The following is a 55,583-nucleotide window of genomic DNA, read 5'->3' as shown; positions in this document are numbered from 1 at the left end:
GCCCTTTCCGGCCCTGGTGTTTGCCACCGCCTACGACCAGTACGCCGTGCAGGCGTTTGAAGCGCAGGCGGTGGACTACCTGCTCAAACCCATCCAGGCCGACCGGCTGGCGCGCACCGTGGCCAAGGTGCAGGGTCTGCTGGCCCAGCGCGCCTCAGCCGCTGCAGCAACAGGCGCACCACCCGCTGCACCTTCGGCGGCGGCGCTGCCCTCGCCCGAACTCGAGGCCACCATGGCCCAGCTGCGCGCGCTGCTGGGCGCTCCCGGCGTGGGCACTGCACCCGCCGCCGCGCCTGCCACCGCCGCAACGCGGCTGAGCGTGATACAGGCCAGCCACGGCACGCAGATCCACATGGTGCCGGTGGGCGAGGTGGTGTATTTCGAGGCGGCCGACAAGTACGTGCGCGTGCTCACCGCCGAGCGTGAATACCTGATCCGCACTGCGCTCAAGGAGCTGATCGAGCAGCTCGACCCGCAGGAGTTCTGGCAGGTGCACCGCAGCACCCTGGTGCGCGCCACGGCCATCACCACCATCACACGCGACGAGGCGGGCAAGCAGCACCTCAGCCTGCGCGGGCGGTCCGAGCGGCTGCCGGTGAGTCGCCTCTACGCGCACCTGTTCAAGGCGATGTAGCCACGCCTGCAGCTCACGCGGGTGGCAGCACCTCCCAGCGCCCAGCCACATTCTTCAGCAGCGCATTCACTGCCGTCAGGCGGCGGCTTTTCACATCGATCAGGCTGCGCTGCGACGACAGCACGGTGGTCTGGGCCGCCAGCACATTCAGGTAGCCCACGGTGCCCGCACGGTACTGGTTCTCCACCACGTCCAGCGCACGCTGGGCAGCGGCGGTGGCCTCGCGCTGCAGTTGTTCCTCCTGCGCCAGCGCGGCGGCGGCCGTGAGGTTGTCCTCCACCTCCTGCAGCGCGGTCAGCACCGTTTGCCGGTAGGCGGCCGTGACCTGCGCGTGGTTGGCACGGGCCGTCTCGACGGCCGCACTGCGCGCACCGCCGTCAAAAATCGACGCTGCCAGCGCAGGCCCCAGCGACCAGAACAGGTTGGGCGCACTGAACAGGTCGGCCAGCGACGCCCCGCGGTATCCACCCGCTGCCGACAGCGTGAGCGAGGGGAAATACGCTGCGCGCGCCACACCGATCTGCGCGTTGGCAGCGGCCACGCGGCGTTCGGCAGCAGCAATATCGGGGCGGCGCTGCAGCAGGTCGGACGGCAAGGCCTGGGGCACGTCCGCCGGTGCGGGCAGCGTGGCGGTGGGCTCCAGCGCAAAGGCGGCAGGCGCCTGCCCCAGCAGCGCCGCCAGCGCGTGCTCCAGCTGGCTGCGCGTGGTTTGTGCCTCCAACAGTTGCACCTGGGTGGACTTGTACTGCGCCTCGGCCTGCGCCACATCGGCGCTGGAGGCCACACCCGCCGCCTGGCGGTTGCGCGTCAGCTCCCAGCTGCGGTCGTAGGCCTTGAGCGTCTCGCCCAGCAGCGCGGCCTGGGCCTCGGCCGCGCGCAGCGAAAAATAGGTCTGCGCCACTGCGGCCTGCAGCGACAGGCGCGCAGCGGCCAGGTCGTCGGCGCTGGCCTGGGCGCTGGCCTGGGCCACACTCACCCCGAAAGAGATGCGCCCCCACAGGTCCAGCTCCCAGCTGGCGGTGAGGCCCAGCGAATGGCTGGTGCTGATGCGCGCGGTGCTGCTGCCATCGCCCTGATTGCTCAGCTGCGTGCCGCTGCGCGCACGGCTGCTGCTGGCATTGGCCCCCACGGTGGGCAAGGCCGCCGCGCCACTGCTGGTGACAGCCGCCTGGGCCGCCCGCAGGCGGGCGGCGCTTTGCGCCAGGGTGGGGCTGTTGGCCTCGGCCTGTTGCTGCAGGCGGTCCAGCACGGCGTCGCCGTACACGGTCCACCAGGTCTCGGGCAAGGCTGTGGAGGCCTGCGGCTGCGCGGGCTTCCAGATGCCCTGGGCCTGGGCGGCGGCCTGCTCTTTGTAGGCGGCAGGGATATCCATGCCGGGGCGTTCATACGGCGGTGTCTGCGCGCAGCCCGCCAGCCACAGGCCGCTGGCCAGCAACGCAGGCCAGGTGACCTGGCGTGAAAAAGTGAAAGAGGTCATCCGTCGTTTCCTTGCAATACCACCGGGGCCGCAGGCGCGGCGCCCGCCTGCTTGCGGCGCCGCCCCACCGCGTGCAGCACGCGCGCGCGCAGCCGGTCGAGCGCCACATAGACCACCGGCGTGGTGTAGAGCGTGAGCCACTGGCTTACCAGCAGGCCACCCACAATCGCAATGCCCAGCGGCTGGCGCAGCTCGGCACCATCGCCCCGCCCCAGGGCCAGTGGCAGCGCCCCAAAGATGGCGGCCACGGTGGTCATCAAAATGGGGCGTAACCGCAGGTTGCATGCGCGGTAGATGGCCTGCGCGGCCGTGACAGGCGCCCGGCCTGGCTCGCCCTGCTGGCGTTGCCGCGTGAGGGCAAAGTCGATCATCATGATCGCGTTCTTCTTCACGATGCCGATCAGCAGGATCACGCCAATGAGTGCGATGAGCGAGAACTCGGTCTTGAACAGCATGAGCGCCAGCAAAGCGCCCACACCCGCAGACGGCAGCGTGGACAGGATGGTGATGGGGTGCACCAGGCTCTCGTACAACATGCCCAGCACCAGGTAGATGGTGATGATGGCGGCCAGAATCAGCAGCGGCTGGCCCGCCAGTGCGTCCTGGAACGCCCCCGCCGTGCCGCTGAACGAACCGCGCACCGACACCGGCACGCCCAGCTCGGCCACCGCGTTGTTCACCGCCTCGGTGGCCTGCGACAGCGACACCCCCGGCGCCAGGCTGAAGCTGATGCTGCTGGCGGGCGTGCCCCGGTCGTGATTGACCGACAGCGGCGTGTTGGTGGTGGTGATGCGCGCAAACGCCGTGAGCGGAATCTGCTGCCCCTGGCTGTTGACGAAGAAGAAGCCCCGCAGCGTCTCGGGGTTCTGCAGGTAGCGCGGCGCAGCCTCCATGACCACGCGGTACTGGTTGAGCGGGTTGTAGATCACGCCCACCTGGCGCTGGCCGAAGGCGTTGTTGAGTGTGGCGTCGATCTGTGCCATGGTCAGACCCAGGCGCGCCACGGCGTCGCGGTCGATGACCAGCGAGGTCTGCAGGCCAAAGTCCTGCACGTCGCTGTTCACGTCTTCCAGCTCGGGCAGTTGGCTCAGCACCTGGCGGATGCGTGGCTCCCAGGTGCGCAGGTCACCAATGTCGTCGGCCTGCAGGGTGTAGTCGAACGATGCACCGCTCTGCCGCCCGCCGATGCGGATGTCGCGCTGCGGCACCATGAACAGGCGCGCGCCCGGCTCGTTCTTGAGTTGCTCGCGCAGCCGCGTTATCACGGCCTCCGAACTCTCCTGCCCGGGCCCGCGCTTGAGGGTCATGAACATCTGCGCCGCATTGCGCTGCCAGCCACCGGTGAAGCCGGTCACATGCTCCACGGCCGGGTCGGCCTGCACGATGGACAGGAAACGCTGCAGGCGCTGCTCCATGGCTTGGTAGGACGTGGCCTGGTCGGCCCGGATGAAGCCAGATATGCGCCCGGTGTCCTGCTCGGGCATAAAGCCCTTGTCGATGGCGGTGTAGAGGGTCACGTTGAGCCCCACCACACACACCAGCGCCAGCAAGGCCACGGGCTGGTGGCGCAAGCACCAGGCCAGGCTGCGGCGGTACAGGCGCATGCCACGCACCTGCATACGATCCACCCAGCGACCGATCCGACGGCTGAAGGCCACAGCCCAGCCCCTGCGCCGCGCCGTTGCCGGACTGTGGGGCTTGAGCAGCGCGGCGCACATCATGGGCGTAGTGGTGAGCGACACCACCATCGACACCAGGATGGCCGAGGACATGACGATGGCGAACTCGCGGAAAAACCGCCCCACGATGCCGCCCATGAACAAGATGGGAACAAACACCGCAATCAGCGAAATGCTCATCGACACCACGGTGAAGCCGATCTCGCGCGCGCCGTCGAGCGACGCCCTCAGCGCGGTCTTGCCCCGCTCCATGTGGCGCATGATGTTCTCCAGCACCACGATGGCATCGTCCACCACAAAGCCCGTGGCCACCGTGAGCGCCATCAGCGAGAGGTTGTCGAGCGTGTAGCCCGCCAGGTACATCACGCCAAACGTGCCTGCCAGCGACACCGGCACCGCCACGCTGGGGATGAGCGTGGCACGCCCGTTGCGCAAGAACAAGAACACCACCAGCACCACCAGCGCCACAGCGATCAGCAGCGCGCGCTCCACCTCCTTGACCGAGGCGCGCAGCGTGGGCGTGCGGTCGGACACCACCTCGATGTCGATGGCCGCCGGGATGGAGGCCTGCAGCGCGGGCAGCAGCGAGCGCACGCGCTCCACGGCTTCGAGGATGTTGGCGCCGGGCTGCTTGTACACCTGCAGCAGCACCGCCGGCTTGCCATTGGCCACCCCAAAGTTGCGGACATCCTGTACGGAGTCCACCACCTCGGCCACATCCTGCAGGCGCACGGCCTGCCCGTTCTTCCAGCGCAGCACCAGGGGCGCGTAGTCGGCCGCCACGCGGGCCTGGTCGTTGGTGGCCACCTGCCAGTAGTGGTCCTCCCGCTCCACAGCGCCCAGCGGGCGGTTGGCATTGGTGCTGACAATGGCACTGCGCACCTGTTCCAGCGAGATGCCGTTGGACGCGAGCCGCACCGGGTCCAGCTCCACGCGCACGGCGGGCAAGGCGCCACCACTCACCGTGGCCTGGCCCACGCCCTCGACCTGCGAAAGCTTTTGCGCCAGCACGGTGGAGGCCGCGTCGTACATCTGCCCGCGTGTGAGCAGGTCCGACGTGAGCGCCAGGATCATGATGGGCGAATCGGCCGGGTTGACCTTGCGGTAGGTCGGGTTGCTGGGCATGCCCGTGGGCAGCAGCGTGCGCGCGGCGTTGATGGCGGCCTGCACATCGCGCGCGGCGCTGTCCACGTTGCGGTCCAGGTCGAACTGCAGCGTGATGGAGGTGCTGCCCAGGATGGAGCGCGAGGTGATCTCGGTGACGCCGGCGATGGCACCCAGCGAGCGCTCCAGCGGCGTGGCGACGGTGGCGGCCATGGTGTCGGGGCTGGCACCGGGCAGGCCGGCGCTGACCGAGATGGTGGGGTAGTCCACCTGCGGCAGCGGGGCCACGGGCAGCAGGAAGAACGACACCGCACCCGCCAGGGCCAGGCCCAGGGTGAGGAGCATGGTGCCGATGGGGCGGTGGATAAAGGGGGTGGAGAGGCTCATGGGTGGGCTCTCCGGGTGGTTTTTGGATGTTTTTGGCTGGATGCGCTAGTGGGATATTCGCTGGTAGCTATTGATTTTGTAGCATTTAGCTGCGTGCGCTGATTTGGCCGCATGCTTGGGTTGAGGGCGGAGGCCGGGAGTCGCCCGGCATGCGAGTTCCTTTCTTTCGCGTCGCCGAAAGAAAGGAACCAAAGAAAGGGCGACCCCACTGTCTGCGTCCCCTGCGCTTCGCGCCGGGGCAACCTGCGGTGCTCGGGTTTGGCGGGGTCTCGCTCGAACTCGCTTCGTTTCACTGCGCTCAAACAATCGCGAGCCCTGATCCGCCAAATCCTGCGCTCCTCGGCGCATCCAGAGGGGCAGAGGGAAGCAAACATCCACACGGGCCTTTGCTGCGCTCGGCCCCCTCTCGCGGGCGCAAGCGCCACGCGCTGCGCAGGCGCGGCCGAGCGAAGCAATGGCCCGTATGGTTGTTCGGCTGTTCGGCTGTCCACCCCTGCTGGCTGCGCCTGCGCCGGGGCGGATGCGGGGTGGCACGCGCGTCGGAGCGCGCGTGCTTCGTAATCTGACTCGCCGCAGTTGTCTGAACGAAGCTGCAACGCAGCGCAGTGAGTTCTGCGGCGCACCCCGCAACCGCCCCGACGCAGGTTGCCCCGTAGCGCAGCGAAGGGGTCGCAGACTGGGGGTCGCCTTTTCTTTGGTGACTTTCTTTTGGCGAAGCAAAGAAAAGTACCTCGCGCGCCGGGCGACTCCCGGCCTCCGCCCTGAACACAGGCACGCCTTTCAAACCAATACGCCCCAACTTCGACCAGCGCAGCCCGAACGCCAAATGACAAAGCGAAATCCAGGGATGCCATCACGCCCCCTCACCCCGCCGCCCACGCCACCGCTGCGCCCACCCCTCAAACGTGAGGTAAATCACCGGCGTCGTGAACAGCGTCAGCAACTGGCTCAGGATCAGCCCGCCCACCATCGTCACCCCCAGCGGATGCCGCAGCTCACTGCCCACCCCCGTCCCTAACATCATCGGCAACGCCCCCAGCAAAGCCGCCAGCGTCGTCATCAAGATGGGCCGGAACCGCAGCAGACACGCCTGAGAAATCGCATCGCGCGCACTCAAGCCCTGGTCCCGCTGCGCCTCCAGCGCAAAGTCGATCATCATGATCGCGTTCTTCTTCACGATGCCGATCAGCAGCACGATACCGATGATGGCAATGATGTCCAGGTCCAGCCGCGCCGCCATCAATGCCAGCAACGCCCCCACACCTGCAGAGGGCAGCGTCGACAGAATCGTGACCGGGTGCACCGTGCTCTCGTACAGCACGCCCAGCACGATGTACATGGTGACCACCGCCGCCAGGATCAGCAGCAGCGTGTTCGACAACGACGCCTGGAACGCCAGCGCCGCGCCTTGAAAACTCGTCTCCACCGACAGCGGCAACTGCCCCTCGGCCTGCACGGCGGCCTTCTCGCGCTCGATGGCCGCCACGGCGTTGCCCAGGGACATGCCCGGCGCGGTGTTGAACGAAATGGTGGCGGCGGGCAACTGGCCCACGTGGTTGACCACCAGCGGCATGTTGCGCTCCTCGATGCGCGCCACCGATGACAGTGGCACCGGTGCACCGGCGCTCGACGGCACATAGATGCTTTGCAACGCCTCGGGCCCCACCTTGAACTGTGGCGCCACCTCCAGCACCACACGGTACTGGTTGGACTGCGTGAAGATGGTCGAGATCAGCCGCTGGCCAAAGGCGTTGTACAGCGCCGCGTCAATGCCCGCTACCGTCACACCCAGCCGGCTGGCCTGGGCGCGGTCGATCTGCACATAGGCCTGGCGGCCCTGGTCCTGCAGGTCGCTGGCCACATCGGTCAGCTCGGGCAAGGCGCGCAGGCGGCGCAGTAGCTCGGTGGTGCTGGTGGTGAGCTGCTGCATGTCGGGCGACGACAGCAGCCACTGATACTGCGTGCGCGCCACCCGGTCTTCAATCGTCAGGTCCTGCACGGGCTGGATGAACAGGCGGATGCCCGGCAGGTCCTGCACGCGCTCGGCCAGGCGCTGCTGCACCACACCGGCCTTGTCGCGCTGTGCATGCGGCTGCAGGTCGACCAACAGGCGGCCGGTGTTGAGCGTGGTGTTGGCACCATCGACGCCGATGAACGACGAGACGCTGCGCACAGCGGGGTCTTGCAGCAGCCGTTCGGCCACGGCCTGCTGGCGCTCGGCCATGCCGGCAAACGAGATCGACTGGTCGGCCTCGGTGGTGGCCTGCAGCGTACCGGTGTCCTGCACCGGAAAGAAGCCCTTGGGGATGAACAGGTACAGCACCACGGTGAGCGCCAGGGTGGCAGCAAACACCAGCCAGGTGGTGCCCCGGTGGTTCAGCACCCAGCCCAGCATGCGGCCATAGCCTGCGATGGTGCGATCAAAAAAATGGCCCGTGGCGCGGTACAGGCGGCCGTGGCTCTCCTCGGGCGTGTGGCGCAGCAGGCGCGCGCACAGCATGGGCGTGAGCGTGAGCGACACCACGGCCGAGATCAGGATGGACACGGCCAGCGTGATCGCGAACTCGTGGAACAGCCGACCCACCACATCGCCCATGAACAGCAGCGGTATCAGCACCGCGATCAGCGAGATGGTGAGCGAGATAATGGTGAAGCCGATCTGCTGCGAGCCCTTGAGCGCGGCCGCGAGCGGCGCCTCGCCCTCTTCCACATAGCGCGCGATGTTCTCGATCATCACGATGGCATCGTCTACCACAAAGCCGGTGGAGATGGTCAACGCCATCAGCGTGAGGTTGTTGATGGAGAACCCCGCGAGGTACATCACCCCGCAGGTGCCGATGAGCGACAGCGGCACGGCCACGCTCGGGATCAGCGTGGCCGAGGGGCTGCGCAGGAAGACAAAAATCACCGCCACCACCAGCAGCACGGCCAGGCCCAGCTCCACCTGCATGTCGCGCACCGAGGCGCGCACCGTCACCGTGCGGTCGGTCAGCACCTGCACATCCAGCGACGCGGGCAAAGTGCTTTGCAGCTGCGGCAGCAGGGCCTTGATGCGGTCCACGGTGTCGATCACGTTGGCGCCGGGCTGGCGGCGGATGTTGAGGATCACGCCGGGCTTGGCCCCCGTATCTGCCGTGCCCGCCCAGGCGGCGAGGCGCGTGTTCTCGGCATCGTCCACCGTGTCGGCTACGTCCTTCAGGCGCACAGGGGCGCCATTCTTGAAGGCGATGATGAGGTCGCGGTATTCGGCAGCCGACTGCAACTGGTCGTTGGCATCGATGGTGGAGGCACGGGCCGGGCCGTCAAAGCCGCCCTTCGCCTGCTTGACGTTGGCTGCTGCGATGGAGGTGCGCACGTCCTCCAGCGTGAGGCCCAGCTGCGCCAGCGCCGTGGGGTTGGCCTGGATGCGCACGGCCGGGCGGCGCCCGCCTGCAATCGCCACCAGGCCCACGCCCTGCACCTGCGAGAGCTTGGGTGCCAGGCGGTTTTCCACCAAGTCGTTCACGCGGATCACGGGCAGCGAGGGCGAAGTGATGGCCAGCGTGAGGATGGGCGCATCGGCCGGGTTGACCTTGCTGTACAGCGGCGGCATGGGCAGGTCGCTGGGCAGCAGGTTGCTGCCCGCGTTGATGGCCGCCTGCACCTGCTGCTCGGCCACGTCCAGCGCCATGTCGAGCGCAAAACGCAGCGTGATCACCGAAGCCCCGCCCGAGCTGGTGGACGACATTTGCGACAGGCCCGGCATCTGGCCGAACTGCCGCTCCAGCGGGGCCGTGACGTTGGAGGTCATCACGTCCGGGCTGGCGCCTGGGTACAGCGTGGTGACCTGGATGGTGGGGTAGTCCACCTCGGGCAGGGCCGAGCTGGGCAGCAGCCGGTAGGCCATTAACCCCGCGATCAGGATCGCCACCATCAGCAGCGCGGTGGCGATGGGGCGCAGGATGAAAAGGCGCGACAGGTTCATGGCGACGGGTGCGCTGGCAAAACGACGAATGCGCGGGACATGCGAAACAAGAGGCCGCTGCGCTCAGCGCGCCGGGCTGGGCGCGCCACCCTGAGACGGCGCTTGCAGTTGCAGCCGTTCGCGGATGTAGGCACGGCGCTCCTCCTGCGGCAGGGCCATCACGCGGGCGCGCTCATCGGCGGGCATCTGGTCCAGCAGTGCCTTCACCTGGGGTGGAATACCGCGCGGGGGTTCAGAGGCGCGGTCGGCAGGCGGTGCAGCGGCGCGGGCTGGGGCCTCACTGCGCTGCCGCTGCGGCACCGCAGAAGCCTGTGGAGCGGAAGACGGGACAGCGACAGGGGCACCGACCCCCGACGCTGAAGAGGCTGCAGCAGACGCCGTCAATGCCGGAACAGTTGCACCGCTCGCTCCCATCTGCGCTCGTCGCTCGCGCAGGAAGGCGCGGCGCTCTTCGGGGCTCATCTTCTGCAGCTTTTCACGCACCTCTGGCGGCAGCGATGCGATGAAGGCGCGGCGCTGCGCGGCCTGGTCCTGGGCCGCCTGGTCGGCGCGGGTGACGGCGCCGGCATCGATGACGGCGACCTTGGCGCCCTCGCGCAGGCGGTCGATGCCGTCCGTGACCACCTGCTCGCCCTCGCGCAGCTCGCCTTCGATGCTCACGCGGTCGCCATCGGTCACGCCCACCCGGATGCGGCGCTGGGTGACAGTGCTGTCTTCCTGCACCAGGTAGACATAGTTGTTCTGCACGGCCGTGGCCGGTACGGTCAGCACGCCCTGGAGCAGGTTGACCTGCAGGCGCACGTTGACGAACTGGTTGGGGTACAGCGCGCCGTCTTCATTGGCAAAAGCGGCTTTGACCTTGATGGTGCCGGTGGTGCTGTCGATGGCGTTGTCCAGCGCCACCACGCGGCCCTTGGCCAGCTGGCGGCGCGCGTCGCGGTCCCACAGCTCCACGCTCAGTTCTTCGCCTGCGGCCATGCGGCGGCGCATCTGGGGCAGGTGGGCTTCTGGCACGGAGAACGCTGCGTCGATGGGGCGCACCTGGTTGATGGTGACGATGCCGTTCGCATCGCTCGGCCCCACCACATTGCCCTTGTCGGCCTGGCGCAGGCCCAGTCGGCCGGCAAATGGTGCGGTGACCTGGGTGTAGCTCAGTTGCAGGCGCGCCGCGTCCACCTGCGCCTGGTCCGAGGCCACGGTGCCTTCTAGCTGCCGCACCAGTGCGGCCTGCGTGTCCACCTGCTGGCTGGCGATCGAGTCGCGCGCCAGCAGGTCCTGGTAACGCTTGAGGTCAAGCTGCGCATTCTTGAGCAGCGCCTGGTCGCGCTGCAGCGTTCCCTGTGCCTGCGACAGCGCCGCCTGGTAGCTGCGCGCATCGATCTCGGCCAGCACCTGGCCTGCACGCACCTCGTCGCCTTCCTTGAAGCGCACCGACGTCAACTCGCCGCCGACCTTGGCCCGCACCACGGCGGTGGCACGGGCGCTCATGGTGCCGATGGCGCTCACCACCACCCGCACATCGCCCCGCTGCACGGTGCCTACCGACACGGGCTGTACGTTGCCGCCGCCAAAGCGCCCGGGCCCACCGCCCGGCTTGCGCGTCGCGCTGGGCCCCGTGGCGGCACCGCCAGCGGTGGCAGCGGCCGCTGCATCCTGGCGCTGCTTCCACCACCAGGCACCACCTCCCACCGCAGCCAGCGCCACGGAGGCCAGTAACAACGCGGAGATCCAGCGCAGCTTGCCGGACTGCAATCTTGCAGGCCTCTGTGGACGGATAAACGAACGGTTCAGGGGCATGGTGGAGCGCAACGAGGAATGAGCGAAGGGGTATGGTAGCCAGCGCACCCCCCGGGGCTGCCGCCCCGCAGGCCCCCTTTACCGGGGATTTACGCGCGCTTTGGGCGGGGTTTACCGATGTATCTGCAGCCCCGCCAGGGAGCGGCAATCAGCGGTTGGTGGCCAGCAGAAGGCCGCCAGCACCCATGAAAAAACCGCCGGTGGCCTTGTTCAGGCGCGCCACACCGCGCGACGTGCGGATGAAGCGGCGGATCTGGCGGCCAAAGCTGGCGTACACCGCGGTCGAGACGAATTCGCTGCCCAGGTAGATGGAGCCCAGCACCAGAAACTGGCGCGCTGCGGGCTGCGCGGGGTCGATGAACTGCGGAAAGATCGCCGCGAACAGGATGATCGCCTTGGGGTTGGTGATGCCCAGCAAAAACTCTTGCGCGATAAGTGCGCGCAGACGCACGGGCGCCGCCACACCACCCGCCGGGGCATCGTCGAGTGCCAGGCCGTTGAATTCACGGCTGCGCCAGGCCCGCCAGCCCAGCCAGAACAGGTAGGCGGCGCCCACCCATTTCACCGCAGTGAACGCCGCCTCGGACGCCAGCAGCATCGCCCCCAGCCCCACCGCCGACACCGTGAGAAAAATGGCAAACGCCGCCGCCCGGCCCACCGTGGCGATCATCGCGGCGCCCACGCCCGCCCGGATGCCGTTGTTGAGGCCGCAGAAGTTGTTGGGCCCAGGGGTGAGCGAGATGGCGATGGCAACCGGAACAAATAGCAGCGCATCCATGGGGCGGTCCTTGCAATAAGAAGCGTGTGAGAGGGGGGGGAACGTCAGACGTGGCAGTCTACGGCAGACCCTCACCCCAAACCGACCACAGCGCACAAGCCCCTAAGGCCCCGTCTAGCACCTCACAACCGCACCAGGTCCACCACCGAGCCCCACGGCACATCCGCCAGGGCTTCGTAATGCGCCACCACGATCAGGCGGTCCGGCCTCGTGGCCTGTGATGCCAAGGCCTGCGCCAGGTAGCGAATGGAGGGTTTGTCGAGCCCACCCACAGGCTCGTCGATCAGAGTCAGGGGAGCATTCGAGGCCAGGGCCCCGGCCATGAGCACCTTGCGCTTGCTGCCGGTGGACAGCGCATAGAACGGCTTGTCCAGGTGCTCGTGCAGCGTGAATCCCTCGATGTGGGCCATCACAGCCGCCGCATCCCACCGAGGGTAACGGGCGGGCAAACTGTCGAGCCAACCCCGCGCCGTGAGCGGGTCCAGTTCACCGGATCGCGGGTCGGCCCAGAAGACCTGATGTGCCGAGGCCTTGGAGGCCTGGTTCAGGTCCGCCCCTTGCAGCGTGATGCTGCCAGCCTGCGCCGTCAGCTCACCAGCCAGCAGACGCAGCAATGTGGTCTTGCCGGTACTTTCATCACCCCGCACCAGAGCCAGACCCGAGGGCCAGGCCAGCGACAGGTTGTCCAGCACAGCACACTCCGGGTACGAAAACCGCAACCCCTTCACCCACAAAAACACGCTCTCAGTCACCCTGCCTCCTCGATAAGGAAAGCGAACATTCTAGGAAGCTGCGGCGCGCCGGGCCCACCACCAGCCCCCCGCCTGGTTGACCACCAGCCCACAGAGCACGGCCGCTGCGCCCAGCCACTGCAGAGGCGCCGGTGTTTCGCCCAGAAAGGCATAGGCCGCCCACAACCCCACCACCGGCACCAGCAGCGAAAACGGCGTGACCCGCCCCGCAGCATGGCGCTGCAGCAGCTGCGTCCACAGCGTGTAGGCCAGCAGCGTGGCCAGCAAGGCCAGATAGGCCACGGCCAGCAACCCGGTGCCACTCAGGGACTGCAGCTGCGCCCACACTGCCGTGGTCCCGTCGATCCACAGCGCAAGCGCGAAGAACGGCCCGATGGGCACCACACTGCTCCACACAATGAACGGAAACGGTGCATACGCCCCGGTCTGCGCGGCGCGGCGCGCCACCAGGTTGGACACCGCCCACATGAACGCCGCCCCCAAGGTGAGCACAAACCCCGCCAGCGTCATCTGGCCGGGCCCTTCGCCATGCGCCAGGCCGATGGTCATCAAGCCTCCGAACGCCAGCAACAAGCCCCCCCACTGCCAGGGCTTGGCACGCTCCCCCAGCAATGGCGCGGCCAGGAGCAAAGTGAAGAATGCCTGGGTCTGCATCACCACCGAAGCCATGCCTGCGGTCATGCCCAGCTGCAGCCCCAGGAACAGAAAGCCAAACTGCCCCAGCCCCTGCGCCAGCCCGTAGCCCACCACGTAACGCCAGGACAAGGCCGGGCGTGGTACGAACAACAAGAAGGGCAGCGATGCCGCCGTAAAGCGCAGCGCGCCCAGCAGCATGGGACTCAAGCCCTGCAGGCCGAGCTTCATCACCACAAAGTTCAACCCCCAGATGACCACTACCGCCAAGGCGCGCAACAGGTCGCCACGGCTCAACGCCGCTGGCGCACTCATGCGGCCGCCACCGGCGAGCCCACTGCCACCGGGCGGCCCTGCAGCGCCCGTGCAGCAACGAAGGACTCGAACGCCTGGGCGCTGGTCTTGCCAGGCACATAGCCCAGCACGTCCTTGAGCGCGGTGTTCAGCAGCACGGGACGGTAGCGCAGAAAGTCGAGCTGCTCGGGGCCATAGCGGCTGACACCCAGCGCGGAGCCCACGGCCAAAGCCGCGCGCAGCAGTCCGGCGGGCAGCTCCAGCACGGGTTTGCCCAAGCGTTGGGCGATCTCGCGCAGCGGCAGGGCACCGTCGCCTGCCAGGTTGAAGCAACCGGCACACTGCGTGCGCAGCGCATGCAGGATGGCGCCGGTCACGTCTTCGTCCCAGATGAAAACGAACGGGCTCTCGCTGCCCCGAATGGCCAGTAGGCGCGGCTTTTCAAACAAGGCGGTGATCTGGTTGTCCACCCGCTCGCCCAGGATGGTGCCGATGCGCAGCACCGTCTGCGCCAGCGCCGAGTGCTGAGTGCGGTATTGCGCCAGCATCTCCTCCACCAGCCGCTTGTGGTGTGAATAGGCAAACACCTCGTTGCCCCGCAGCGCGTCCGTCTCGCGCAGCCACGCGGGGTTGTCTGCGTGGTAGCCATATGCCGCACCGCTGGAGCTGACGACAAGCTGCTTCACACCGGCGGCAACGCAGGCGTCCAGCACGTTCTGGCTGCCCAGCACATCCACCGAATATTCAAACTCACGGCTGGAGCCCTTGCCTGGGGTGACGATGGACGCCAGGTGCACCACGCTGTCGATGGCGTTCTGGGCCAGCGTCTGCGCCAGCGCGGGGTCGCGCACGTCTTGTACCAGGTAGGTCACACCGGGCAGGCGGCGTTCGGCGGGCACCTCGCGCACATCGGCCGCCACGATGCCCCCGGCACCTTGATGCACCAGCGCGGCCACCACGCTGCGGCCCAGAAAGCCGTCTGCGCCGGTGACCAGGATGCGGCGGGTTTCCCATACTGCGCCGGTCACGTGCGTTGCTCCTTGGGGGTATCGACCAGCGGCGCCTCTGCGGGCCTGCGCCCCCACCAGCCCGCCAGCGCCAGGCCCGCGACGATGTCCCAGAAGCCCCACACGCCTGCCACCACCGCCATGCCACCCAGCCCGCCAAAGAAGCTGAAGATCAGCACCAAGCCCAGCCCCGCATTGCGGATGCCCACCTCGATGCTCACGGCACGCCGGTCGTAGTCGGGCAGGCCACTGAGCCGAGCGCAGGCATAGCCGGTGCCAAAGGCCAGCGCATCATGCAACGCCACGGCCAGCAGCACCAAGCCCACGTAGTCGAGGAAGTAGCGCCAGTTGCCCGCCACCGCACCCACGATGAAGCCGATGAGGCACAGAAAGCTCAGGATGCGCACGGGCTTGTTCACGCGCTGCGTGAAGCGCGGCAGCTTTTCGGCACACAGGATGCCCAGCACAAAAGGCAGTCCGATGATGACCACGATGTGCCCCGCCATCTCCAGCGGGTCGAGCGCAATGCTGCGCAGCAGCGGCGCCGCCGTGGGATGCATGCCGCCCCAGAACGCGAAGTTGAGCGGCATGAGCACGATGGCCAGCGCGTTGGAAATAGCCGTCATCGACACCGACAGCGCCACATTGCCGCCCGCGCGGTGCGTGAGGATGTTGCTCACATTGCCGGGCGGACAGCAGGCCACCAGGATCATGCCCAGCGCAATGCTGGGGCCGGGCTTGAGCAGCAGCGTGAGCGCGAAGGTCACCGCAGGCAGCACGATGAACTGCGCGGCAATGCCCACCGCCATAGCGCCGGGCATGCGCAGCACGCGCTTGAAGTCCGCCACGCGCGTATCGAGCGCAATACCGAACATAAGGAAGCCCAGCACCACGTTAAGCACCACCAGCGACGCGGGGTTGAAGTTGAGGCGTATTTCGTCCACAGGCAGCATGGCGTCAATCCTTTCCGGCGAGGGCTGCGGCCGCTGCGCGCACCGCATTGCGGTAGGTGTCCTTGTGCACGTAGTACGCCATGCGTTCGAGCTTCAGGTACTTGAAACCGCCCGAAAGATCAGGCGGCGGCCCCGCCTTGGCCTGGCGCAGGGCCTCGGCACGCGGCGAACCCTCGGCCTGCGCCTTGAAGAAGCGCGCCACCAGCTCGGCCTGCTCATAGCGCCCCTGCCAGCCGATGCCACTGGCCTCGATCATGCCCATCACGGCCAAGTTGTCGAACCGGGGCGACAGGATGTTGAGGTACAGCTGCGGCGCCATGCCCTGCCAGTTGAGCAGGCTGTGGTCGATGAAGGGGTAATGCAGCTTGTAGCCGGTGGCGCAGAGCACCAGGTCGTAGTCTTGGGCGCTGCCGTCCTTGAAGTGCACGGTGTGACCCTCGAAACGTGCAATGTCGGGCTTGACGTGGATATCGCCATGGCCCAGGTGGTGCAGCACCAGCGAGTTGACCACCGGGTGCGACTCGTACATCTTGTAGTCGGGCTTGGGCAGACCAAAGCGCGTGGGGTCGCCCGTGAACCATTGCAGCACCACGCGGTCGACCTTCTGCTTGAGCCAGGGCGGCATCTTGAATTTTCCCCCCAGCGTGTCGGCAGGCTTGCCGAACACGTACTTGGGCACGAAGTAGTAGCCGCGCCGCACGGAGATATCCACGCTGCGCGCGTAGTGCACCGCATCCACCGCAATGTCGCAACCCGAGTTGCCCGCGCCCACCACCAGCACACGTTTGCCCTTGAACAGCTCGGCACTTTTGTAGGCGCTGGTGTGCAGTAGCGCGCCGTCGAAGTGGCCCTCGAAGCGGGGCATGTTGGGCTCGGCCAGCGTGCCGTTGGCAATCACCACACCCTTGAACTCTGCGGTCTGCTCAGGGCCGCCGTTCTGCGTCCAGGTCACTCGCCACAGCGGCGCAGCGCCCTCCCCCACAGGCTCGACCTTCAGCACACGCGTGCCAAAGCAGAAGTGCTGGCACAGGCCGAAGTGGTCCGCAAAGTCGAAGAAATACTGGCGCATGTCCCGATGGCTCGGGTAGTCGGCCACCTCGGGGCGCATGGGGAACTCGGTGAACTCCGTGGTGTGCTTGCTGGAAATCAGGTGCGCCGATTCATAGACCGTACTGCGCGGGTTGTCGATGTTCCACAGCCCGCCCACATCGGTATGCGCTTCAAAGCCCTGGAAGGGTACGCCCAGCTTCTGCAGGTTGCGCGCGGCGGCCAGGCCGCTGGGGCCTGCACCGATGAGGGCGATGCGGCTGCGCGTGTCCTGTGCTGCCAAAGGCGTGGCGGGGTTTGTCTCCGGTGTCATTGTTGTTGTCGTCATTCGCGGTCTTCTCTCTCAGGTGTCAATGTTCTTGTCTGCGGGCACGGGCAACCCCGGAATGGCTGTGGCCCCCGCCTCGCCCACACGCGGCTTGCGAGGCTGGCCCAGCAGCAGCCGGTCGTGCAGGGCTTCGGGCAACAGGTTCAGCAGGCGCGCCAGCCAACCGATGCGCGCAGGCAGAACGATGTGGGTGCGCCCCTGGGCCACAGCGGCCAACAAGGCACGCGCTGCGTCCTCGGGCTCCATCAGGCCGGGCATGGCAAAGCGGTTGCCTGCCGTGAGCGCAGTGCGCAAGTAGCCGGGGCTGACCGTGCTCACGACGATGGAATCGCTGCGCAGCTCGGCACGCAGGCTCTCCAGGTAACGGATCAGCCCGCCCTTGCTGGCGCAGTACGCGCCGTTGCCTGGCATGCCGCGCCAGCCAGCAATGCTGGCCACACCCACCAGCGCGCCGCGCCGCTGCGCGCGCAGGGCCTCCACAAAAGGCTGAAAGGTGGTGGCTGCGCCCAACAGGTTGATCTCCAGCATGCGGCGCATCACGGCCAGGTCATCGGCCTGGGCAGTGTCAAAGCCCCCGGCCACCCCGGCATTGGCGATGACGAGGTCAGGTGCTCCCCGGCGGCCCATCCAGTCGGCGGCCATGGCCTGCATGGCGGTAACGTCGGCCACATCGGGCGTATAGACAGCACAGCGCTCTGACGCCAGTGCGGCCAGGGTTTCCAGCGCGGGCCGGTTCAGGCCCACCAGCGCCACGGCAGCGCCCTGGCCGATCAGCTCGCGCGCCAGCGCCTGGCCCAGCCCGCCACAGGCGCCGGTGAGCACTACGTTCTGGAAAAAGGCGGTCATGAAGCTCCCGGTGAATTGGGTTTGCAGCTTAGCCACAATGCTGAATAATCCCGAAATGTTTTATAAATTCGTCTCGAATTCCGAGATTTATGACCAACACACCGCCCAGCCTGCGCTTGTTTGAACTGCTGGAAACGATGTGCGCCCAGGGCCAGCCTTTCAGCCTGGGCGATGCCATCGAGGCCACCGGCTGGCCCAAGCCCAGCGTGCACCGCATGCTGGGCCAGCTGGAGGCCGGTGGCCTGCTGGCGCGCGAGCCAGACGGGCGGCGCTACACCCCCGCACCACGTCTGCTGCGCCTGGCCGAAAGCACGCTGAGTGCGGGCACCCAGCATGGGGTGCGCCACGCTGTGCTGCGGCAACTGGTGGCAGACATTGGAGAAAGCTGCAACCTCACGGCGTTGAGCGGCGCAGAAGTGATCTACCTGGACCGGGTGGAGTCGGCCTTTCCGCTGCGTATGGAACTGCGGCCCGGCACCCGCGTGCCCATCCACTGTTCGGCCAGCGGCAAGCTGTTTCTGGCCCACCTGTCGTCCGCACGCCGGGCGGCCATCCTGGACGGCCTGCCCCTCACCCGCCACACGGCCACTACATTGACAGACCGCGCCGCGCTGGAGGCCGAGCTGGAACAGATCCTGAGGCAAGGCTACGCCACCGACGCCGAGGAGTTTGTGGACGGCCTCGTCTGCGTGGCCGTGCCCGTGATGGCAGGCGGGCGGCGCCAGGTGCGCAGCGCCGTGGCATTGCAGGCACCTGCCGCCCGCATGCCGCTGGCTCGGGCTCTGCAACTGGTAGCCCGCCTGGGAGAAGCCGCGCAGGCACTTGGCCGGACCTGGGCCTGAGCCATCACGCAGCAACTCCCTGACGCATTCACAACCTGCTCTCACCATGCAACTGAACTACCTCGACTTTGAATACAGCGAAGACGCCGACGGCAACGGCACACTGGATGCCATGGCCAGCGCCTTGCCACCGCAGCTCCCAGCATTGCAGGGCGAGATCACTCGCGTGCTGGCCTGGGCGCATGCGCATTGGCCGGACACCTGCGCGCCGCTGGAAGATGGCGGCAACTGGCACTACGACCTGCAGGGCGTGCAGGAAGCCCAAAGCCCGCTGGACCTGGCCTTTGACGAAGCCACCGGACAGCTACGCATGGCGGTGGGCAGCCCGGCACCGCCACGCACCACCCTGACGCTCACCCTCAGCGGGAGCAGCGACTTTTGCGCTGCCCTGCGCGAAGCCTTCGACATGACCTGAAACGCGGCAGGCGATCTCGGCAAAACTCCGCGAAAGCCCTGAAAACGCCACGCTGGCGACGTGCAGGTGTTGGCCAGGCCTCGGTAATGGGCTGAACCCGACCAGCACTCCGGCACGACGCGGTCGGGCACGGGCCATCGGCCTACACGCAAGCGACGTGCTGGGGCGTATCCTGAAAGTTCTTTGCCCTGCCAGATACCCCGGCGCGGCGCACACCCAGGAGCCGTCGATGACACCGTCCCACACACTGGGTGAGCCCGCGCCTTGCGGGCGCCGCCGCTGAGAGCTGCCATGGCCTTCCTCTCCAGCGCCCCCCGCCTCACTACAGCGTCCAACGAGCCCGCGCCATGGCCTGCCAATCTCAGCACGCCTCTGGCACAGGCCACCCCCGGCAGCCAGCGCAGCGTTCGCATGGAGCTGCAGATTGACCTGCGCTACGAGATCGACAGCTACGGCGCCGATTTCGTGTTCAACATCCACGCCGCACAAACACCCCACCAGATCGTCCACAACGAGCGCCTGGTGCTCAGCCAGAACATCCCCCATCAGATCCACACCGACCCAGCAACGGGCAACCGCTATCTGCGGCTGCATGGCGAGCCTGGCACACTGGCGCTGACCTACAGCACCACCGTGGACATCCGCCACCACCGCGCCGCCCCCACCCATCTGGCCGAGGTGCCTGTGCGGCACCTGCCGCCGCACGTGATGGGCTACATCTACCCCAGCCGCTATTGCCAGTCCGACCGACTGCTACGGCTGGCACTGAACGAATTTGGCGCCTTGTGGCAGGGGCACAGCCGCGTGCAGGCCATCCGCGACTGGGTGAACCGGCATGTGGCGTTCACATCCAACACCTCCAACTCCAACACCTCGGCCGTCGATACGCTGGTGGAACAGGTCGGGGTGTGCCGGGATTTCGCCCACCTGATGATTGCGCTGTGCCGCGCCGTGAACATTCCGGCCCGCTTTGCCACGGGCACCGACTACGGCGCGGACCCCGCGCTGGGCCCACCGGACTTTCATGCCTATGTGGAGGCGTATCTGGGCGACCGGTGGTATCTGTTCGACCCTTCGGGCACGGCCGTCCCCATGGGGCTGCTGCGCTTTGGTACCGGCCGTGATGCTGCCGACGTCGCGTTTGCCACGATCTTTGGCGGAGTGCGCGCGCAGCCCCCCACCATCCATACCCGCGCGGTCGAAGACCCGACCCAGGGGTGGGTGCTACCCCATCACTGCGCCGAGGCGCTGTCCACCGACCAAGGTACGTCCTATGGGGCGCGTTTCGTCGCACAGTAGGGAATTTGCCCTTCCTTCTGCCACCACGGCAGAGCACCAGAAAGGCCTGCTGGCCGCCCCTGATTGCGGCTGTGGCCTAATATGCCTCTTTTCTCCACTTTCTCAGAGACCTACCATGGGCAACAAGATCGTCACCGAAGCAGACCGCAAGCGCACCCCCCAACCCAAGCCGTTGCCCGGCGTGACGCTGAACACCCCCGGCCGTGGCCAGCGCGTGAGCCTGGAGCGTGGTGTTGCCACGCGCAGCAAGAAGAACCCTGGCAAGCGCTCGCGCAAGGGCGGCTGATCAGCCTTATGGGGCGCTGCGGCGCCCCGCCAGCATCCACAAAAAAGCCCTCATCAGAGGGCTTTTTTGTGGGCGGTGCACCGCTTATTCCAGCGGTGCGGGCATCGTTTCCGCCTGGCCTCTGGCAGGCAGGATGATGTGAAAGGCCGCGCCGCTGGCAGGAGCGTTCTCGGCGAAAATCCGCCCACCCATGGCCTCGACGATCTTGCGGCAAATGGCCAGGCCCAGGCCCGTTCCCCCTGATCCATCCTTGGTTTTGCTGGACTGCACAAAAGCCTCAAAAATGCTTTGCAGCTCTGACGGAGGGATACCCGGCCCCTCATCGCGCACCACGATGTGCGCCTGGCCCTGGGGGTCTGTGTAGCCCTCCAGCGTGATGGTGCTGCCAGGTGGCGAGAATTTGATGGCATTGGCCACTACGTTGCGGATCACCTGCTGAAAGCGCAGCGGGTCGGCCTTGGCCACCAGTGGCAGATCGGACATCCGCAAATCCATCATCAGGTGGCTGCGCTCCAGCAAAGGCTCCAGCTCGCGAATCACAGGGCGCACTACGCCGCGCAAGTCGATGCGCTCCATGTGAAAGGTGCCCACGGTGCTCTCCAGCTTGGAGACCTCCAGCAGATCGTTCACCAACGTGAGCATGCGCTGGCCACCGGAATGGATGTCTTCAAACATGCCCGCCAGCTTGGGCTGTGCGTGACTGCGCAGCATGCCCAGTTCGGCAAAGCCCAAAATGGACTGCAGCGGAGTGCGCAGCTCGTGGCTCATGTTGGCCACAAACTCCGACTTGGCGCGGGACGCCTCTTCGGCCGCGTCGCGCGCCTCCTGGGTGGCGCGCTCGGCCTCACGGAACTCGCTCACATCCATCAGGATGGTGAGCACACCGGTGATCTGACCATGTTCATCGGCAATGGCCGCCTTGGCCAGGCGTGTGTCGCGGCGAGATCCGTCGCCATGGCGGACCTGGGTGTCGACCAGGGCGCGCCCACCCCAGCGCACCAGCTGTTTGTTGGCCGACTCGTGCACCTTGACTTCGTCGGGAGGCAGGCACTCGGCCACCGCCTTGCCCAGCACGGTAGCGCGCGCTCGGCCCTTGTATTCCTCCCAGGCCTTGTTCACGCGCACAAAGCGGTCCTGTGCGTCGGTCACCGAAATGGGCAGCGGGTTGGTCTCCAGCAGCAGATCCTGGAACGCGATCTGCGCCTGCAGTTGCTGCTGGGCCATCCAGCGCTCGGTTTCATCCACCGCGCTGCCCGCAAAACTGATCACGCGCCCGGCAGCCACCAGGGGCACCACCGCTACCTGGAACATCATTTCCTTACCCTCGGCGGCGCGCGAGAACACCTGGCACACCCGCACCCCATCGGGAGATCGGGGGTCGATGGCCCGGATCACGTCATTGCGGCTTCGTGGCTCTACCAAGTCGTGCAGGCGTTTCCCAATGGCGCGGGCAGGCGGTGTGCCCGTCATGACGGTCCAGTGGGCGTTCACATAGGTGATCACGCCCTGGGCATCAGTACGAAAAATCAGTTCCTGCACGCTGCGCATCAGCACCGACAGGTCCCTCTCGTTGCGGGCAATGCGGGCCTGCGCCGCATCAATGGCCCGCCGAGCCCGCTCGCGGATGCGAATGCCCCGCCACACCGCAAAGGTCAAGCCCAGCACCAGGGCCACCAGGGCCAAGCCAATGCCGATCAGCGAGCGGGCATCCGCCAGCCAGCTCTGCACGGCAACCCGGTACGAGGTCTCGACCACCACGACCAGCGGCATAACGGCTGAGGCACGAAAGCTGACGATCTGCCGCTCGCCCAGCACACCCACCCCCAGATAGGTTGCATGCTCCTGCCGGGGCAGGAACTGGCTGAACACGGGAATACTGTTCACCCGCGTACCCGCCAGCGCAACCGCCGCACCCGAGGTGGCCAGCACCTGGCCGTCGTAGGAGGTCACGACCGAATCGAAAATGTCTGACTCCAGCGTCAGGTGCTGAAAGCTGGACAACGAATCGGGGTTGACCAGCGCCACCAGCACCAGCACATGCCCGGCTTCGTTCTTGTAGCCGTGCATCACGGGGATGAAAGCCACACCGGCAGGGGCCGCTGCCGCAGCGGCCCCAAGGCGCACACTTTGCAGGCTGCGGCCAGGCGTGAGGCCGCCCTGCACCGTCCGCCCCACAACCACCGAAGGGCCGAGCCTGGCCAAGTCCACAAAACTCTCCACATCGGCTGGCAGGGTGCTGGCGACCACCCGACCACCGGCATCCACCACGGCCAGGCCCCGAAGAAAGGACAGGGCTGCCAGCGCCTGGTTCAGAGCGTCGTGCATGCGCCGGGGTTCAGAGACCGCTGCCGTGAGAGCTGGCGATGTGGCCAAAGACTCCAGAGCCAGTCCGGTCGTCTGCACGGTGCGTGTCGCCTGGTCTTCGAGCACCCGGGCCAGCATGGCGGCATGGTTCTGGTGGCCCACGCGCACCGTGTGAAAGTCATTCACGGCCAACGCGCTGACTGCCGCCAACGCCGCCAGCGCCGACAGCCCCCCAGCGATCAGAACCAGATGACTGGTCTGCAACACCCACGCGCGCAGCCGATGCCAGACGCGGAAAATGACGGGTGCGTCGGCCACGTCAGCGCACCACGATGGCACTCAGACCATTCTGGGCGGCGGCACGCTGCAGTCTGCCATCGGTCTTGATGCGAGTCACAAAGGCCTCCACCGTGGCCAGCCAGGCGGCGTCGCCGCGCTTGACCGCATAGCCGTAGGGAAGCACCGAGAACGGCTCGGGCGACTCGATGAGCCGCGCCCAGTCTGCGTTGTCCATCAGGCGTCGGCTATAGGGATAGTCGGTCATGAACACATCAATGCGCCCTGCCGTCAGTTCGCGCTCGCGGGTGGCCGGCAGCTGGATGCGCACCAGCGTGGCCTGCTTGAGGCGTTGGGTCATGATGGGCTCCATGAACGTGCCCGCTTGCACCCCCACCAGCACGCCTGGCTTGTCGATGTCGGCCCACTGCTTGACGACCGTATTGGTTTTGGTGGTGATACCGTAGATGTCGCTGCGCATGTAGGGCTGGGTGAAAGCCAGCGCTTCCATGCGCTGAGGCAGCACGCCGATGGCAAACATGGCCACATCACACCGGTCCTGGTTCAGGTCATCAATGAGGGTGGGAAAGGACGAATCCACGTACTCCACCCGGGCCTTGAGGTCGCGTGCCAATTCGACAGACAGATCGATGTCGATACCCCCCAACTGCTGGGTGCGCGGGTGACGGTAGGTCACGCCGTAGTAGTCCGGCCAAATGCACACACGCAGCACCGACTGGCTCTGCACACGGTCGGCCACAGGCCCCCCTTGCGCACAAGTGGCACACACGGCCAGCGCCAGACGGGTTATGGTCAACGCCCAGGGTTTCAGCCACTGCATCATCGTCATCATTGAAAATCCTCAGGTCAACAAGACCACCGCTCCCGCAGTGCCCCCCCGCCCAGCGATCGGCAAAAAGGGTTCAGGGAGCATCGATCAGTTCATCGAACGACGGGCACTCCTGCGTGATCTTGCACCGCAGCGCATCGATGGCCTCTGCATGCGCCAAAAACGCGTCCACGATCACCGGGTCAAAAGCGCGTCCGCGCTCGGCCACCAACATCTCCAGCGCCACCGCCACCGAAAAGGCAGGACGGTATACACGGTCTGTGGTCAGCGCGTCAAAAAAGTCCACCACGGCGGTGATACGACCCGACAGCGGAATCGCCTCGCCCGACAAGCCTGCGGGGTAGCCCTGGCCGTCGTAGCGCTCGTGGTGCGTGAGCGCCACATCGGCCGCCATGTTGAACACGGGAATGTGCGAGCGCCCCAGGATCTCCGCGCCCATGGCGGAGTGGCAATTCATGGTCTCGCGCTCTTCGAGGGTGAGCTTGCCGGGCTTCTTGAGCACATTGTCGGGCGTACCGATCTTGCCGATGTCATGCATGGGCGCGGCCTTACGTAGCATGCGGGCGTAGCCCACGGTCTGCCCCAGGGCCAGGGCCAGGGCCTCGGCCAGGTAGCCAATGCGCACGATGTGCACGCCAGTGTCGTGGTCCTTGAGGTCGGCCGCTGCCGACAGGTGCAGCAGCGCGGCGTGGTGCGCGCGGGTGACCTCGTGCAGGGCTTCGTTGCGCTCACGGTACATGCGCCCGAAGTCGCGCACAAAATGCTCCATCTGCTCCACCGCTGCCTCGTCGAAGCAGCGCGTATCCGTGGGTGCCACGGGCGCAGACTCCTTCAATGGCTGCGAGGTCACTGCGCAGCCTCCATGCGGTAGATGGTTTCCAGCACCTGCAGGGTGCTGAAGGGCTTCATCAGGTAGTCGTCGGCCCCCGCCGCGAAGCCCGCCTCCTTGTCACCGGACTGAACCCGGGCCGTCAGCATGATCACCTTGGTGTGGCGCATGTCCGGGTCGGACTTGATGCGGCGGCACACGTCCAGCCCGTTCAGGGTGCCCGGCATCATCACATCGAGCAGCACGATGTCGGGCCGCAGTTCGCTGGCCAGCACCCAGCCCGCGTCGCCTGTGGCGGCTTCGTGGATCTCGAAGTCATCAAACTCCAGCGTCATCTTGAGCAGTTTGCGGATATCGATGTGGTCTTCGACGATGAGGATCTTTTTCATGGTGGTAGCCCTTATGAGACATATGGTCGGCCTAGAAATACAAAAACACGCTTTAGGGTGATTTTTTTGCCGCTGATTGAATCATATCAATCATTTTTATCAAATGCAAGTCATGCAGAAATAAAAATTAGGAGAAAATGCGCGATCTATGCAATCTGACAATTCCCCCTCGGAGCACACCATGGCCGACCACTACACCACACTGGAAGTCGCCAAGATGCTGGGCATGGCCGTACGGTCGGTCCAGCTGATGGTGGACCGCAACGAACTGGAAGCCTGGAAGACCCCGGGTGGGCACCGCCGCATTTCGCGGGCATCTGTGGAGCGCTGGATGGCTGCTCATGGCTCGGGTGGCGTTGCGCAGGCACCCGCCGCCGGCACGCTGGTAGCCAGCCGCCCGCCCATGGCCCCGCCAGCGAGCCCAGCCAAAGGGCGTGCGCCGCAGATCCTGCTGATCGAGGACTCGATCCATTTCCAGAACCTGGTGGGCCTCATCGTGCAGCAGCACTTCCCGGGAGCTCAGCTGCATGTGGCCAACGATGGCATCACCGGTCTGGCGCTGTATGGGCAGACACAGCCCGAGGTGCTGATCGTTGACATCCTGCTGCCGGGTATCGATGGCGCCACCCTGATCACCACGCTGCGCTCACACCCCCAGTTTGCGCGCAGCCACCTCATCGTGGTCACCTCGCTCGATGAGCAGCAGCGCGAACCCTACGCATTTGCCTTGCAGGGCGTGAAGGTCATCCACAAACCCCGACTGGTGGCAGAGCTGCCCGGCGCACTGGCCGCGTGCATCCCCCAGGCCCAGGTACCCGCATGACCGCGCCCAAGGTCCTGCTGGTGGAGGACGACAGTTCCATCGCGCGCTTTGTGCAGATGGCGCTGGAAGAGTTACCCATTGAGCTGTTGATCTGCGCCAACGTACCCGACGCCATGGAGGCACTGCGTGCCGGAGGGGTGGAACTCATCCTCACCGACCTCATGCTGCCGGGCGAGTCTGGCATTGACCTGGTACAGCGGCTGCTGCAGGAGCCTGTGCAGGACCGCCGGATTCCGGTGGCGGTATTCAGCGCGGGCCTGACGCCGCCAGTGCGCGAGCAACTGCAGGCCATGAAGGTATGGCGCATGGTGTCCAAACCTGCATCGGTGGCAGAGCTGGAGGCCTGCGTGACCGATGCACTGGCGCTGACGTCAGGGCCCACTGTCAGCGCCCCTGCGGTGGCGGTCACCGCCGGCAACGAGGTGTCTGACGACGAGGCGCAGGCCATTGCGACCCACTTTGCCGGTGACGAATTCCTCTTCAAGGCCTACCGCGCCAGTTGCCTAAAGCAGTTCGCTGCCGACGTGCGACAAGGCGACGCCGCCTGCGCCGCACAAGACTGGCCCGCGCTGCGGCGCCTGGCACACAGCCTGGCCACCGTGCTGCTCACCTTGGGCCACCCGACCCAGAGCGTACGCGCGCGCCAGCTGGAAAACACTGCGGCCCAGTCCGCTGCCGACGCATCCCTTGAGCATTGGCGTTTGCTTCGGGCGTTCCTGCAGCAGCTCTGAAAGCGCGGGCTCACGGGGCGTTGCCCCCTGGCGCACCGTTTCGTCGCTCGCGCGGTTGCGGTTGCCTGACTGCGGGCGGATTTCCCAATCCGTCACGACTCCCCTTTCAAAACCAAACCGCCCGTACCTGCGGAGGTGGGGATGCTTCAACGCGCAATAACCACACAGAGCAAAAAACAACCTGTTTATCTAAAATAGAAACAATTAGTTTCAACTGTCTCATAGAGGGGGGAAGCTCCCCCGCTCAATCCGTACCAAGCAACTCTCCATGGACTCCACCGTCGTCTCCGAATACCGCCCCCACCTCGTCGCCATCTCGTTCTCGCTGGCATTCATCGGCTCGCTGATTGCCTTGATGATCACGCGCCGCATCCGCCACAAGGACGGCACGCTCAACCGTACTGCCGCCCTGACGGCTGGCGTGGCACTGGGAGGCATCGGGGTGTGGTCCATGCACTTTGTGGGCATGGTGGCGCTGCGGCTGGACGTGGCCAGCAGCTACGGCATGGTCGAAAGCGCCGTGTCACTGGTTGCGGCCGTGGCCTGCACCTCGGCGGCGCTCATCGTGGTGTCCGGGGCACCCCGAGAGGTACCACGCATTCTGGTCGCAGGCCTGCTGTTGGGCCTGGGCGTGGCGGGCATGCACTACCTGGGCATGTACGGCATGAAGATTGGCGGCTACATCCGCTGGGACCTGGGCATCGTGGCCCTCTCGGTGCTGATTGCCGTGGCTGCGGGCACAGCCGCCCTGTGGCTGGCCTTCAACACCCGGAGCCTGGCCAGCCGCCTGGGCGCCGCCCTGCTGATGGCCATCGCCGTCTGCACCATGCACTACACCGGCATGGGCGCTGCTGAATTCATCTGCACCACCCCCAACCGCTTTGCCACTGTGCAGGGCACCGGCCTGGTCAGCGCGCTGGGCCTGGGCTCCGTCGTGGCGGCCTGCGCGTTTGCCATGGCAGTGCTCATTTCGGTGGACCTGTATGCGCAGTGGATGCAACGCTCCATCGGGCAACAGCGCCGCCGTACTGCCTGAACCACGCAAAAATCACGCAAAACAAGGGCAGCACCAGGGTGCATGTGGCCGACTCTTCCATAAGATGGCGCCCATGATCACCCTGCACCACCTCGAAACCTCGCGCTCGCAGCGCATCCTCTGGCTGTTGGAAGAGCTGGGCGTGCCCTACGAGCTCAAGATCTACCCGCGCGACAAGGCCACCAAGCTGGCACCACCCGCGCTCAGGGCCATTCACCCCCTGGGCAAGTCGCCGGTCATCACGGACGGTGACGAAGTGATTGCCGAGTCAGGCGCCATCATCGAGTACCTGGCCGAAACCTATGGCGAGCAGGCCCGTGGCGATCTGGCCCACCTGCAGCCCGCCCCCCGCACCGCCGAGCACCGCCAGTGCCGCTTCTGGATGCACTATGCCGAGGGCTCGCTGATGAACTGGCTGGTGATGAAACTGGTGTTCAAGACCATCCCCACCCAGCCCATGCCGTTCTTCGTGAAGCCCATTGCGCGCGCCCTGTGTGGCACGGTGCAGCAAAAGCTCATCGACCCCAACGTGGACACGGCGCTGGCGTTCATTGAGCAACACCTGGGCACCCACCGTTGGTTTGCGGGGGAGCACCTGACCATGGCGGACTTTCAGATGAGCTTTGCGGTCGAAGCCCTGATGTCACGCGCCAACGACGCAAGCCACTGCCCGCACCTGCAGGCCTACCTGGAACGCATGCACGCACGCCCTGCCTACCAACGGGGCATTGCCAAGGGCGGCCCAGTGGTGATCGAGGCCTGAACGCTCGCCACCACCATGTCTCGCTACGCGATTCTTTTCGTGTGCATGGGCAACATCTGCCGCAGCCCCACAGCCCACGGCGTGTTCCGCCACAAGATCATCCACAGCGGCCTGGCGCACACTGTGGTGGTGGACTCGGCAGGTACGCACAACTACCACCCCGGCGAACCGCCCGACACGCGCACCCAGCGCCACGCGGCGCAGCGCGGCTATGACCTGTCGGACTTGCGGGCCCGGCAGATCAAGAACGCTGACTTTGCCCGCTACGACCTGATCCTGGCCATGGACTGGGACAACCTGGCCCTGGCGCAAGACCTTTGCCCACCCGCACACGCGCACAAGCTGCGGCGCATGACGGAGTTCTGCCTGCAGTTCGACAGCCCGGTGGTGCCCGACCCGTACTACGGCGGCAGCCAGGGGTTTGAGGAGGTGCTGGACCTTGTGGAAGACGCCTGCGAAGGGCTGCTCAGGCATGTGCAGCGACAACTGCAGGCGCAGGAACCAAAAGCCCAGCACTGACCTGCCTGCGTGGCTACCGCACGCCGCACACCAAGGCGCCGGGGTCGTTAGGCACCTGCTCCCGGTCGTTTTTGGCCTGGGCTACTTCCATGTCACGCGGCAGGGTCACGCCGTTTTTGACGGCCAGGATCTCTGCCATCACGCTCACTGCAATCTCGGGTGGTGTCTTGCTGCCGATGTAGATACCGATCGGCCCACGCAGGCGTTGCAGGCTGGCTTCGGTCTGGTCAAAGTGCTCGATCATGCGTGCACGCCGTGCCTCGTTGTTGCGGCGCGAGCCAATGCCACCCACGTAGAACGCCTCGGTGTTCAGCGCCTCCAGCAGCGCCAGGTCGTCCAGTTTGGGGTCGTGCGTGAGCGCCACCACGCAAGTGCGGCGGTCGGGCTTGAAGGCCAGCACCACATCGTCGGGCATGTCGCTCACCACCGTGGCGCCGGGCACGCTCCAGCTGCCCCGGTACTCCTCGCGCGGGTCGCACACCGTCACGGCAAAACCATTGAACAAGGCCATGGTGGCCAGGTACTCGGTGAGCTGCCCTGCACCGATCAGCAGCATGCGGTACTCAGGGCCAAAGGTGTTGGTGAGCTGCAAGACATCCACCGCCAACGCCTCGGGCGCTTGGGTGGGCGCCAGGGTCACCGCGCCATCGGACAGGCGCACGGTGCGCTGCACCAGCCGCCCGGCAGCCAGCAAGGCAATCAACTCGGCCAGCAGTGCGGGATCAGGGTCGTATTCGAGCAGCAGCTCCAACGTGCCGCCGCAGGGCAGGCCAAAGCGGTGCGCCTCATCGGCGCTGATGCCGTATTTGACAAACGATGGCGGCCCGCTGGGGATGCGGTGCTCGGCACCGTCTGCAGCCGCGCCCGCCTGGGCATAGGCGCGGGTGTGGCGGTCGATCAGGTCGTCCTCAATGCACCCGCCCGACACCGAGCCCACCACCGCGCCGTCTTCGCACAGCGCCATGATGGAGCCCACAGGCCGGGGCGACGAGCCCCAGGTGCGCACCACCGTGGCCAGCAGCGCACGGCGCCCTGCAGCACGCCAGCCCTGCAGTGTGCGCAACACCATGACGTCCAAATTTTCCATGACTCGCTTCCTTTGGGTACCCCGTTCACTCACCCCCGATTGAACCACCAGGCCAGCAATACCAGGGCCCCCACGCCAACACCCCACACCCACGCAGGGATACCCCCGCTCTGGGTTGCGTCGCCCCCATCCACCGCTCCCGGCTGGGTGATGGCATCGGCGCCTGCTGCGTCAGCCCCCAGTGGGACTTCAGCGCGCGGAAAGCGGCGCTGCATCTCGTCGTCAAAACGCTTGAAGAAGTCCTCGGCCATGCTCTTGGCGGCGCCGTCGATGAGGCGCTGGCCCAGTTGGGCGATCTTGCCGCCCACCGAGGCGTGCACGGTGTAGTGCAGCTCGCAGCTGGCTTGCCCTGCTGCATCGGCGGGCAGGGGCACGAGCTTGACTTGGGCGTTGCCCTTGCCAAAGCCTGCTACGCCACCGGAGCCATCGAAGGCGATGTTGTAGCTCTCGGGCGGCACGATGTCCGACAGCGTGATCTTGCCCGCGAACTTGGCCGAAACGGGCCCGATCTTGAGGGCCATGGCCACGGAATACTGGTTGTCGGCCGTGGGCTCGACCTTGTCGCAGCCGGGAATGCACAGCTTGAGCACCTCGGGGTCGTTGAGCGCCTCCCAGGCCTGTTGCTGGCTGACGGCAAGGGTTCGGCTGGCTTGCATTTCCATGGTGGGTCCTCTCGGTGTTCAGATGGTGTGGACGTTGTGGATGTTGTGTGAGTTCAATCTGCCCGCAGACCTGGGCAGCACTGGGCACGCCCGCATGACCGTGCCCTCATTGCCGCAGCACGCTCGCCAGATGGGCGGCCAGTTCTTTGAGGTGGCTCAGGTTGTGCACGGCCACCATGCCGTGGGCCTGGCGGTGCAGGGCTGACGCACCGCGCGCCGTGGGGGCATACCCTTCGTAGCGCAGCAGGGGGTTGAGCCACAGCAGGCGGCCACAGTGGCGGCGCAGCCAGGCCAGCTCGCGCTCCAGCACCTCGGGGGTGCCCGTGTCGAGCCCGTCGCTGATCAACAGCACCAGCGTGCGCCGCCCCACCAGGCGCCGCGCATGCTGCAGGCGCAACTGGCCCAGGCTGTCGCCCATGCGGGTGCCGCCCGCAAAGTCGGTGATCGCGCGGCTGGCCGTCTCCAGCATCGCATCGGTGTCGGCCAGACGGAAGGCGGGCGTGAGGTCGGTCAGCCCGGTGCCAAACGCAAACACGTCGCGGCGCACGGCGTCGCCGGTGTGGCGCGGTGCAGTCGCTGCATGCAAAAACGCCAGCAGCAGCCGCGAGTAACGCTCCATGGAGCCCGACACATCCACCAGCACCAGCAGCGGCAACGGTTGCTGGCGCCGCTGCAGCAAGGGGATGCGCAGCACCTCGCCCCCAGTGCGCGCCGCATGGTGCATGGCGCCGGGCCAGTGCGGGCGGCTGCCGCGCACACCCGGCCGGGTGCGGCGGGCCGCATAGCGCGGCAAAGGCAGGGGCACGTCGCGCGCCAGGCGCTCCACCAGGAGGTATTCGCTGGCCGAAAGTTGGTTGAAATCGGCCTGCCGCAGGCGCTGCAGGTCGCTGGCCGTCATGGCGGCATCGAATTCGATCTTGTCTTCTTCGCGTGCGGGCGGCGCGTTGCGGGCAGCGCGCACGGGCGCCAGTGCCTCGCTCACGCGCGGGCGGCGCTTGACGGGCTCGGCCTTGGACTCGGCGCTGGGCAGCATTTGTGCCAGCAGCTTTTGCGCCACGTTGGGGTTGCGAAAGTAGGCGTCGAACAACTCACGGAACACCATGCGGTCTTGCTCGCGGCTGACCAGCACGGCCTCCAGTGCGGCGCTGAAATCCTCGCGCTGCAGGCCTACCAACATCACCGCCTGCTGGGCCAGCGCCATGCGGGCAGCGTCTACCCGCACGCCAGCGCGGCGCAGCGTGCGACCAAAGCCGCTCAGGTTGTCGGCCAGCTTGCCGGTGCGGGCATCGCCAAGTTGGGAGAACATCGCGCCCTCTGCCATGGGACGGTTCTCATGCATCGGTGTCGGCAGGCTGCAGCAACTGCACCGCCATGTCGCGCGTGAGCGCCGCGACATCCTCACGCTGCTTGAACAAGATGCCTGCGGTGTCGGACACCACCTCCGGGTCCACCACAATCGTGTCCAGCGCCACCAGCGCCTTGGCCCATTCCACACTCTCTGCAATGCCCGGTGCGCGCTGGAATGCGTTGGCAAACGGCTGGCTGCGCAGCCGGCCCACAAACTCCGCGACCTGGATGGCCAGCGCCTCGCTGGCGCCCGGCACCTGGGCACGCACGATGGCCAGCTCGCGTTCACGCTCGGGGTAGTCCAGCCAGTGGTACAGGCAGCGGCGCTTGACGGCGTCGTGCAGATCGCGCGTGCGGTTGCTGGTGAGGAGGGTGACCGGTGTGGCCGTGGCACGCACGGTGCCGATCTCGGGGATGCTGACCTGGTACTCGCCCAGGTATTCGAGCAAGAAGGCCTCGAAGGGCTCGTCAGCGCGGTCCACCTCGTCGATCAGCAGCACGGCGCCGGGCGCGGGGGCCTGCAAGGCTTGCAGCAAGGGGCGGCGGATGAGGTAGCGGTCTTGATACACCTCGCGTTCTACCTGTGCCATGTCGGCACTGCCTTTGCTTTCTGCCGCCCGCATGTGCAGCAACTGGGCCGCGTAGTTCCATTCGTACAGCGCCTCGCGCTGCTCCAGACCGTCGTAGCACTGCAAGCGGATGAGGCTGCGCGAGAGCACTTCCGAGAGGGCCTTGGCCAGCGCCGTCTTGCCCACGCCAGGCTCGCCCTCCAGCAGCAAAGGCCGCTGCAGTTTGAGTGCCAGAAACACCGCCGTGGCCAGGCGCCGGTCGGCAAAGTAGCCCACGCTTTGCAAGGCCAACACCAGGGCGTCGATGGAAACCGGAACCGGCGCGGCGATCATCGAATTCATTGCTATCCAATTCATAGCTGCTAGCGCATATCAATACTGCGCTAGCAGCCAATTTCATTCAAAAGCCCACTACCTGGTGCCGCACCAAGGCGGTGGGCGCACTCCCCTCAGCCCAGCATCTGCTGCACTGCGCGCTGCGTTTGCACGCTGATGAGGTTGGCGCGGTAGGCAGCGCTGGCGTGGATGTCGGCGTTCAGGTCGCTCGCGTCGATCTTCACGCTGGCCGCCGACTGGGGGGTGAAGCTCTGGTTGAGCGCCGCCTCCAGCCCCGCGTGGCGGAACACGCTGCTGGCCGCACCGGTGACGGCCACGCGCACGCCGCTGTCGGTCTGCGCCACAAACACCCCCACCAGCGAGAAGCGCGAAGCCGCCTGCTTGAACTTCATGTACGCAGCGCGTTTCGGGATCGGGAAGCGGATGGCGGTGATGATCTCGCCCTCCTCCAGCGCCGTGGTGTACATGCCCACAAAGAAATCGTCGGCCTGGATCTCGCGGCGGTTGGTGATGACCGTGGCGCCCAGGCCCAGCACCGCACTGGGGTAGCAGGCGGCAGGGTCGTTGTTGGCCACCGAGCCGCCCAGCGTGCCGCGTGCGCGCACCTGGCGGTCGCCGATGTGGGCGGCCAGGTCGGCCAGCGCAGGGATGGCGGCTTTTACTTCCGCACTGGCTGCCACGTCGGCATGGCGCGTCATGGCACCGATGACCAACGCGTTGCCCTCGCGGCGAATGCCCGCCAGCTCGGCAATGCTGTTCAGGTCCACGATTTTCTCGGGGTTGGCCAGGCGCAGCCGCATGGACGGCAACAAGCTTTGCCCACCCGCCAGCAGCTTGCCGCCCTGGGCGATGAGCTGCGCGGCAGCGGCGGTGGAGGAAGGAGCCTCAAAGGTGAATGCGTACATGGTGGGTCTCCTTATGCCTTGGCGTTTTGAATGGCATCCCACACGCGGTGCGGGGATGCGGGCATGTCGAATTCCTTCACGCCCAGCGGTCGCAGCGCATCCAGCACGGCGTTGATCACGGCCGGTGGCGAGCCAATGGCCCCGGCCTCGCCGCAGCCCTTGGTGCCCAGCGGGTTGTGGGTGCAGGGGGTGCACACGTGGCCCAGCTTGAACTCAGGGAAGTCGTCGGCGCGCGGCATGGCGTAGTCCATGAAGCTGCCGGTGAGCAGCTGGCCGGTCTCGCGGTCGTACACGCAGTTTTCCATCATCGCCTGGCCAATGCCCTGCACCAGACCGCCATGCACCTGGCCTTCCACGATCATGGGGTTGATGATGGTGCCGAAGTCGTCCACGGCGGTGAACTTGTCCACGCGGGTGCTGCCTGTGGCCGGGTCAATCTCCACCTCGCAGATGTAGGTGCCTGCGGGGAAAGTGAAGTTGGTGGGGTCGTAGAACGCGGTTTCGTTCAGGCCCGGCTCCAGCACGTCCAGCGGGTAGTTGTGCGGCACATAGGCCGCCAGCGACACCTGGCCGAACGGGATCTTCTTGTCGGTGCCGCGCACGGTGAACTCGCCGTTGGCAAAGTCAATGTCGGCGTCGCTCGCCTCCATCAGGTGCGCGGCGATCTTCTTGGCCTTGGCCTCGATCTTGTCCAGCGCCTTCATGATGGCCGCGCCGCCCACGCTGATGGAGCGCGAGCCATACGTGCCCATGCCAAACGGCACACGCCCCGTGTCGCCGTGCACGATGTCCACGTTCTCCACCGGGATGCCCAGGCGCGCCGCCACCACCTGCGCAAAGGTGGTCTCATGCCCCTGGCCGTGGCTGTGCGAGCCGGTGAACACCGTCACGCTGCCCGTGGGGTGCACGCGCACCTCGCCGCATTCAAACAGGCCCGCCCGCGCGCCCAGCGCACCCGCGATGTTGGACGGCGCAATGCCGCAGGCTTCGATGTAGCTGCTGTAACCGATGCCGCGCTTCAAACCCTTGGCCTCGCTGGCCGCCTTGCGCGCCGCAAAGCCCGCCACGTCGGCCAGTTCCTGCGCTTGCGTCATGCAGGCGTGGTAGTCGCCCACGTCGTACTGCAGCGCCACGGGCGTCTGGTAAGGCCAACTGGTGATGAAGTTGCGCTTGCGGATCTCGTCCTGCCCCAAGCCCATTTCCCAACCACAACGACTCACCAAGCGCTCTAACAGATAGGTCGCCTCGGGCCGACCTGCGCCCCGGTAGGCGTCTACCGGCGCGGTATTGGTGAACCATGAATCCACCTCCACATGCACCTGGGGCGTGCTGTACTGGCCGGCCAGCAGCGTGGCGTACAGGATGGTGGGCACGGCGCTGGCAAAGGTGCTGAGGTAGGCGCCCAGGTTGGCATGGGTGTGCACACGCAGCGCCAAAAATTTTCCGTCCTTGTCCATCGCCATCTCGGCATGGCTGATGTGGTCGCGGCCATGGGCGTCCGACAGAAAGGATTCGCTGCGGTCGGCCACCCACTTGATGTTGCGGTTGAGCTTCTTGGAGGCCCAGGTCAGGCACACGTCTTCGGCATACAGGTAGATCTTGGAGCCGAAGCCGCCCCCCACATCGGGCGCAATCACGCGCACCTTGTGCTCGGGCAGGCCCATCACAAACGCCGTCATCAGCAGGCGCTCGACGTGCGGGTTCTGGTTGCTGACGTACAGCGTGTATTCGTCGCTGGCCCGGTTGTAGCTGCCGATGGCCGCGCGCGGCTCCATGGCGTTGGGGATCAGGCGGTTGTTGATCAGGTCGAGCTTGGTGACGTGCGCTGCATTGGCAAACGCAGCGTCCACGCCCCCCTTGTCGCCGATGGCCCACTTGAAGCAATGGTTGTCCGGGGCAATGTCATGCAGCGCAGCGCCCGCCACAACGCCCGATGCCGCATCGGCCACGTTCACCACGGCGGGCAGCACGTCGTAGTCCACCTCCACCAGCTCGGCCGCATCGCGTGCCTGCTGCTGGGTCTGCGCCACCACCATGGCCACATGGTCGCCCACGTAGCGCACCTTGCCCTGCGCCAGAATGGGGTGCGGCGGCTCCTTCATGGGCTCGCCATTGGTGCTGGTGATGAGCCAGCCGCAGGGCAGGCCATTGATGTTGTCGGCGGCCACGTCGGCGCCCACAAACACGCCCAGCACGCCCGGTGCTGCTTTGGCGGCGCTGGTGTTGATGCTGTTGATCTTGGCGTGGGCGTGCGGCGAGCGCACAAACACGGCGTGGCTTTGCGCGGCCAGCACCACATCGTCGGTGTATTGGCCCGCGCCGGTCAGGAAGCGGTAGTCTTCCTTGCGCTTGAGCGATTCGCCGATGTGCGGCAGCTTGGAAAAGTCGGATGCACCCATGGTCTTGTCTCCTTGGATTGTTCTGGCGTGGGGACGGCGGGCGCGCTCAGGCGCCAGCCATGGCCTTCTGGCCGACCTGCACTGCGCGCACGATGTTCTGGTAGCCGGTGCAGCGGCAAATGTTGCCTTCGAGCAGTTCGCGGATCTCGCCTTCGCTGGCGTTGGGGTGGTTCTTGCACAGGTCCACAGCGCTCATCACCATGCCCGGGGTGCAGAAGCCGCACTGCAGGCCATGGCACTCCTTGAACGCGGCCTGCATGGGGTGCATGGTGCCGTCGGCAGCGGCCATGCCTTCGATGGTGGTCACCTCGGCCCCTTGTGCTTGCACAGCCAGCATGGCACAGGATTTGACGGCCCGGCCGTTCACATGCACCGTACACGCCCCACACTGGCTGGTGTCACAACCCACATGGGTGCCAGTGAGCAACAGGTGCTCTCGCAGCGCATGGACAAGCAGGGTATTGGGGGGGACGTCAACACTGGCAGCGCGCCCGTTGACCGTGAACTGGACTTGCATCTGGCTGTCTCCTGGAGTGGTTTTGGCTGGACTGACCTCGCGCATCTTCTGCCGCGCCCTACCGCACATCCCTAGGGACAACCCTAGATTTCCGGGACGCCTCGCCGGATATTCTCAAAATGAAACATGCTGCAATGCACACTAGTCCACTGAATCCGGGAAATCGGGGGTGCGTGAGGGTCTGGCAAGGCCGCAATCTAGGCGCCGGGCGCAGCCGGGTTGTGCACCCGGCGAGCACGGTAACAACGAGTGCGGCCTTGCCAGACCCTCACCCTGCGGGCCAGGGCTGCGGCGGGTACCCGGCGGCGTTGCCTGACTTGCCAAGGCAGCCAGCCTTGGCTGCGCCAGGCGCCTTGCCGTGCATCCCGCCGCAGCCCTGGCGCACCCCCGATTTCCCGGATTCAGCGGACTAACGCATCATGCGGTCCTCCAGGAGCCCATTCACATGCTGATCTCCGCGCCCCACCCCGCTGCCGACCGCCACGCGCTGATTGCGCAGGCGCGCCAGAGCCTGTTGACCGACGGTGCAGCCCCCGTGCGCGCCGAAGTGGAGCCCTGGATTGCACGGTCCTGGCAACGCTGCCTGGCGCGGGGGCTGGAGCCCACGCGGCGGGTGGCCTTTGATGCCGTCAGTGCCACCGCACTGCGCCACAGCCAGGAGCAAAACCACCACCTGCTGCGCGCGGCACGGCCGGTGCTGGAGCAGTTGACGCGTGCCATTGCCGGCATGCGCTACTTCGCCATGCTGACCGATGCACGTGGCATCGTGGTCGATGTGCAAGGCCATTGCGACCAGAGCGACCCACGCGCCAGCGCCATCGGCCGCGTGGGCATCGACCTGTCGGAAGCTACCGTGGGCACCACCGCCATCGGCGCTGCCCTGACGGAACTGCAGCCCGTGTGGCTGCACCGGGGCGAGCATTTTTTTGACGACAACAGCAGCTATAGCTGCGCGGGTGCGCCGCTGTTCGACCCCCAGGGCCACTGCGTGGGCATGCTGGACCTGACCGGCGTAGACGTGCCCGAGCGGCCCGAGCTGCGCCACTTGGTGGCCCGGTCGGCCCGCGCCATGGAAGACGCGCTGCTGCTGCAGCTGCCCCACGCCCTGCTGCTGCGCGTGAATTGGCCTGGCTGCACGCTGGGCGGCGAAGGCGACGGCCTGCTGACACTGGACGCCGATGGCTGCGTGGTGGGAGCCAACAGCATGGCCCGCCAGCTGATACCCCAGCCCCTGCGCGCGCCAGGCACGCGGGGCACGCGCACCCATTGCAGCGACCTGCTGGCCATGCCCTGGACCATGTTGTTCGACGCCGCCCGCCAACAGCGCGCAGAGCCCCTGGACTTGCCGCTGTGGTCGGGCCTGCGGCTGCAAGCCCTGGCGCAACTGCCTGCACACGCACGCACCGCAGGCAACCCCCCTGCGCCTGCGGTGCCGGGCACGGCGTCGGTGGCCGCCCCGCTGCGCGAGGCCGAAGTCGCAATGATCCGCCGCGCCGTGCAGGAAGCGCGCGGCAACGTGGCCGAGGCCGCGCGCGCACTGGGCATCAGCCGCGCCACGGTGTACCGTAAGCTGGGCGCTCCCAAAGGCGGGTGACTGACCCGCGCCGCAGCCGACACCGCCGGGCAGGGGTTGGCAACTCCACTTCAAGCCTTATCGGCCGATAGCGCTAGTGCAATATGCCTAAGCAGCTATCAAATAAATAGCAATCGACAACACATCAAAGAGAGGCGAGTTGGGCCCGCTCAGGCACGCGGCCGCCGCAGCCCCACGACGGGCTGGGCGCTCCGCCGCTGCTGCCGCTCCAGCGCCCCATCGGCGGCGGCTTTCAGCAGCCGCTGAAAAGACGGGCATTGCGCATGGCTCTCGGCCGGGCACGCTGCTGCGTGCCGCAGGCCGTTGCTCATGGCCTTGAGGCGTTTGACCATGGTGTCGAGCTCGTCGGCCTTGGCCGCCAGCAGCTGCCGGTCGATGTTCGGCTCGCCACTGGGCAAGAACATCGACCGGATGTCGTCCAGCGAGAACCCGGCCGATTGCCCCAGCGCAATCAGCGCCAGCTGCTCCATCACACCGGGCGCAAACCGGCGGCGCTCACCCGGTTGCCCCACCGACTGGATCAAGCCCTTCTCTTCGTAATACCGCAGCGTGGACGCCCGCAGCCCGGAGCGTTTGGCGACTTCGGCAATGTCCATGAAAAAACCTCTTGACCTCAAGTTGACTTGAACTTCTATATTCCATTCAAAACCTTCTTCCGTCAACTTTTCGAGGTGTTTTGATGACTCTCTCAGTGCAAGACATTCCCCTCGCCGTGCTCCTGGGCATTGGCGCCACCGCCGTCATGGATGCCTGGCTTTTGCTGCTGAAAAAGCTGGGCGTGCCCACGCTCAACTTCGCTTTCATTGGCCGCTGGGTGGGCCACCTGTTGCGCGGGCAAGTCGCCCACGCCGCCATCGCCAAGGCGGCTCCGGTCCGGGGCGAACTGGCCTGGGGCTGGCTCACGCACTACGCCGTGGGCGTGGTCTTTGCCGGAGTGTTGCTACACCTGCAGGGCGCCGCCTGGGTCCACAGCCCCACCCTGCTACCCGCGCTGGCCGTGGGCATGGGCACCGTGGTGGCACCGCTCTTGGTGATGCAGCCCGCCATGGGCTCGGGCTTTGCGGCATCGCGCACGCCCACCCCGCTCAAGAACTGCCTGCGCAGCCTCGCCAACCACACCGTGTTTGGGCTGGGGCTGTATCTCTCCGCGCAGGTCATCGCACTGATTTCACGCTGACCTGTCTCGCGCCTTCTCCCCCGAAATCACTCACAAGGAATCCACACCATGCAACACATCGCCATCGTTTATCACAGCGCCCACGGCCACACCGCACACATTGCCCGCCACGTGCTGGACGGCGCACGCCCCGTGCCGGGCGTCCTCGCTGAACTGGTCCGGGCCGAAGACCTGGCGCAGGCGCCCGACCGCCTGCTGCGCTACAACGGCGTCATCCTCGGCTCGCCCACCTACCTGGGCGGGGTGTCCGGGCCGTTCAAGACTTTCATGGATTCCACAGGCCGCCTGTGGAAGACACATCAGCTCAAGAACAAACTGGCGGCGGGCTTTACCGTGTCGTCACTGCCAGCGGGCGACAAGCAATCCACGCTGATGTCGATGTGGGTGTTTGCCATGCAGCACGGCATGGTGTGGGTGGGCAACCCCATCCTGCCGGAGCAACATGCCGGGGTGCCCTACGACGAGGCGGCCAACCGCCTCGGTTCCTGGTCGGGCCTGATGGCGCAAGCGGGCCATGGGGCGGCCGCCGATGCCTTTGTGCCCGGCGACACCAAGACCGCCCGCATGTTCGGCCAGCACTTTGCCGAGACGCTGCAGCGCCTGGGCGGTGTTGGCGGTGCAGCCGCACGCCAGCCTGGCGAAGAGGTTGCAGCATGATCCCCGCCAGCTGTGGATCGGTGCTGTTCAGCTTGATCTTGTCGGGCGTGATGTCGCTGCTGGTGTCGGGCATCTCCACCTTTCGCACACTGCAACCGCAGCAAGACTTTGTGAGCCTCTGGACAGGCGCATGGCTCACGGGGTGGTTGTTCGCCTTCCCGGCGGTGATGCTGGCAGCGCCACTGGCCCGCAAGGCGGTGGCGCTGCTCACGGCCAGGGACTGACCGCACAGGCGCGGTGTATCGCGCCGCTCACGCCCGCTCGTACCAGCCCTTGCTGCGGTTGACGATGTGCACCACCAGCAGCATCACCGGCACCTCGATCAGCACGCCCACCACGGTGGCCAGCGCGGCACCGGAGTGAAAGCCGAAAAGGCTGATAGCGGCGGCCACCGCCAGCTCGAAAAAGTTGGAGGCGCCGATCAGTGCCGACGGGCAGGCGATGTTGTGCTTCTCGCCCACCGCGCGGTTGAGCCAGTAGGCCAGCCCCGCGTTGAAAAACACCTGGATCAGGATGGGCACGGCCAGCAAGGCAATCACCAGCGGCTGCTGCAGGATGGCCTCGCCCTGGAACGCGAACAGCAGCACCAGCGTGGCCAGCAGTGCGGCGATGGACCAGGGCCCCATGCGCGCCATGACGGCGTCAAACATCGCCTGGCCCTTGGCCAGCAGCGACCGGCGCAGCCACTGGGCCAGAACCACCGGGATCACGATGTAGAGCACCACCGAGGTCAGCAAGGTGTCCCACGGCACGGTGATGGCCGAGATACCCAGCAAAAAGGCCACCAGCGGCGCAAACGCGACCACCATGATGCTGTCGTTCAGCGCCACCTGCGACAGCGTGAACAGCGGGTCGCCCCCGGTGAGGCGGCTCCATACAAACACCATGGCTGTGCAGGGCGCCGCCGCCAGCAAGATGAGGCCTGCGATGTAGCTGTCCAACTGGTCCGCAGGCAGGTACGGCGCAAACCAGTGGCGAATGAACAGCCAGCCCAGAAACGCCATCGAAAACGGCTTGACCAACCAGTTCACCACCAGCGTCACGCCAATGCCCCGGGCGTGTTTGCGCACCTCGCCCAGCGCACCAAAGTCCACCTTCACCAGCATGGGGATGACCATCACCCAGATCAGCAGGCCCACGGGCAGGTTGACCTTCGCAATCTCCATGCGGCCCACGGCCTGGAACACCGACGGCAAGAACTGCCCCAGCGCAATGCCCACGACGATGCACAACAACACCCACACCGTGAGATAGCGCTCGAACACGCTCATGGGGGCCGGAGCGAGCGATCCGGCCGGTTCACATTGCGCCCTCATGGCTTGACGGCTTCGCGCGAGAGTTCTCGGGCTGTGTGTTGCAGCAAGGTCTTTTCGAGCTTCTCAGCAGGCAGGTTGATCAACAGCTCCAGCCTCAGGTGAATCGCATGCAAAGTCTTACGGAAAGCCTCGCGCTTTTCATCGTCCGAGCCATCCCCTTCGGACGGGTCGGCATAGCCCCAGTGCGCGGTGGCCGGGTGACCGGGCCAGATGGGGCACACCTCACCCGCTGCGTTGTCACAGACGGTGATGACGAGGTCCATGGCTGGGGCGCCAGGGGCGGCGAATTCGTCCCAGCTCTTGCTGCGCAGGCCTTCGGTCGAGATACCGGCGGCTTGCAGCACCTTCAGGCCCAGCGGGTTGGGTTGCTGGTTGTCGCGCGGGCTGCTGCCTGCCGAGTAGGCCTTGAAACGGCCAGGGGCCATGTCGTTGAGCAGGGCCTCGGCCAGGATGCTGCGGGCGGAATTGTGGGTACAGAGGAAAAGGACGTTCAGCGCAGTCATAGGACTCCCTCAGCAGCAGGAGGCTTTGTGGGCGGTGGACTTGGCGGGGCCGCAGCAGGCTGCCTTTGGGGTCGCAGTGGCTGCAGGCGCAGGCGAGCAGCAGGCACCCGCCGCAGTGGGCTGCTGGGCTTCGTTGAAAACGGGGATGTCACCCAGGGTATGAAAGTGCTCCCAGGCAATGCCTTGCGGGTCAGTCACCCAGTGCTTTTCGCTGCGGGCGTAGCAGCAGGTGGTGTTGCCCTCATCGAGCAGGGCCATGTCGGCAGCCTCGGCGCGCGCCTTCAGTTCGGCCAGCTCCGCAGCATCGTCGGTCTGCATGCCAAAGTGGTCCAACCCCGGCTGGGCGCCGCGCGTAGAGATGGCGAAGTTGACGCGTGGGTCTTCCAGCATCCATTTGGCGTAGTCGGCCTCGACGCGCGTGGGGGCGACAGCAAACAGCTTGGAATAGAAGGCGATGCTCTGGGCCAGGTCATCGACATGCACGTGGGCGTGGAAGCGTTTCATGGGGGTTCTCCTAAAACAATGGTCAGCAGTGGCAGGACGCTGCAGCGTCGGCAGGCGCGCAAGCCTGGCCTTCGCAGCAGTTTTCGGTGAGATAGGTCAACAACGCATTCATGGTGTCGAACGCGGCGCGGTAGATCAGGTTGCGGCCCTGTCGCTCCTGGCTGATGAGCCCGGCATGCGACAGCTCCTTGAGGTGAAAGGAGAGGGTATTGGCCGCCACGTCCAGCTGGGTGGATAGGTCACCAGGGGTCAGCCCTGCGGGGCCCGCCACCACCAGGGCGCGAAAGACCCGCAGACGGACCTCCTGGGCCAGGGCCGCGAGGGCGCGGACAACATCGGTTTCTTGCATGCATCGATAATACAACAATCATTGAATAATTGAAGAAAAACCTTAAAAAAATTCTGCAAGGCACCATGCGTCCGCGATGGCGCGACCCCTTCTCTCTGACCGGCGGCTGCTCCTTGGCGCCATTGCGCGGTCGTATGATGACCCGCAATCAAAAAAGAAAAAGGGCGGGAGCACGTGGCCGATATGGTTTCAATCTGGCAAGGCGCCATGCAGGTGTTTGTGGTGGGGTTTCCGCCACTGCTGCAGAGCCTGTTGTTCTGGGTTTTTGCAGCCCTGGTGGTGCATGTGTGCCAGCAGCTGGTGGAGCACACCGCGTATTCGGTGGACCCCTCCAGCCGCCGCATCAGCGCATCGCATGCGGCATTGTGCATTGGCTCCATCGTGTGGGCGCTGGATGTGGTGGGCCTGTTCATGTACGCCGAGCTGTCGCACCATGTGCTGAAGCTGGTGCCCGCGCTCAGCGGCCTGGTCATCATGGTGGTGAGTGCGCGGCTCACCATTCCCACCCTCAGCACCAGCGCCAGCAAACGCCGCATCGCGCTGACCAGCGCATGGCTGGCACTGGGTGCGCTGGCGGGGCACTTCACCATCACCAGCAGCCATGTGCAGAGTTTTGCGCAAATCAACGGGCTGGCCATCGTGCTGTCGCTGGGCATCGCCACCGGCATTTCGTGCTACTGCGCGATCCGCCACCGCGCCGCCAAGCTCAGCGTGCTCACACCCCGGTACCGCTCCCAGACCTGGGCTGACAAGCTGCTGTGTGGCGGTGCGATCCTGGTGCTGCACTGGCTTTTGGTCAACACCTTTGCCATGCACCTGGGCGACTTCGACGGCGCGACCGACGGCACAGCGCTGCTCTTCATCGTGTTGGTGTTTGCAATGGCAGTAGCGCTGGAGCATTTGAGCAACCTGCGCTCAGACGCAGGACGCCAGCAGTTGCTGCGCCGGGGGCTGTCGATGATGCGCACATCGGCGGTCGCCCCCAACGCCCACAGCGACATACAGCAGTCGCTGATTGCCGACCATCTGGACCGACTGCTACACCCCGACAACCTGGCGCTGCACTTCCAGCCCATCATCCACACCCAGCGCAATGAGCTGCAACTGGAGGCCCTGCTGCGCCTGACCGACACCACCCTGGGTCGCATCAACCCCGAGACGTTTTTGCTGGTGTGCGAGCTGCAGGGTAAGACGGCCGAGGTGGACCGCATGATCCTGTGCAACGCGCTCGACAACCTGCACACCTGGCGGACGCAGGGGCTGGACGCAGTCACCATCAGCGTCAACGTGGCGCCGGTCACGCTCATGCACGAGAGCTTTGCCCCCTGGCTGGGCCTGCAGCTGGCCCAGCGCGCCCTGCCCCCACGCGCCCTCAAGCTCGAAATGACCGAGCACGCCATCATTGCGCTGGGCCCCCAGATGGTGGCCGCCATCCGCGCACTGAGCACCCTGGGTGTGGCCGTGCTGATGGACGACTTTGGCGCGGGGTATTCGTCCCTGGGCATGCTGGCCGAGTTGCCGATTGCAGGCATCAAGTGCGACCGCCTGTTTGTGCGGCAGCTGCCGCAGGACCGGCGCCGCCAGAAGCTGCTGCGGCACATCAGCGCCCTGGCGCGGGACCTGGGCCTGTCTGTGGTGGTCGAAGGCGTGGAGACGCCAGACGAGCTGCGCGCCCTCGCGGCCGCCGGGCTGCACCACATCCAGGGTTATCTGTTCAGCCACCCTATTGCAGCGCCGGATGTGCCCACTTGGTACCACACGCAGCTGCAGCCCCAGCGCGAGGCGCTGCTGGCACTGCTGCCCCCAACCGGCAATGGCAGGGCCAGCGATACAGATACATCCTTTATGCCCACGCAGCCCGGCCTGCCATGGGCACCCGGAGCCTGACCCGCATGGCAGCACTCACAACCCTGGTCCTGGGCGGCTACGGCAACTTTGGTGCACGCATCTGCCGCGCACTGATGGGCGACGAGGCCACGCGCCACCACATCGCACTGCTGGTGGCCGGCCGCAATGCCTCGCAGGCGAAGGCCTTGGCGGCCACCCTGGGACATGGAGCCCAGGGCGTGGCACTGGACCACGAAGCGCCCGGCCTGACAGACAGGCTGCGGGCGCTGGGCGTGGGTCTGGTCATTCACACGGCAGGCCCGTTTCAGGCGCAGGCCTACAACGTGGCTCAAGCGGCCGCAGAGGCAGGCGCACATTACATCGACCTGGCCGACGGTCGCCGTTTTGTGTGCGACTTTCCGGCTGCGATGCAGGCCGCATTCGCCGCCACGGGGCGCACAGCCGTTGCCGGTGCCAGCACGGTGCCCGCGCTGTCTTCCGCCGTCATCGACCACCTGTGTGCGGGCTGGCAGCACATCGACAGCATCGACATCTGCATCGCCCCCGCGCAGCGTGCGCCGCGTGGCCTGGCCACACTGGCGGCGGTGCTGAGCTACTGCGGTCTGCCCATCGATGTGTGGGACGGTGGCCGCTGGCAACCCCAGCGGGGCTGGGCACAACCCACGCGGGTCCAGTTTCAACGGCTGCGACCACGCCTGGGGGCGGTCTGCGATATCCCGGACCTGGAAATTTTCCCGGCCCATTACAAAGCCCGCAACCGTGTCACCTTCCGCGCCGCCCTGGAGGTGGGCCTGGCGCAGAGAGCCTTTGCGACCCTGGCGGCGCTGCGCCATTGGGGCGCGCTGCCCCATCCCGAAAAGCTAGCCTGGCTGATGCACCACGCGGGCGGCGCGCTGGACTTTCTGGGCACGCCGCTGGGCGGCATGGTGGTGCGTGTGGCGGGTGCCGATGCGCAGGGCCAGGCCCGGCGCCGCGCATGGCACATTGCGGCCGACCACGACCATGGCCCTGAGATCCCCTGCATGGCCGCTATCCTGCTGGCACGCCAACTGGCGACCGGGCGGGCGCTGCCGACTGGCGCGCACACCAGCACCAGCCTGCTGCCCCTGGCGGCGTTTGCGCCGGAGTTTGCGAAGTGGGGCATGGTGACGGACATCGTGGAGGAGCCATGACCCCTGCGACCCACGCCTTACTGCGCTGGAGCCTGGTGTTTGTGTGGCTGGCCACCGCCATCGTCAGCGTCGTGGAGCTGAACGGACAAAGCCACGCACTGCTGGTCAGCCTGCCCCCCACATGGAGCACGCCGGGACTGAGCCAGTTTCTCATCCTGGCGGGTGCCGCCGCCGACGCTCTTGTGGGCCTGTGGCTGGCCTGGAGGCCTGGCAGGACGGCCTACCTGGCGGCGCTGGTGCTGATGGGCACGATGACCCTGCTCGCTACTTTCATCGATCCATCCTGGTGGCTGCACCCGCTGGGGCCGCTGACCAAAAACCTGCCGATCGCTGCCATCTTGCTGGTGCTGCTGCAAGACACGCCCACTCCACCACACAAGCCATGAGCCTGTACCTCACCCTCAAATGGCTGCACATCATCTCCAGCGTGTTGCTGGTGGGCACCGGGCTGGGCTCGGCGTTCTACATGTTCTTTACCAACCGCAGCGGCAATGTGCAGGCGCAGGCGGTGGTCAGCCGCCTGGTGGTGCGGGCCGACTGGTGGTTCACCACGCCCACGGTGTTCGTCCAGCCCGCCACGGGACTTGCCATGGCGGCCATGGCCGGGCTGCCATGGAGCACGCCGTGGCTGGCGGTGTCCATCGCTCTGTACCTGGTGGCCGGTGCCTGCTGGCTGCCTGTGGTGTGGCTGCAGCTGCGCATGCGCGACATGGCGGTAGAGGCGGCGAAGGCGCCCCAGGGCGATGGCGTGCTGCCCCCGCTGTACTGGCGCTACGCCCGCTGGTGGGAGGCACTGGGCTACCCGGCCTTTGTGGCCATGGCCGTGGTGTTCTACCTGATGGTGAACAAACCCGATCTGACGCTCTGACAACTATCATCGCCCCATGCTGATCGAGACCCTGGACACCGCCCGCGACCTGGGGCGCCTGAAGGAAATCCTGGGCGTGATGGTGCGCCATGGGTTTGGTGACACCGTGCGCCGCCTGGGCCTGGCCGACCGGCTGGAGCGCGCAGGCCAGGCACTCAACTGGACCCACGCCGCCGACCTGGCCCGCGTAGAGCCGCCCGTGCAGGTGCGGCTGGCGCTCGAAGAGCTGGGCCCGGCGTTCGTGAAGTTTGGCCAGATCCTCGCGGGCCGGGCCGACCTGTTTGGCCCCGAATGGATTGCGGAATTTGAAAAGCTGCACAGCCATGTGCCCGCCGTGCCCATCGATGCCTTGCGCCCGCAACTGCGCGAAGACCTGGGCGCTGAGCCGGAAGAGGTCTTTGCCTGGTTCGACACCACGCCGCTGGCCGCCGCATCGATTGCGCAAGTGCACCGCGCCCGGTTGCAGGACGGCACCGAGGTCATCGTCAAGATCCGCCGCCCTGGCATTGCCGACACCATCCATGCCGACCTGCGCCTGCTACAGCGCCTGGCCGCGCTGGCCGAGGCCGAACTGCCCGCGCTCAAGCCCTACCGGCCCCAGCAGCTGGTGCGCGAGTTCGCGCGCTCATTGCGCCGCGAGCTGGACCTGGCCGGCGAATGCCGCCAGGCCGAACGCATTGCCACCAACATGGCGGCGCAGCCCCACATCGTGATCCCGCGCGTGCACTGGGCCTACACGCGCGAGCGCATCAACGTGCAGGATTTCATCGACGGCACACCCGGCGGAGCCCTGGCGGCGCTGACGCCCGAGGCCGGGTTTGACCGCACCGTGCTGGCGCAGCGGGGCGCGCAGGCAGTGCTGCAGATGATCGTGAAGGACGGCGTTTTCCACGCTGATCCGCACCCCGGTAACGTGTTTTACCTGCCGGGCAACCGCATTGCCTTCATTGACTTTGGCATGGTGGGCCGCCTGTCGCAGCGCCGGCGCGACGAGCTGCTGCAGCTGCTGCTGGGCCTGGTCGAACACCAGCCTCAGGCCGTGGCCGACGTGCTGCTGGACTGGACGGGCGACGCGCAGGGCCTGAACCTGGGCCAGCTCGAAACCGAGATCGAGGCCTTTGTGGACCAGTACCACGGTGTGCCACTGGCACAGCTGAGCCTGGGGCAGATGCTGGCCGACGTGACGGCCATCCTGCGCGAGCACCACCTGGGGCTGCCGTCCGACCTCGCGCTGCTCATCAAGGCCTTCATCTCGCTCGAAGGCATGGGCCGCAACCTCGATCCGGACTTCCATATGGCCACCGAAGCGCTGCCGCTGCTCAAGCAGGTGGTGCGCGCGCGCTACGAGCCCAAGGTGCTCGCCGGGCGCGCGTGGAGCACCCTGCGGCGTGCACTGGCCACGGTGGAGCAGTTGCCGGACGACATCGGGCGGCTGCTGCGCAATGCGCGGCGCGGGCACCTGCAGGTGGGCATCGAGCTGGCCCACCTCAAACGTGTGGGCGACCAGATAGACCGGTCAGCCAACCGGCTGGCGATGGCGCTGGTGATTGCGGCGCTGATCATCGGCTCGTCCATCGTGATGACCGTGAAGGGCGGGCCTACGCTGTTTGGCCTGCCAGCCTTTGGGTTCCTGGGGTTCTTTGGCGCCGTGGTGTGTGGGCTGTGGCTGGTACGCGCCATCTGGCGCAGCAGTCACCACCGCGATGATGACTGAGCGCTGCAGACAGCAGGTCTAAGAGCCTGTTCAAAGCCTTTGAACAGGCTCTAAACGACACACGCCGCGCCACCCCACCAGGCAGACAGACGCGGCGTGTGCACACACTCGCAGCCAGACGGCAACCCGTGTTCAGGGCTGCCCAAACCCCAGCCGTTGCAATACCGCCTGAGCAGGCGGTTGGCGTAGCGCACCGGCAAACGCTTGCGCCGCAGCGGGCGCGTCGGCACGCACGGTCAGGCCATAGGCAGCACCCACCTGCAGTGCGGCAGGCAGCTGCACCACCCGCAGGCGCGGCACTTCGGCCTGGGCGGCCACGGCGTTGGTGCAATAGGTCAAAAACACGTCGGCCTGGCGCTGATCCATCACCCAGGCATAGGTGCCCCGACCCGCTGGCGGCTTGGGCGAGTCCGCACCACCCGTGAGCTTCAGGGCCTTGGCGTCCAGCAGGGCGTAGGCCCCCGGCTGTAACTTGTCGGCCTGGCGGAACAACCCCCAGGCGTAGTCACCCGACGGGTCGGCCTTGGGCGTGGAGGTACCCACACGCACATCACTGCGCAGCAACGTGGCCAACAAGGTGTCAGGAGTGGCGCTGATCTGTTCGCTGGTCAGCGCACACAGCGCGTTGCGCGCGAACACCACAGGCGCTTGCCAACCGCCCCGTGCCGCCAGGCGCTGAGGGTGGTCGGTGTCGGCCGAGGCAAAAACCTGCGCGGGATCGCCTTTTTCGATGCGCTCGCGCAGCAGGCCCGACGCGCCAAAAGTCAGGGCCACCTTCTGGCCCGTGCGGGCCTCATGGTCGCGCGCGATCTCGGTGAACGCCTCGCGCAGGCTGCCAGCGGCATAGACCTGCAACGGGGCAGCATCAGCCATGGGAGCCTGGGCAGGGGCCGTCGAACAACCGATCAGAGCGATGGCCAATCCGGCGGCTGTGGCAGCCGCCACGTGGGGTCTGTACGCCATGGCGACCGCTCACTGCGCCGCGTTCGGGAAGAACAGCTGCTCACCGCCGATCTTGTAGCCCGCAATGGCCTGCTGGCCAGCAGGCGACACCACCCAGTCCACAAATTTCTGCGCGTCCTGCGACTTCACATGCGGGTGCTTGGCGGGGTTCACGACCATCACGCCGTACTGGTTGAAGAGTTTGGTGTCGCCTTCGACCAGCACCGCCAGGTCCGCGCGGTTCTTGAAGTTGAGCCAGGTGCCCCGGTCGGCCAGCACGTAGGCGCCGCTTGATGCCGCGATGTTGAGCGCCGGGCCCATGCCGCAACCACATTCCTTGTAGCCGACGCCCTTGGCGGCGTCAGCGCCTGCGAGCTTCCAGTAGCGCAGCTCGGCTGCGTGGGTGCCGCTCTTGTCGCCGCGCGAGATGAAGTTGCCATTGGCGGCAGACAGCTTGCGCAGGGCCTGCACGATGTCCTTGCCTTGGGTGCCCACCGGGTCGTTTTTGGGGCCGATGAGGATGAAGTCGTTGTACATCACCGGGTAGCGCTTCACGCCCCAGCCATCGGCCACAAACTTTTCTTCGGCCACCTGGTCGTGCACGAACAGCACATCGGCGTCGCCCCGGCGCGCCATGTCCAGTGCCTGCCCGGTGCCCAGCGCCACCACCTTGATGTCCAGGCCGCTGGCCTTCTTGAACTCGGGCAGCAGGTAGCCAAACAGGCCCGACTGCTCCGTAGAGGTGGTGGAGGCCATGGTGATACTCTGCGCAAAGGCGGAATCACTTGCTACCAAAACAATAGCTGCTAGCGCTTTATACACAAGCGCTGGGGTGCAAAAAACCTTGAAATTCGTCATACCAGTTCTCCTTTGACAAACAGACGGGCGGCCTCCGGCAAGGGGCCGTTGAAGAAGTCGTGCACGGGCAGGTCGGCCACCAGACGGCCGTGTTCCATGTAGATCACGCGGCTGGCCAGGCGCTTGACCTGGCCCAGGTTGTGGCTGCTGAACACCATGGTCACGGGATGCGCCGGGCCGGCCGCGCCGTGGCTGGCCGCAAAGTCGGCCATCAGGGCCTCGACCTCGCGTTTGGCGTGGGGGTCGAGGCTGGCGGTGGGTTCGTCCAGCAGCAGCACGTCGGGCCGCAGCGCCCAGGCACGGGCCAGTGCCACACGCTGCTGCTGGCCGCCCGAGAGGGTGCGCGCGTTCTGCGCAGCAATGCCCTGCAAGCCCACCCGTTGCAAGGCCGTGAGGGCCCTGGGGCGGGCGTCGCACCAGCGTGTGCCACGCAGCCACAGGGCCAGGGCCACATTGTTCTGGGCGCTGGTGCGCAACATGTGCGGGCGCTGGAACAGCATGGCCTGGCGCAATGAGGCATCGCACTGCAGCCCGCCCGCGTCGGTGTCGGCCAGGCCATGCAGCACGCGCAGCAAGGTGCTCTTGCCGCTGCCGTTGGCACCCACCAGCGCTACATGCTCACCGGGGGTGATGCGCAGTGTGATCTGGTCCAGCGCCTGCACGCTGCCGTAGCGCACCGTCACCTGGCGCAAGTCCACCCAGGGGTTTGTCGATGGCCCGCTCATGCCGCCACCCCCACGGGCGTGCTGGATGCTGAGCCATCCACCCGTTCACGCCAGCGCCGTACCAGCGCGATCAGCACATTGAGCGCCAGCACCACGGCCAGCAGGATGATGCCCAGCGCCAACGCCAGGGGCAGATCGCCCTTGCTGGTCTCCAGCGCAATGGCCGTGGTCATCACCCGCGTGAAGCCGTCGATGTTGCCGCCCACAATCATTACCGCGCCCACCTCGGAGATCGCGCGGCCAAACGAGGCCAGCAGCACTGTGAGCAGCGCATAGCGCTCGTCCCAGGCCAGCAGCAGGCTGCGCAGCAGCGAGCCCGCGCCCATCGACCGCAACTGCTCACCATGCGCGCGCTCGGCGTCTTCCACCGTCTGCCGTGTGAGCGCAGTGACCACGGGCAACACCAAAATGGCCTGCGCCAGCACCATGGCCTTGAAGCTGAACAGCCAGCCCAGCGAGCCCAGCGGCCCGCTGCGCGACAGCACCAGGTACACCACCAGCCCCACGACCACCGAAGGCACGGCCAGCAAGGTGTTGAGCACGGCCAGCACCGCGCCGCGACCGGCAAAGCGGGCCACGCCCAGCCAGGCCCCCAGCACCAGGCCCACCCCGCAGGCCATCAAACAGGCGGTAGCGCTGACGGACAAGGAGCGGCCCACGATGGTCCAGAGGACGGGGTCGGACGAGAGGGTGAGTTCAAGCGCTGTGCTCGCGCTTTCGGTAAGGGTGGACATGGGCCAGGGGATCGGTTTGGGCTATCGTAGGCACCCATCCAATATCCAGCGATATGAACTCCCGTGCATAGGGTCCAACTTCACTACACACTCAGCCGCGACGCGGGCACTGCGCTCATCCGCAACCCCCTGCCCGAACTGCTGCAGGCCGTGGCCGAGCGCGGCTCCATCTCGGGCGCGGCGCGCGCGCTGGACCTGTCCTACCGCCATGTCTGGGGCGCCCTCAAGCGCTGGGAAGACCAACTGGGCGGCGAGCTGATCATCTGGGGCAAGGGCCAGTCGGCACAACTCAGCGAATTCGGCAGCAAGCTGCTGTGGGCCGAGCGGCAAGCCCAGGCGCGCCTGGCACCGCAGATCGCAGCGCTGCACGCCGACCTGGAGCGCGCGTTTGCCGTGGCGTTCGACCCTACCGCCCATGTCCTCACCCTGTACGCCAGCCATGACGATGCGCTGGCGGCGCTGCGCGCCCATGCGGCAGCACAGACCGATGTGGGCGCGCTGCACCTCGACATCCGCTTTACGGGCAGCGTGGACGCCATCCGTGCGTTGAACGAAGGGCGCTGCACCCTGGCAGGCTTTCACACCGTGGCAGACGCGGCTGCACAATCGCTCACGGCGCGCACCTACAAGCCACTGCTGCAACCGGGGCTGCACAAGATCATCGGCTTTGCGCAGCGCACCCAGGGGCTCATCGTGGCGCCCGGCAATCCGCTGGGCCTGCACAGCCTGGGCGATGTGGTCCGCACCAGCGCCCGCTTCATCAACCGCCCGTTGGGCTCGGGCACACGGGTGCTGCTGGACGACCTGCTGGCCCAGGCAGGCATGGACCCGCAGGGCATCGTGGGCTACGCCCTCAACGAACCGTCACACACCGCCATTGCCCAGGCCGTGGCCGCAGGCGCTGCCGATGTGGGCATGGGCATCGAGCTGGCGGCCCGTGCGCGGGGGCTGGACTTTGTGCCCCTGGTGCACGAGCGCTACCACCTGGCTTGCCTCAAAGCCAGCCTGGACCAACCCGCCACGCTGGCACTGCGCACCCTGCTGCAAACACCCGAGTGGCAGACCCACATGGCCACGCTGCCGGGCTACACCGCCTGGCACTGCGGCGAGGTGCTTGCCATGAGCACGGTGCTGCCCTGGTGGCAATTTGCGCGAAAAAAGCGCACCTCAACGCCTAGGAAGAAACCCTAATTGCTCCACTTTTGATAGCTGAAGAATGAGCAACTGCTGCGGGATAACACCGTCACGCTGCTGTCAGACTCCACCTACAGTGCTCCGTAGAATCGCGCCGTCGTCACAGTGCGCCCCGCCCTAGCGCCTACCCGCGCGGGGGCCAAGCATCTCGCACACACAGCCTTTTTATTGGAGACACCATGCAGGCTCTATTGAAGTTATCAAGAGGGATCGACTGGCTTAACACCCAGGTCGGCAAGTACGTGGTCTGGCTGATCCTGGCCTCCACAGTCATCAGTGGCGTGAACGCCGTGGTGCGCAAGGCGTTCAACGTCAGCTCCAACGCATTCCTGGAAGTGCAGTGGTACCTGTTTGCCGCATCGTTCCTGCTGGCGGCCGGCTACACGCTGCTGCAAGGCGAGCATGTCAAGGTCGACGTGATCTCCAGCCGTTTCTCCAAGCGCACGCAGATCTGGATCGATGTGTTCGGCTACATCGTCTTTCTGACGCCCATGTGCCTGGCTGTGCTCTGGTACGGCGTTCCCTTCTTCACGCGCGCTCTGGCGTCGGGTGAGATGTCCAACAACGCAGGCGGCCTGATCCGCTGGCCCGTGTACCTGATGATGCCGCTGGGCTTTGCGCTGCTGTGGCTGCAAGGCGTGTCCGAACTCATCAAGCGCCTGGGCTTCCTGCAAGGCCTGATCGAAGACCCCACGGTCAAGAAGATCGAGAAGACGGCCGAGGAAGAACTGGCTGAATCCATCCGCAACCTGGCCGAAGCAGCCAAGGGCAACGGCAAGAACAAGACCGAGGCCGTCTGAGCGGAGCACACACCATGGAATTTCTTACTCACAATCTCGCCCCCATCATGTTCGTGGGGCTCATCTGCTTCTTGCTGGTGGGCTTCCCGGTTGCCTTCAGCCTAGGCGCCTGCGGCCTGTTCTTCGCATTCGTCGGCATTGAATTGAACGTGCTGCCCGAAGCCCTGCTGCAAGCCGTGCCGCTGCGCATCTTCGGCATCATGCAGAACGACACCTTGCTGGCCATTCCGTTCTTCACGCTCATGGGGCTCATATTGGAGCGAAGCGGGATGGCGGAGGATCTGCTCGACACCATCGGACAGTTGTTCGGCCCCATCCGTGGCGGCCTGGCACTGGCCGTGATCTTCGTGGGCGCGCTGCTGGCAGCCACCACGGGCGTGGTGGCCGCTTCGGTGATTTCGATGGGCCTGATCTCGCTGCCCATCATGCTGCGCTATGGCTATGACCGACGACTGGCGGCGGGGGTGATTGCAGCCTCCGGCACGCTGGCGCAGATCATTCCTCCCTCCCTGGTGCTCATCATCATTGCGGACCAGATGGGCCGCAGCGTGGGCGACATGTACAAGGGCGCCTTCTTGCCCGGCCTGATGCTCACCGGCTTTTATGCAGGCTATGTGATTCTGCTGGCCATCTTCAAGCCCCAGTGGGTGCCAGCCATTCCGCCCGAAGCGCGCACGCTGCGGGATGACAACGGCAAGAGCGGCGTGACCTCTCTGCTGGTGCTGACCGGTGCCTGCGTGGCAGCCTCGATTTACGTGGCCAAGAACATGCCCGCCCTGCACACTTGGTGGTCGGGCGAGACCGTGGAGCGCGTGGCACTGGACGAAACCATCGTGGTGTCCATGTGCTTTGGCGTGGCACTGGCCTTTGTCGCCGCCAGCATCAACAAGATCACCCGCATGGGCCTGCTGTCCCGTGCGGCTGAACGCGTGACCTTTGTGCTGATCCCTCCGTTGCTGCTGATCTTCCTGGTGCTGGGCACCATTTTCCTGGGCGTCGCAACCCCCACCGAAGGCGGTGCCATGGGTGCGCTGGGCGCGGGCATCATGGCCATCATCCGTGGCCGTCTGAGCATGTCACTGCTCAAGCAGGCCGTGACCACCACCACCAAGCTGTCGTGTTTTGTGGTGTTCATCCTGGTGGGTGCCACCATGTTCGGCCTGACCTTCCAGGGCGTGGACGGCCCGCTGTGGGTGGAGCACTTGCTGACCGGCCTGCCTGGCGGCCAGTTGGGCTTCCTGATCGTCGTGAACATCATGGTGTTCTTCCTGGCGTTCTTCCTGGACTTCTTTGAGCTGTCGTTCATCGTGGTGCCCCTGCTGGCCCCGGTGGCAAACAAGCTCGGCATCGACCTGATCTGGTTCGGCGTGCTGCTGGCTGTGAACATGCAAACCTCGTTCATGCACCCACCGTTTGGCTTTGCGCTGTTCTACCTGCGCAGCGTGGCGCCCGCGAAGGAGTATCTGGACAAGGTCACCAAGAAGATGATTGCGCCGGTCACCACGCCCCAGATCTACTGGGGTGCGATCCCCTTCCTGATCATCCAGCTGATGATGGTGGGCTTGATCATTGTCTTCCCTGGCATCGTCTCCAGCGGCCTGGACAAGGCCGAGGTTTATGACCTGGACAAGGTCCGCATGGAAATGGAAGCCACCATGCCCGACGCGGCCGGAGCCCCTGCAGCCACCGACCCCACCGCGGGCATGGAAGGCGCCGGTGCAGCCCCTGGAGACTCTGCGGCTCCCGCTGCAGACGATCCGCTCA

53 protein-coding genes (2 of these 53 running past the window's edge) are annotated in these 55,583 nt (G+C 66.3%); 22 read left to right on the top strand and 31 right to left on the bottom strand.

What is annotated here, in order from left to right; all coding sequences use genetic code 11:
• Positions 1-634: the 3' portion of a LytR/AlgR family response regulator transcription factor gene (locus OIN59_RS15780; protein WP_274111973.1), read on the top strand. 245 nt of this gene lie to the left of the window's left edge; the window shows 634 of its 879 coding nt (coding positions 246-879); its start codon lies beyond the left edge, outside the window; the stop codon is at positions 632-634.
• Between the two features lie 13 nt (positions 635-647).
• Here OIN59_RS15780 and OIN59_RS15775 read toward each other — a convergent pair whose 3' ends face one another.
• The 11 genes from OIN59_RS15775 to OIN59_RS15725 all read right to left on the bottom strand — a co-directional run bounded on the left by OIN59_RS15775 (position 648) and on the right by OIN59_RS15725 (position 17,680).
• Positions 648-2,111 (bottom strand): efflux transporter outer membrane subunit, encoded by a 1,464-nt coding sequence (locus tag OIN59_RS15775; protein WP_274111971.1) that lies wholly within the window; start codon positions 2,109-2,111, stop codon positions 648-650.
• Positions 2,108-5,281, bottom strand: coding sequence for an efflux RND transporter permease subunit (locus tag OIN59_RS15770; protein WP_274111970.1), 3,174 nt, complete (start codon positions 5,279-5,281; stop codon positions 2,108-2,110). Before OIN59_RS15770 ends, OIN59_RS15775 begins: the two co-directional genes overlap by 4 nt.
• A gap of 853 nt (positions 5,282-6,134) precedes the next feature.
• A complete protein-coding gene (locus OIN59_RS15765) occupies positions 6,135-9,245 on the bottom strand; it encodes an MdtB/MuxB family multidrug efflux RND transporter permease subunit (protein WP_274111968.1) in 3,111 nt (1,036 codons plus the stop codon).
• A gap of 63 nt (positions 9,246-9,308) precedes the next feature.
• Positions 9,309-11,042, bottom strand: coding sequence for an efflux RND transporter periplasmic adaptor subunit (locus OIN59_RS15760; RefSeq protein ID WP_274111966.1), 1,734 nt, complete (start codon positions 11,040-11,042; stop codon positions 9,309-9,311).
• 148 nt (positions 11,043-11,190) lie between these two features.
• Positions 11,191-11,820 carry a LysE family translocator gene (locus OIN59_RS15755; RefSeq protein ID WP_274111964.1) on the bottom strand — a complete coding sequence of 210 codons (630 nt, stop codon included), beginning with the start codon at positions 11,818-11,820 and terminating at the stop codon, positions 11,191-11,193.
• A gap of 122 nt (positions 11,821-11,942) precedes the next feature.
• Positions 11,943-12,572 (bottom strand): ABC transporter ATP-binding protein, encoded by a 630-nt coding sequence (locus OIN59_RS15750; RefSeq protein ID WP_274111962.1) that lies wholly within the window; start codon positions 12,570-12,572, stop codon positions 11,943-11,945.
• Between the two features lie 30 nt (positions 12,573-12,602).
• A complete protein-coding gene (locus tag OIN59_RS15745) occupies positions 12,603-13,520 on the bottom strand; it encodes an EamA family transporter (RefSeq protein ID WP_274111960.1) in 918 nt (305 codons plus the stop codon).
• A complete protein-coding gene (locus OIN59_RS15740; protein ID WP_274111958.1) occupies positions 13,517-14,527 on the bottom strand; it encodes an SDR family oxidoreductase in 1,011 nt (336 codons plus the stop codon). Before OIN59_RS15740 ends, OIN59_RS15745 begins: the two co-directional genes overlap by 4 nt.
• The gene (locus OIN59_RS15735; RefSeq protein ID WP_274111956.1) at positions 14,524-15,459 is read right to left on the bottom strand and encodes a bile acid:sodium symporter family protein; all 936 of its coding nucleotides are present in this window, start codon (positions 15,457-15,459) and stop codon (positions 14,524-14,526) included. The genes OIN59_RS15740 and OIN59_RS15735 overlap by 4 nt, the downstream gene beginning before the upstream one ends.
• A 4-nt stretch (positions 15,460-15,463) precedes the next feature.
• Positions 15,464-16,834 (bottom strand): flavin-containing monooxygenase, encoded by a 1,371-nt coding sequence (locus OIN59_RS15730; RefSeq protein WP_274111954.1) that lies wholly within the window; start codon positions 16,832-16,834, stop codon positions 15,464-15,466.
• A 15-nt stretch (positions 16,835-16,849) separates the two neighbouring features.
• Positions 16,850-17,680, bottom strand: coding sequence for an SDR family oxidoreductase (locus OIN59_RS15725; RefSeq protein WP_274111952.1), 831 nt, complete (start codon positions 17,678-17,680; stop codon positions 16,850-16,852).
• A gap of 89 nt (positions 17,681-17,769) precedes the next feature.
• Between OIN59_RS15725 and OIN59_RS15720 the strand changes: the two genes are divergently transcribed.
• The 4 genes from OIN59_RS15720 (at position 17,770) to OIN59_RS15705 (ending at position 20,522) form a co-directional block, all read left to right on the top strand.
• Positions 17,770-18,522 carry an IclR family transcriptional regulator gene (locus tag OIN59_RS15720; RefSeq protein WP_274111950.1) on the top strand — a complete coding sequence of 251 codons (753 nt, stop codon included), beginning with the start codon at positions 17,770-17,772 and terminating at the stop codon, positions 18,520-18,522.
• Positions 18,523-18,568: 46 nt separating this feature from the next.
• Positions 18,569-18,937 (top strand): hypothetical protein, encoded by a 369-nt coding sequence (locus OIN59_RS15715; protein ID WP_274111948.1) that lies wholly within the window; start codon positions 18,569-18,571, stop codon positions 18,935-18,937.
• 411 nt (positions 18,938-19,348) lie between these two features.
• Positions 19,349-20,236, top strand: a complete 888-nt coding sequence (locus tag OIN59_RS15710) for a transglutaminase-like domain-containing protein (protein ID WP_274112021.1) — start codon at positions 19,349-19,351, stop codon at positions 20,234-20,236.
• A 115-nt stretch (positions 20,237-20,351) separates the two neighbouring features.
• Positions 20,352-20,522: a hypothetical protein gene (locus tag OIN59_RS15705; RefSeq protein ID WP_015015224.1), complete on the top strand. Its 171-nt coding sequence runs from the start codon at positions 20,352-20,354 to the stop codon at positions 20,520-20,522.
• A gap of 84 nt (positions 20,523-20,606) precedes the next feature.
• Here the strand turns inward: OIN59_RS15705 and OIN59_RS15700 are convergent, their stop codons facing one another.
• From OIN59_RS15700 to OIN59_RS15685, 4 genes are all read right to left on the bottom strand, one after another.
• Positions 20,607-23,144, bottom strand: a complete 2,538-nt coding sequence (locus tag OIN59_RS15700; protein ID WP_274111944.1) for a PAS domain-containing sensor histidine kinase — start codon at positions 23,142-23,144, stop codon at positions 20,607-20,609.
• A 1-nt stretch (position 23,145) separates the two neighbouring features.
• Entirely contained in the window at positions 23,146-23,955 is an 810-nt protein-coding gene (locus tag OIN59_RS15695; protein WP_274111942.1) for an ABC transporter substrate-binding protein, read from the bottom strand.
• Between the two features lie 70 nt (positions 23,956-24,025).
• Positions 24,026-24,721 (bottom strand): HD-GYP domain-containing protein, encoded by a 696-nt coding sequence (locus tag OIN59_RS15690; protein ID WP_274112019.1) that lies wholly within the window; start codon positions 24,719-24,721, stop codon positions 24,026-24,028.
• A gap of 77 nt (positions 24,722-24,798) precedes the next feature.
• Positions 24,799-25,170 carry a response regulator transcription factor gene (locus OIN59_RS15685; protein WP_274111941.1) on the bottom strand — a complete coding sequence of 124 codons (372 nt, stop codon included), beginning with the start codon at positions 25,168-25,170 and terminating at the stop codon, positions 24,799-24,801.
• Positions 25,171-25,351: 181 nt separating this feature from the next.
• Here OIN59_RS15685 and OIN59_RS15680 point away from each other — a divergent pair, with 181 nt between their 5' ends.
• The 5 genes from OIN59_RS15680 (at position 25,352) to OIN59_RS15660 (ending at position 29,042) form a co-directional block, all read left to right on the top strand.
• Entirely contained in the window at positions 25,352-25,993 is a 642-nt protein-coding gene (locus OIN59_RS15680) for a helix-turn-helix domain-containing protein (protein WP_274111939.1), read from the top strand.
• Positions 25,990-26,724 (top strand): response regulator, encoded by a 735-nt coding sequence (locus OIN59_RS15675; RefSeq protein WP_274111937.1) that lies wholly within the window; start codon positions 25,990-25,992, stop codon positions 26,722-26,724. Before OIN59_RS15680 ends, OIN59_RS15675 begins: the two co-directional genes overlap by 4 nt.
• 268 nt (positions 26,725-26,992) lie before the next feature.
• Positions 26,993-27,760, top strand: coding sequence for an MHYT domain-containing protein (locus OIN59_RS15670; protein ID WP_274111935.1), 768 nt, complete (start codon positions 26,993-26,995; stop codon positions 27,758-27,760).
• A 73-nt stretch (positions 27,761-27,833) separates the two neighbouring features.
• Complete coding sequence (locus tag OIN59_RS15665) at positions 27,834-28,523, top strand: glutathione S-transferase family protein (RefSeq protein ID WP_274111933.1); 690 nt, start codon at positions 27,834-27,836, stop codon at positions 28,521-28,523.
• 15 nt (positions 28,524-28,538) lie between these two features.
• A complete protein-coding gene (locus tag OIN59_RS15660) occupies positions 28,539-29,042 on the top strand; it encodes a low molecular weight protein-tyrosine-phosphatase (RefSeq protein WP_274111931.1) in 504 nt (167 codons plus the stop codon).
• A gap of 13 nt (positions 29,043-29,055) precedes the next feature.
• Here the strand turns inward: OIN59_RS15660 and OIN59_RS15655 are convergent, their stop codons facing one another.
• The 7 genes from OIN59_RS15655 to OIN59_RS15625 form a co-directional block, all read right to left on the bottom strand.
• Positions 29,056-30,129, bottom strand: coding sequence for an XdhC family protein (locus OIN59_RS15655; protein ID WP_274111929.1), 1,074 nt, complete (start codon positions 30,127-30,129; stop codon positions 29,056-29,058).
• A 29-nt stretch (positions 30,130-30,158) separates the two neighbouring features.
• Positions 30,159-30,791 carry a CoxG family protein gene (locus tag OIN59_RS15650; protein WP_274111927.1) on the bottom strand — a complete coding sequence of 211 codons (633 nt, stop codon included), beginning with the start codon at positions 30,789-30,791 and terminating at the stop codon, positions 30,159-30,161.
• A 106-nt stretch (positions 30,792-30,897) separates the two neighbouring features.
• Positions 30,898-32,112 (bottom strand): vWA domain-containing protein, encoded by a 1,215-nt coding sequence (locus OIN59_RS15645; RefSeq protein ID WP_274112017.1) that lies wholly within the window; start codon positions 32,110-32,112, stop codon positions 30,898-30,900.
• 10 nt (positions 32,113-32,122) lie between these two features.
• Positions 32,123-33,049 carry an AAA family ATPase gene (locus OIN59_RS15640; RefSeq protein ID WP_274111925.1) on the bottom strand — a complete coding sequence of 309 codons (927 nt, stop codon included), beginning with the start codon at positions 33,047-33,049 and terminating at the stop codon, positions 32,123-32,125.
• 107 nt (positions 33,050-33,156) lie between these two features.
• Positions 33,157-33,948, bottom strand: a complete 792-nt coding sequence (locus OIN59_RS15635) for an FAD binding domain-containing protein (protein WP_274111923.1) — start codon at positions 33,946-33,948, stop codon at positions 33,157-33,159.
• Between the two features lie 11 nt (positions 33,949-33,959).
• On the bottom strand, positions 33,960-36,347 hold the full coding sequence (locus OIN59_RS15630) for a xanthine dehydrogenase family protein molybdopterin-binding subunit (protein ID WP_274111921.1): 2,388 nt from the start codon (positions 36,345-36,347) through the stop codon (positions 33,960-33,962).
• 46 nt (positions 36,348-36,393) lie between these two features.
• Positions 36,394-36,864 (bottom strand): (2Fe-2S)-binding protein, encoded by a 471-nt coding sequence (locus OIN59_RS15625; protein ID WP_274111919.1) that lies wholly within the window; start codon positions 36,862-36,864, stop codon positions 36,394-36,396.
• A gap of 445 nt (positions 36,865-37,309) precedes the next feature.
• Here OIN59_RS15625 and OIN59_RS15620 point away from each other — a divergent pair, with 445 nt between their 5' ends.
• Positions 37,310-38,458, top strand: a complete 1,149-nt coding sequence (locus OIN59_RS15620) for a helix-turn-helix domain-containing protein (protein ID WP_274111917.1) — start codon at positions 37,310-37,312, stop codon at positions 38,456-38,458.
• A gap of 149 nt (positions 38,459-38,607) precedes the next feature.
• Here OIN59_RS15620 and OIN59_RS15615 read toward each other — a convergent pair whose 3' ends face one another.
• Positions 38,608-39,054 carry a helix-turn-helix domain-containing protein gene (locus OIN59_RS15615; protein ID WP_274111915.1) on the bottom strand — a complete coding sequence of 149 codons (447 nt, stop codon included), beginning with the start codon at positions 39,052-39,054 and terminating at the stop codon, positions 38,608-38,610.
• Between the two features lie 83 nt (positions 39,055-39,137).
• Between OIN59_RS15615 and OIN59_RS15610 the strand changes: the two genes are divergently transcribed.
• The 3 genes from OIN59_RS15610 to OIN59_RS15600 are packed head-to-tail and all read left to right on the top strand — an operon-like array spanning position 39,138 to position 40,516.
• A complete protein-coding gene (locus tag OIN59_RS15610) occupies positions 39,138-39,635 on the top strand; it encodes a DUF2938 domain-containing protein (RefSeq protein WP_274111913.1) in 498 nt (165 codons plus the stop codon).
• A gap of 48 nt (positions 39,636-39,683) precedes the next feature.
• Positions 39,684-40,292, top strand: coding sequence for a flavodoxin family protein (locus tag OIN59_RS15605; protein WP_274111911.1), 609 nt, complete (start codon positions 39,684-39,686; stop codon positions 40,290-40,292).
• A complete protein-coding gene (locus tag OIN59_RS15600) occupies positions 40,289-40,516 on the top strand; it encodes a DUF2798 domain-containing protein (protein ID WP_274111909.1) in 228 nt (75 codons plus the stop codon). Before OIN59_RS15605 ends, OIN59_RS15600 begins: the two co-directional genes overlap by 4 nt.
• Before the next feature lie 27 nt (positions 40,517-40,543).
• Here the strand turns inward: OIN59_RS15600 and arsB are convergent, their stop codons facing one another.
• The 4 genes from arsB to OIN59_RS15580 are packed head-to-tail and all read right to left on the bottom strand — an operon-like array spanning position 40,544 to position 42,964.
• Positions 40,544-41,608, bottom strand: coding sequence for an ACR3 family arsenite efflux transporter (arsB, locus tag OIN59_RS15595; protein ID WP_274111907.1), 1,065 nt, complete (start codon positions 41,606-41,608; stop codon positions 40,544-40,546).
• A complete protein-coding gene (locus OIN59_RS15590) occupies positions 41,605-42,111 on the bottom strand; it encodes an arsenate reductase ArsC (RefSeq protein ID WP_274111905.1) in 507 nt (168 codons plus the stop codon). Before OIN59_RS15590 ends, arsB begins: the two co-directional genes overlap by 4 nt.
• A 9-nt stretch (positions 42,112-42,120) precedes the next feature.
• On the bottom strand, positions 42,121-42,615 hold the full coding sequence (locus tag OIN59_RS15585) for an ArsI/CadI family heavy metal resistance metalloenzyme (RefSeq protein WP_274111903.1): 495 nt from the start codon (positions 42,613-42,615) through the stop codon (positions 42,121-42,123).
• A gap of 22 nt (positions 42,616-42,637) precedes the next feature.
• Complete coding sequence (locus OIN59_RS15580) at positions 42,638-42,964, bottom strand: ArsR/SmtB family transcription factor (protein ID WP_274111901.1); 327 nt, start codon at positions 42,962-42,964, stop codon at positions 42,638-42,640.
• A 183-nt stretch (positions 42,965-43,147) separates the two neighbouring features.
• Here OIN59_RS15580 and OIN59_RS15575 point away from each other — a divergent pair, with 183 nt between their 5' ends.
• Genes OIN59_RS15575 through OIN59_RS15555 form a run of 5 tightly spaced genes read left to right on the top strand, consistent with a single transcriptional unit; the run spans position 43,148 to position 48,566 of the window.
• Complete coding sequence (locus OIN59_RS15575) at positions 43,148-44,851, top strand: EAL domain-containing protein (protein ID WP_274111899.1); 1,704 nt, start codon at positions 43,148-43,150, stop codon at positions 44,849-44,851.
• Between the two features lie 5 nt (positions 44,852-44,856).
• The gene (locus OIN59_RS15570) at positions 44,857-45,984 is read left to right on the top strand and encodes a saccharopine dehydrogenase NADP-binding domain-containing protein (protein ID WP_274111897.1); all 1,128 of its coding nucleotides are present in this window, start codon (positions 44,857-44,859) and stop codon (positions 45,982-45,984) included.
• Positions 45,981-46,370: a DoxX-like family protein gene (locus OIN59_RS15565; RefSeq protein ID WP_274111895.1), complete on the top strand. Its 390-nt coding sequence runs from the start codon at positions 45,981-45,983 to the stop codon at positions 46,368-46,370. The genes OIN59_RS15570 and OIN59_RS15565 overlap by 4 nt, the downstream gene beginning before the upstream one ends.
• Positions 46,367-46,852, top strand: a complete 486-nt coding sequence (locus tag OIN59_RS15560; RefSeq protein ID WP_274111893.1) for a DUF2269 family protein — start codon at positions 46,367-46,369, stop codon at positions 46,850-46,852. The genes OIN59_RS15565 and OIN59_RS15560 overlap by 4 nt, the downstream gene beginning before the upstream one ends.
• A gap of 16 nt (positions 46,853-46,868) precedes the next feature.
• A complete protein-coding gene (locus tag OIN59_RS15555; protein WP_274111891.1) occupies positions 46,869-48,566 on the top strand; it encodes an ABC1 kinase family protein in 1,698 nt (565 codons plus the stop codon).
• 132 nt (positions 48,567-48,698) lie between these two features.
• On the opposite strand, the gene OIN59_RS15550 is transcribed toward OIN59_RS15555, so the two are convergent.
• The 4 genes from OIN59_RS15550 to OIN59_RS15535 are packed head-to-tail and all read right to left on the bottom strand — an operon-like array spanning position 48,699 to position 51,825.
• A complete protein-coding gene (locus OIN59_RS15550) occupies positions 48,699-49,529 on the bottom strand; it encodes a molybdate ABC transporter substrate-binding protein (RefSeq protein ID WP_274111889.1) in 831 nt (276 codons plus the stop codon).
• Positions 49,530-49,538: 9 nt separating this feature from the next.
• Entirely contained in the window at positions 49,539-50,366 is an 828-nt protein-coding gene (locus OIN59_RS15545; protein ID WP_274111887.1) for an extracellular solute-binding protein, read from the bottom strand.
• A complete protein-coding gene (locus OIN59_RS15540) occupies positions 50,363-51,091 on the bottom strand; it encodes an ABC transporter ATP-binding protein (protein ID WP_274111885.1) in 729 nt (242 codons plus the stop codon). Before OIN59_RS15540 ends, OIN59_RS15545 begins: the two co-directional genes overlap by 4 nt.
• Positions 51,088-51,825: an ABC transporter permease gene (locus OIN59_RS15535; protein WP_274111883.1), complete on the bottom strand. Its 738-nt coding sequence runs from the start codon at positions 51,823-51,825 to the stop codon at positions 51,088-51,090. The genes OIN59_RS15540 and OIN59_RS15535 overlap by 4 nt, the downstream gene beginning before the upstream one ends.
• Positions 51,826-51,888: 63 nt before the next feature.
• On the opposite strand from OIN59_RS15535, the gene OIN59_RS15530 reads away from it, so the two are divergent.
• From OIN59_RS15530 to OIN59_RS15520, 3 genes are all read left to right on the top strand, one after another.
• A complete protein-coding gene (locus OIN59_RS15530) occupies positions 51,889-53,016 on the top strand; it encodes a substrate-binding domain-containing protein (RefSeq protein ID WP_274111881.1) in 1,128 nt (375 codons plus the stop codon).
• Positions 53,017-53,198: 182 nt separating this feature from the next.
• Entirely contained in the window at positions 53,199-53,819 is a 621-nt protein-coding gene (locus tag OIN59_RS15525; RefSeq protein WP_274111879.1) for a TRAP transporter small permease subunit, read from the top strand.
• A 14-nt stretch (positions 53,820-53,833) separates the two neighbouring features.
• Positions 53,834-55,583, top strand: partial view of a TRAP transporter large permease gene (locus OIN59_RS15520; RefSeq protein ID WP_274111877.1) — the 5' portion only. Its footprint extends 38 nt past the window's final position; 1,750 of the gene's 1,788 nt are visible here — the first part of the coding sequence; it begins with the start codon at positions 53,834-53,836; its stop codon lies off the right edge, out of view.

Source organism: Acidovorax benzenivorans (assembly GCF_028680575.1).
Taxonomy (GTDB): Bacteria; Pseudomonadota; Gammaproteobacteria; order Burkholderiales; family Burkholderiaceae_C; genus Acidovorax; species Acidovorax benzenivorans.
The sequence above is the reverse complement of the archived record's forward strand: the minus strand, read 5'-3'. Positions and strand labels throughout refer to the sequence as shown.

What these genes read in the sequence shown, in the direction of transcription:
- OIN59_RS15715 (WP_274111948.1), top strand. Translation starts at nt 18,569, where the DNA reads ATGCAACTGAACTACCTCGACTTTGAATACAGCGAAGACGCCGACGGC.
- OIN59_RS15540 (WP_274111885.1), bottom strand. Translation starts at nt 51,091, where the DNA reads ATGAGCGGGCCATCGACAAACCCCTGGGTGGACTTGCGCCAGGTGACG.
- OIN59_RS15635 (WP_274111923.1), bottom strand. Translation starts at nt 33,948, where the DNA reads ATGTACGCATTCACCTTTGAGGCTCCTTCCTCCACCGCCGCTGCCGCG.
- OIN59_RS15525 (WP_274111879.1), top strand. Translation starts at nt 53,199, where the DNA reads ATGCAGGCTCTATTGAAGTTATCAAGAGGGATCGACTGGCTTAACACC.
- OIN59_RS15600 (WP_274111909.1), top strand. Translation starts at nt 40,289, where the DNA reads ATGATCCCCGCCAGCTGTGGATCGGTGCTGTTCAGCTTGATCTTGTCG.
- OIN59_RS15755 (WP_274111964.1), bottom strand. Translation starts at nt 11,820, where the DNA reads ATGGATGCGCTGCTATTTGTTCCGGTTGCCATCGCCATCTCGCTCACC.
- OIN59_RS15550 (WP_274111889.1), bottom strand. Translation starts at nt 49,529, where the DNA reads ATGGCGTACAGACCCCACGTGGCGGCTGCCACAGCCGCCGGATTGGCC.
- OIN59_RS15760 (WP_274111966.1), bottom strand. Translation starts at nt 11,042, where the DNA reads ATGCCCCTGAACCGTTCGTTTATCCGTCCACAGAGGCCTGCAAGATTG.
- OIN59_RS15640 (WP_274111925.1), bottom strand. Translation starts at nt 33,049, where the DNA reads ATGAATTCGATGATCGCCGCGCCGGTTCCGGTTTCCATCGACGCCCTG.
- OIN59_RS15630 (WP_274111921.1), bottom strand. Translation starts at nt 36,347, where the DNA reads ATGGGTGCATCCGACTTTTCCAAGCTGCCGCACATCGGCGAATCGCTC.
- OIN59_RS15680 (WP_274111939.1), top strand. Translation starts at nt 25,352, where the DNA reads ATGGCCGACCACTACACCACACTGGAAGTCGCCAAGATGCTGGGCATG.
- OIN59_RS15665 (WP_274111933.1), top strand. Translation starts at nt 27,834, where the DNA reads ATGATCACCCTGCACCACCTCGAAACCTCGCGCTCGCAGCGCATCCTC.
- OIN59_RS15620 (WP_274111917.1), top strand. Translation starts at nt 37,310, where the DNA reads ATGCTGATCTCCGCGCCCCACCCCGCTGCCGACCGCCACGCGCTGATT.
- OIN59_RS15560 (WP_274111893.1), top strand. Translation starts at nt 46,367, where the DNA reads ATGAGCCTGTACCTCACCCTCAAATGGCTGCACATCATCTCCAGCGTG.
- OIN59_RS15670 (WP_274111935.1), top strand. Translation starts at nt 26,993, where the DNA reads ATGGACTCCACCGTCGTCTCCGAATACCGCCCCCACCTCGTCGCCATC.
- OIN59_RS15770 (WP_274111970.1), bottom strand. Translation starts at nt 5,281, where the DNA reads ATGAGCCTCTCCACCCCCTTTATCCACCGCCCCATCGGCACCATGCTC.
- OIN59_RS15535 (WP_274111883.1), bottom strand. Translation starts at nt 51,825, where the DNA reads ATGTCCACCCTTACCGAAAGCGCGAGCACAGCGCTTGAACTCACCCTC.
- OIN59_RS15705 (WP_015015224.1), top strand. Translation starts at nt 20,352, where the DNA reads ATGGGCAACAAGATCGTCACCGAAGCAGACCGCAAGCGCACCCCCCAA.
- OIN59_RS15565 (WP_274111895.1), top strand. Translation starts at nt 45,981, where the DNA reads ATGACCCCTGCGACCCACGCCTTACTGCGCTGGAGCCTGGTGTTTGTG.
- OIN59_RS15685 (WP_274111941.1), bottom strand. Translation starts at nt 25,170, where the DNA reads ATGAAAAAGATCCTCATCGTCGAAGACCACATCGATATCCGCAAACTG.
- OIN59_RS15625 (WP_274111919.1), bottom strand. Translation starts at nt 36,864, where the DNA reads ATGCAAGTCCAGTTCACGGTCAACGGGCGCGCTGCCAGTGTTGACGTC.
- OIN59_RS15570 (WP_274111897.1), top strand. Translation starts at nt 44,857, where the DNA reads ATGGCAGCACTCACAACCCTGGTCCTGGGCGGCTACGGCAACTTTGGT.
- OIN59_RS15730 (WP_274111954.1), bottom strand. Translation starts at nt 16,834, where the DNA reads ATGACGACAACAACAATGACACCGGAGACAAACCCCGCCACGCCTTTG.
- OIN59_RS15645 (WP_274112017.1), bottom strand. Translation starts at nt 32,112, where the DNA reads ATGGCAGAGGGCGCGATGTTCTCCCAACTTGGCGATGCCCGCACCGGC.
- OIN59_RS15735 (WP_274111956.1), bottom strand. Translation starts at nt 15,459, where the DNA reads ATGCTGCCTGTGGACGAAATACGCCTCAACTTCAACCCCGCGTCGCTG.
- OIN59_RS15555 (WP_274111891.1), top strand. Translation starts at nt 46,869, where the DNA reads ATGCTGATCGAGACCCTGGACACCGCCCGCGACCTGGGGCGCCTGAAG.
- arsB (WP_274111907.1), bottom strand. Translation starts at nt 41,608, where the DNA reads ATGAGGGCGCAATGTGAACCGGCCGGATCGCTCGCTCCGGCCCCCATG.
- OIN59_RS15655 (WP_274111929.1), bottom strand. Translation starts at nt 30,129, where the DNA reads ATGGAAAATTTGGACGTCATGGTGTTGCGCACACTGCAGGGCTGGCGT.
- OIN59_RS15575 (WP_274111899.1), top strand. Translation starts at nt 43,148, where the DNA reads ATGGTTTCAATCTGGCAAGGCGCCATGCAGGTGTTTGTGGTGGGGTTT.
- OIN59_RS15660 (WP_274111931.1), top strand. Translation starts at nt 28,539, where the DNA reads ATGTCTCGCTACGCGATTCTTTTCGTGTGCATGGGCAACATCTGCCGC.
- OIN59_RS15585 (WP_274111903.1), bottom strand. Translation starts at nt 42,615, where the DNA reads ATGAAACGCTTCCACGCCCACGTGCATGTCGATGACCTGGCCCAGAGC.
- OIN59_RS15545 (WP_274111887.1), bottom strand. Translation starts at nt 50,366, where the DNA reads ATGACGAATTTCAAGGTTTTTTGCACCCCAGCGCTTGTGTATAAAGCG.
- OIN59_RS15695 (WP_274111942.1), bottom strand. Translation starts at nt 23,955, where the DNA reads ATGATGACGATGATGCAGTGGCTGAAACCCTGGGCGTTGACCATAACC.
- OIN59_RS15725 (WP_274111952.1), bottom strand. Translation starts at nt 17,680, where the DNA reads ATGACCGCCTTTTTCCAGAACGTAGTGCTCACCGGCGCCTGTGGCGGG.
- OIN59_RS15765 (WP_274111968.1), bottom strand. Translation starts at nt 9,245, where the DNA reads ATGAACCTGTCGCGCCTTTTCATCCTGCGCCCCATCGCCACCGCGCTG.
- OIN59_RS15580 (WP_274111901.1), bottom strand. Translation starts at nt 42,964, where the DNA reads ATGCAAGAAACCGATGTTGTCCGCGCCCTCGCGGCCCTGGCCCAGGAG.
- OIN59_RS15745 (WP_274111960.1), bottom strand. Translation starts at nt 13,520, where the DNA reads ATGAGTGCGCCAGCGGCGTTGAGCCGTGGCGACCTGTTGCGCGCCTTG.
- OIN59_RS15615 (WP_274111915.1), bottom strand. Translation starts at nt 39,054, where the DNA reads ATGGACATTGCCGAAGTCGCCAAACGCTCCGGGCTGCGGGCGTCCACG.
- OIN59_RS15650 (WP_274111927.1), bottom strand. Translation starts at nt 30,791, where the DNA reads ATGGAAATGCAAGCCAGCCGAACCCTTGCCGTCAGCCAGCAACAGGCC.
- OIN59_RS15690 (WP_274112019.1), bottom strand. Translation starts at nt 24,721, where the DNA reads ATGGAGCATTTTGTGCGCGACTTCGGGCGCATGTACCGTGAGCGCAAC.
- OIN59_RS15610 (WP_274111913.1), top strand. Translation starts at nt 39,138, where the DNA reads ATGACTCTCTCAGTGCAAGACATTCCCCTCGCCGTGCTCCTGGGCATT.
- OIN59_RS15710 (WP_274112021.1), top strand. Translation starts at nt 19,349, where the DNA reads ATGGAGCTGCAGATTGACCTGCGCTACGAGATCGACAGCTACGGCGCC.
- OIN59_RS15675 (WP_274111937.1), top strand. Translation starts at nt 25,990, where the DNA reads ATGACCGCGCCCAAGGTCCTGCTGGTGGAGGACGACAGTTCCATCGCG.
- OIN59_RS15720 (WP_274111950.1), top strand. Translation starts at nt 17,770, where the DNA reads ATGACCAACACACCGCCCAGCCTGCGCTTGTTTGAACTGCTGGAAACG.
- OIN59_RS15590 (WP_274111905.1), bottom strand. Translation starts at nt 42,111, where the DNA reads ATGACTGCGCTGAACGTCCTTTTCCTCTGTACCCACAATTCCGCCCGC.
- OIN59_RS15775 (WP_274111971.1), bottom strand. Translation starts at nt 2,111, where the DNA reads ATGACCTCTTTCACTTTTTCACGCCAGGTCACCTGGCCTGCGTTGCTG.
- OIN59_RS15605 (WP_274111911.1), top strand. Translation starts at nt 39,684, where the DNA reads ATGCAACACATCGCCATCGTTTATCACAGCGCCCACGGCCACACCGCA.